Annotated in this window: 66 protein-coding genes and 1 riboswitch (1 of these 67 only partly in view); of the genes, 63 read left to right on the plus strand and 3 right to left on the minus strand. The window is 52.1% G+C overall.

The genetic code is table 11. The features are described from left to right. The first annotated feature begins 827 nt into the window (after positions 1-827). From A8990_RS00005 to A8990_RS00130, 26 genes are all read left to right on the plus strand, one after another. On the plus strand, positions 828-2,018 hold the full coding sequence (locus A8990_RS00005; RefSeq protein ID WP_116186965.1) for a D-alanyl-D-alanine carboxypeptidase family protein: 1,191 nt from the start codon (positions 828-830) through the stop codon (positions 2,016-2,018). A gap of 182 nt (positions 2,019-2,200) precedes the next feature. Then, on the plus strand, positions 2,201-2,554 hold the full coding sequence (gene spoIIAA, locus A8990_RS00010) for an anti-sigma F factor antagonist (protein ID WP_116186966.1): 354 nt from the start codon (positions 2,201-2,203) through the stop codon (positions 2,552-2,554). After that, complete coding sequence (gene spoIIAB / locus A8990_RS00015; protein WP_116186967.1) at positions 2,551-2,997, plus strand: anti-sigma F factor; 447 nt, start codon at positions 2,551-2,553, stop codon at positions 2,995-2,997. The genes spoIIAA and spoIIAB overlap by 4 nt, the downstream gene beginning before the upstream one ends. 20 nt (positions 2,998-3,017) lie before the next feature. After that, positions 3,018-3,773, plus strand: coding sequence for an RNA polymerase sporulation sigma factor SigF (sigF, locus tag A8990_RS00020; RefSeq protein ID WP_116186968.1), 756 nt, complete (start codon positions 3,018-3,020; stop codon positions 3,771-3,773). 133 nt (positions 3,774-3,906) lie between these two features. Then, entirely contained in the window at positions 3,907-4,590 is a 684-nt protein-coding gene (locus A8990_RS00025; protein ID WP_116186969.1) for a stage V sporulation protein AA, read from the plus strand. Beyond that, positions 4,583-5,029: a stage V sporulation protein AB gene (locus A8990_RS00030; protein WP_116186970.1), complete on the plus strand. Its 447-nt coding sequence runs from the start codon at positions 4,583-4,585 to the stop codon at positions 5,027-5,029. Before A8990_RS00025 ends, A8990_RS00030 begins: the two co-directional genes overlap by 8 nt. A 31-nt stretch (positions 5,030-5,060) precedes the next feature. Further along, the gene (locus tag A8990_RS00035) at positions 5,061-6,809 is read left to right on the plus strand and encodes a spore germination protein (RefSeq protein WP_116186971.1); all 1,749 of its coding nucleotides are present in this window, start codon (positions 5,061-5,063) and stop codon (positions 6,807-6,809) included. Positions 6,810-6,999: 190 nt separating this feature from the next. Next, positions 7,000-8,331: a diaminopimelate decarboxylase gene (gene lysA, locus A8990_RS00040; protein ID WP_116186972.1), complete on the plus strand. Its 1,332-nt coding sequence runs from the start codon at positions 7,000-7,002 to the stop codon at positions 8,329-8,331. Between the two features lie 20 nt (positions 8,332-8,351). After that, positions 8,352-8,783: a peptidylprolyl isomerase gene (locus A8990_RS00045; RefSeq protein ID WP_116186973.1), complete on the plus strand. Its 432-nt coding sequence runs from the start codon at positions 8,352-8,354 to the stop codon at positions 8,781-8,783. A gap of 149 nt (positions 8,784-8,932) precedes the next feature. Further along, positions 8,933-9,144, plus strand: a riboswitch (FMN riboswitch). A gap of 154 nt (positions 9,145-9,298) precedes the next feature. Further along, positions 9,299-10,414 carry a bifunctional diaminohydroxyphosphoribosylaminopyrimidine deaminase/5-amino-6-(5-phosphoribosylamino)uracil reductase RibD gene (gene ribD / locus A8990_RS00050; RefSeq protein ID WP_116186974.1) on the plus strand — a complete coding sequence of 372 codons (1,116 nt, stop codon included), beginning with the start codon at positions 9,299-9,301 and terminating at the stop codon, positions 10,412-10,414. A gap of 47 nt (positions 10,415-10,461) precedes the next feature. Next, entirely contained in the window at positions 10,462-11,142 is a 681-nt protein-coding gene (gene ribE / locus A8990_RS00055; RefSeq protein WP_116186975.1) for a riboflavin synthase, read from the plus strand. Between the two features lie 20 nt (positions 11,143-11,162). After that, a complete protein-coding gene (locus tag A8990_RS00060) occupies positions 11,163-12,383 on the plus strand; it encodes a bifunctional 3,4-dihydroxy-2-butanone-4-phosphate synthase/GTP cyclohydrolase II (RefSeq protein ID WP_116186976.1) in 1,221 nt (406 codons plus the stop codon). Positions 12,384-12,454: 71 nt separating this feature from the next. Continuing rightward, a complete protein-coding gene (ribH, locus tag A8990_RS00065; RefSeq protein WP_116186977.1) occupies positions 12,455-12,925 on the plus strand; it encodes a 6,7-dimethyl-8-ribityllumazine synthase in 471 nt (156 codons plus the stop codon). Between the two features lie 64 nt (positions 12,926-12,989). Further along, the gene (locus tag A8990_RS00070) at positions 12,990-13,772 is read left to right on the plus strand and encodes a segregation and condensation protein A (protein ID WP_116186978.1); all 783 of its coding nucleotides are present in this window, start codon (positions 12,990-12,992) and stop codon (positions 13,770-13,772) included. Beyond that, positions 13,741-14,373 carry an SMC-Scp complex subunit ScpB gene (scpB, locus tag A8990_RS00075; RefSeq protein WP_116186979.1) on the plus strand — a complete coding sequence of 211 codons (633 nt, stop codon included), beginning with the start codon at positions 13,741-13,743 and terminating at the stop codon, positions 14,371-14,373. The genes A8990_RS00070 and scpB overlap by 32 nt, the downstream gene beginning before the upstream one ends. Before the next feature lie 64 nt (positions 14,374-14,437). Next, entirely contained in the window at positions 14,438-15,136 is a 699-nt protein-coding gene (locus A8990_RS00080; protein ID WP_116186980.1) for a DUF2953 domain-containing protein, read from the plus strand. An 83-nt stretch (positions 15,137-15,219) separates the two neighbouring features. After that, positions 15,220-15,681: a GerW family sporulation protein gene (gene ytfJ, locus A8990_RS00085; protein WP_116186981.1), complete on the plus strand. Its 462-nt coding sequence runs from the start codon at positions 15,220-15,222 to the stop codon at positions 15,679-15,681. Positions 15,682-15,860: 179 nt separating this feature from the next. Continuing rightward, on the plus strand, positions 15,861-17,081 hold the full coding sequence (locus A8990_RS00090; RefSeq protein WP_116186982.1) for a D-alanyl-D-alanine carboxypeptidase family protein: 1,221 nt from the start codon (positions 15,861-15,863) through the stop codon (positions 17,079-17,081). Then, positions 17,075-17,767, plus strand: coding sequence for a nucleoside recognition domain-containing protein (locus A8990_RS00095; protein ID WP_116186983.1), 693 nt, complete (start codon positions 17,075-17,077; stop codon positions 17,765-17,767). The genes A8990_RS00090 and A8990_RS00095 overlap by 7 nt, the downstream gene beginning before the upstream one ends. Positions 17,768-17,804: 37 nt before the next feature. Continuing rightward, positions 17,805-18,293: a spore maturation protein gene (locus A8990_RS00100; protein WP_181909359.1), complete on the plus strand. Its 489-nt coding sequence runs from the start codon at positions 17,805-17,807 to the stop codon at positions 18,291-18,293. 111 nt (positions 18,294-18,404) lie between these two features. After that, positions 18,405-19,145, plus strand: a complete 741-nt coding sequence (locus tag A8990_RS00105; RefSeq protein ID WP_116186984.1) for a pseudouridine synthase — start codon at positions 18,405-18,407, stop codon at positions 19,143-19,145. 103 nt (positions 19,146-19,248) lie between these two features. Further along, positions 19,249-19,779 carry a redoxin domain-containing protein gene (locus A8990_RS00110; protein WP_116186985.1) on the plus strand — a complete coding sequence of 177 codons (531 nt, stop codon included), beginning with the start codon at positions 19,249-19,251 and terminating at the stop codon, positions 19,777-19,779. 22 nt (positions 19,780-19,801) lie between these two features. Then, positions 19,802-21,466: a cytochrome c biogenesis protein ResB gene (resB, locus tag A8990_RS00115; protein ID WP_116186986.1), complete on the plus strand. Its 1,665-nt coding sequence runs from the start codon at positions 19,802-19,804 to the stop codon at positions 21,464-21,466. Continuing rightward, entirely contained in the window at positions 21,463-22,722 is a 1,260-nt protein-coding gene (ccsA, locus tag A8990_RS00120; RefSeq protein WP_116186987.1) for a cytochrome c biogenesis protein CcsA, read from the plus strand. The genes resB and ccsA overlap by 4 nt, the downstream gene beginning before the upstream one ends. A 48-nt stretch (positions 22,723-22,770) precedes the next feature. Then, positions 22,771-23,487 (plus strand): response regulator transcription factor, encoded by a 717-nt coding sequence (locus A8990_RS00125; protein WP_116186988.1) that lies wholly within the window; start codon positions 22,771-22,773, stop codon positions 23,485-23,487. After that, the gene (locus A8990_RS00130) at positions 23,488-24,897 is read left to right on the plus strand and encodes a HAMP domain-containing sensor histidine kinase (protein ID WP_116186989.1); all 1,410 of its coding nucleotides are present in this window, start codon (positions 23,488-23,490) and stop codon (positions 24,895-24,897) included. 185 nt (positions 24,898-25,082) lie between these two features. On the opposite strand, the gene serA is transcribed toward A8990_RS00130, so the two are convergent. After that, a complete protein-coding gene (gene serA / locus A8990_RS00135) occupies positions 25,083-26,675 on the minus strand; it encodes a phosphoglycerate dehydrogenase (protein ID WP_116186990.1) in 1,593 nt (530 codons plus the stop codon). A 270-nt stretch (positions 26,676-26,945) separates the two neighbouring features. On the opposite strand from serA, the gene A8990_RS00140 reads away from it, so the two are divergent. Then, entirely contained in the window at positions 26,946-27,272 is a 327-nt protein-coding gene (locus A8990_RS00140; protein WP_245995783.1) for a rhodanese-like domain-containing protein, read from the plus strand. 4 nt (positions 27,273-27,276) lie between these two features. On the opposite strand, the gene A8990_RS00145 is transcribed toward A8990_RS00140, so the two are convergent. Continuing rightward, positions 27,277-28,197, minus strand: coding sequence for a hypothetical protein (locus A8990_RS00145; protein ID WP_116186991.1), 921 nt, complete (start codon positions 28,195-28,197; stop codon positions 27,277-27,279). 156 nt (positions 28,198-28,353) lie between these two features. Between A8990_RS00145 and A8990_RS00150 the strand changes: the two genes are divergently transcribed. Genes A8990_RS00150 through A8990_RS00160 form a run of 3 tightly spaced genes read left to right on the plus strand, consistent with a single transcriptional unit; the run spans position 28,354 to position 30,053 of the window. After that, positions 28,354-28,947 (plus strand): CPBP family intramembrane glutamic endopeptidase, encoded by a 594-nt coding sequence (locus A8990_RS00150; protein ID WP_116186992.1) that lies wholly within the window; start codon positions 28,354-28,356, stop codon positions 28,945-28,947. Next, positions 28,944-29,180 (plus strand): hypothetical protein, encoded by a 237-nt coding sequence (locus A8990_RS00155; protein ID WP_116186993.1) that lies wholly within the window; start codon positions 28,944-28,946, stop codon positions 29,178-29,180. The genes A8990_RS00150 and A8990_RS00155 overlap by 4 nt, the downstream gene beginning before the upstream one ends. A 24-nt stretch (positions 29,181-29,204) precedes the next feature. Beyond that, on the plus strand, positions 29,205-30,053 hold the full coding sequence (locus A8990_RS00160) for a metallophosphoesterase (protein ID WP_116186994.1): 849 nt from the start codon (positions 29,205-29,207) through the stop codon (positions 30,051-30,053). Here the strand turns inward: A8990_RS00160 and A8990_RS00165 are convergent. Continuing rightward, on the minus strand, positions 30,028-31,098 hold the full coding sequence (locus A8990_RS00165; RefSeq protein ID WP_116186995.1) for a polysaccharide deacetylase family protein: 1,071 nt from the start codon (positions 31,096-31,098) through the stop codon (positions 30,028-30,030). The two genes, A8990_RS00160 and A8990_RS00165, sit on opposite strands and share 26 nt — an antisense overlap. A 177-nt stretch (positions 31,099-31,275) precedes the next feature. Here A8990_RS00165 and A8990_RS00170 point away from each other — a divergent pair, with 177 nt between their 5' ends. From A8990_RS00170 to A8990_RS00320, 33 genes are all read left to right on the plus strand, one after another. Beyond that, a complete protein-coding gene (locus A8990_RS00170; RefSeq protein WP_147306746.1) occupies positions 31,276-31,626 on the plus strand; it encodes a hypothetical protein in 351 nt (116 codons plus the stop codon). Between the two features lie 272 nt (positions 31,627-31,898). Continuing rightward, a complete protein-coding gene (locus A8990_RS00175; RefSeq protein WP_116186997.1) occupies positions 31,899-32,504 on the plus strand; it encodes a genetic competence negative regulator in 606 nt (201 codons plus the stop codon). A gap of 175 nt (positions 32,505-32,679) precedes the next feature. Further along, positions 32,680-33,921 (plus strand): Glu/Leu/Phe/Val family dehydrogenase, encoded by a 1,242-nt coding sequence (locus A8990_RS00180; protein ID WP_147306754.1) that lies wholly within the window; start codon positions 32,680-32,682, stop codon positions 33,919-33,921. 87 nt (positions 33,922-34,008) lie between these two features. Then, positions 34,009-34,707 (plus strand): glutamic-type intramembrane protease PrsW, encoded by a 699-nt coding sequence (gene prsW, locus A8990_RS00185; RefSeq protein ID WP_116186999.1) that lies wholly within the window; start codon positions 34,009-34,011, stop codon positions 34,705-34,707. A 45-nt stretch (positions 34,708-34,752) separates the two neighbouring features. Then, positions 34,753-34,911 carry a hypothetical protein gene (locus A8990_RS31330; protein ID WP_181909333.1) on the plus strand — a complete coding sequence of 53 codons (159 nt, stop codon included), beginning with the start codon at positions 34,753-34,755 and terminating at the stop codon, positions 34,909-34,911. 105 nt (positions 34,912-35,016) lie between these two features. After that, positions 35,017-36,351: a germination protein YpeB gene (gene ypeB, locus A8990_RS00190; protein ID WP_116187000.1), complete on the plus strand. Its 1,335-nt coding sequence runs from the start codon at positions 35,017-35,019 to the stop codon at positions 36,349-36,351. 119 nt (positions 36,352-36,470) lie between these two features. Continuing rightward, positions 36,471-37,124 (plus strand): flagellar brake protein, encoded by a 654-nt coding sequence (locus A8990_RS00195; protein WP_116187001.1) that lies wholly within the window; start codon positions 36,471-36,473, stop codon positions 37,122-37,124. Positions 37,125-37,235: 111 nt separating this feature from the next. Next, on the plus strand, positions 37,236-37,412 hold the full coding sequence (locus A8990_RS31335) for a hypothetical protein (protein WP_181909334.1): 177 nt from the start codon (positions 37,236-37,238) through the stop codon (positions 37,410-37,412). A 125-nt stretch (positions 37,413-37,537) separates the two neighbouring features. Further along, positions 37,538-38,233 carry a (d)CMP kinase gene (gene cmk / locus A8990_RS00200; protein ID WP_116187358.1) on the plus strand — a complete coding sequence of 232 codons (696 nt, stop codon included), beginning with the start codon at positions 37,538-37,540 and terminating at the stop codon, positions 38,231-38,233. A 3-nt stretch (positions 38,234-38,236) separates the two neighbouring features. Next, positions 38,237-38,815, plus strand: coding sequence for a lysophospholipid acyltransferase family protein (locus A8990_RS00205; RefSeq protein WP_116187002.1), 579 nt, complete (start codon positions 38,237-38,239; stop codon positions 38,813-38,815). A 147-nt stretch (positions 38,816-38,962) separates the two neighbouring features. Next, entirely contained in the window at positions 38,963-40,207 is a 1,245-nt protein-coding gene (gene rpsA, locus A8990_RS00210) for a 30S ribosomal protein S1 (RefSeq protein ID WP_116187003.1), read from the plus strand. Positions 40,208-40,351: 144 nt separating this feature from the next. Then, complete coding sequence (locus tag A8990_RS00215) at positions 40,352-40,978, plus strand: YphA family membrane protein (protein ID WP_116187004.1); 627 nt, start codon at positions 40,352-40,354, stop codon at positions 40,976-40,978. A gap of 3 nt (positions 40,979-40,981) precedes the next feature. Beyond that, entirely contained in the window at positions 40,982-41,935 is a 954-nt protein-coding gene (locus A8990_RS00220) for a YIEGIA family protein (protein WP_116187005.1), read from the plus strand. After that, positions 41,928-42,110 carry a capping complex subunit for YIEGIA gene (locus tag A8990_RS00225; protein WP_116187006.1) on the plus strand — a complete coding sequence of 61 codons (183 nt, stop codon included), beginning with the start codon at positions 41,928-41,930 and terminating at the stop codon, positions 42,108-42,110. Before A8990_RS00220 ends, A8990_RS00225 begins: the two co-directional genes overlap by 8 nt. A gap of 147 nt (positions 42,111-42,257) precedes the next feature. Continuing rightward, positions 42,258-43,580 carry a ribosome biogenesis GTPase Der gene (der, locus tag A8990_RS00230; protein WP_116187007.1) on the plus strand — a complete coding sequence of 441 codons (1,323 nt, stop codon included), beginning with the start codon at positions 42,258-42,260 and terminating at the stop codon, positions 43,578-43,580. 75 nt (positions 43,581-43,655) lie between these two features. Beyond that, a complete protein-coding gene (gene plsY / locus A8990_RS00235; protein ID WP_116187008.1) occupies positions 43,656-44,252 on the plus strand; it encodes a glycerol-3-phosphate 1-O-acyltransferase PlsY in 597 nt (198 codons plus the stop codon). A 9-nt stretch (positions 44,253-44,261) separates the two neighbouring features. Beyond that, on the plus strand, positions 44,262-45,287 hold the full coding sequence (locus tag A8990_RS00240) for an NAD(P)H-dependent glycerol-3-phosphate dehydrogenase (RefSeq protein ID WP_116187009.1): 1,026 nt from the start codon (positions 44,262-44,264) through the stop codon (positions 45,285-45,287). Between the two features lie 112 nt (positions 45,288-45,399). After that, positions 45,400-45,684, plus strand: a complete 285-nt coding sequence (locus A8990_RS00245; protein WP_116187010.1) for a stage VI sporulation protein F — start codon at positions 45,400-45,402, stop codon at positions 45,682-45,684. Positions 45,685-45,884: 200 nt separating this feature from the next. Next, a complete protein-coding gene (locus tag A8990_RS00250) occupies positions 45,885-46,064 on the plus strand; it encodes a DUF2768 family protein (protein WP_116187011.1) in 180 nt (59 codons plus the stop codon). A 50-nt stretch (positions 46,065-46,114) separates the two neighbouring features. Continuing rightward, positions 46,115-46,411, plus strand: coding sequence for a 2Fe-2S iron-sulfur cluster-binding protein (locus A8990_RS00255; RefSeq protein WP_116187012.1), 297 nt, complete (start codon positions 46,115-46,117; stop codon positions 46,409-46,411). Between the two features lie 16 nt (positions 46,412-46,427). Next, complete coding sequence (locus A8990_RS00260; RefSeq protein ID WP_116187013.1) at positions 46,428-47,006, plus strand: hypothetical protein; 579 nt, start codon at positions 46,428-46,430, stop codon at positions 47,004-47,006. Between the two features lie 38 nt (positions 47,007-47,044). Further along, positions 47,045-47,392: a 2Fe-2S iron-sulfur cluster-binding protein gene (locus A8990_RS00265; protein ID WP_181909335.1), complete on the plus strand. Its 348-nt coding sequence runs from the start codon at positions 47,045-47,047 to the stop codon at positions 47,390-47,392. Between the two features lie 31 nt (positions 47,393-47,423). Continuing rightward, positions 47,424-48,149 carry a hypothetical protein gene (locus A8990_RS00270; RefSeq protein ID WP_116187015.1) on the plus strand — a complete coding sequence of 242 codons (726 nt, stop codon included), beginning with the start codon at positions 47,424-47,426 and terminating at the stop codon, positions 48,147-48,149. A 380-nt stretch (positions 48,150-48,529) separates the two neighbouring features. Continuing rightward, complete coding sequence (gene spoIVA, locus A8990_RS00275; protein WP_116187016.1) at positions 48,530-50,008, plus strand: stage IV sporulation protein A; 1,479 nt, start codon at positions 48,530-48,532, stop codon at positions 50,006-50,008. A 275-nt stretch (positions 50,009-50,283) separates the two neighbouring features. After that, positions 50,284-50,559 (plus strand): HU family DNA-binding protein, encoded by a 276-nt coding sequence (locus A8990_RS00280; RefSeq protein ID WP_116187017.1) that lies wholly within the window; start codon positions 50,284-50,286, stop codon positions 50,557-50,559. 170 nt (positions 50,560-50,729) lie between these two features. Continuing rightward, positions 50,730-50,957 (plus strand): trp RNA-binding attenuation protein MtrB, encoded by a 228-nt coding sequence (gene mtrB, locus A8990_RS00285; RefSeq protein ID WP_116187018.1) that lies wholly within the window; start codon positions 50,730-50,732, stop codon positions 50,955-50,957. 81 nt (positions 50,958-51,038) lie between these two features. Further along, positions 51,039-51,593, plus strand: coding sequence for a hypothetical protein (locus tag A8990_RS00290; RefSeq protein WP_147306747.1), 555 nt, complete (start codon positions 51,039-51,041; stop codon positions 51,591-51,593). Between the two features lie 81 nt (positions 51,594-51,674). Next, positions 51,675-52,538: a heptaprenyl diphosphate synthase component 1 gene (locus A8990_RS00295; protein ID WP_116187020.1), complete on the plus strand. Its 864-nt coding sequence runs from the start codon at positions 51,675-51,677 to the stop codon at positions 52,536-52,538. 19 nt (positions 52,539-52,557) lie between these two features. Then, positions 52,558-53,277: a demethylmenaquinone methyltransferase gene (locus tag A8990_RS00300; RefSeq protein WP_116187021.1), complete on the plus strand. Its 720-nt coding sequence runs from the start codon at positions 52,558-52,560 to the stop codon at positions 53,275-53,277. Beyond that, positions 53,274-54,149, plus strand: a complete 876-nt coding sequence (locus A8990_RS00305; RefSeq protein WP_116187022.1) for a UbiA-like polyprenyltransferase — start codon at positions 53,274-53,276, stop codon at positions 54,147-54,149. The genes A8990_RS00300 and A8990_RS00305 overlap by 4 nt, the downstream gene beginning before the upstream one ends. Next, positions 54,143-54,769 carry a UbiX family flavin prenyltransferase gene (locus A8990_RS00310; RefSeq protein ID WP_116187023.1) on the plus strand — a complete coding sequence of 209 codons (627 nt, stop codon included), beginning with the start codon at positions 54,143-54,145 and terminating at the stop codon, positions 54,767-54,769. The genes A8990_RS00305 and A8990_RS00310 overlap by 7 nt, the downstream gene beginning before the upstream one ends. Then, on the plus strand, positions 54,759-55,625 hold the full coding sequence (locus A8990_RS00315; protein WP_116187024.1) for a menaquinone biosynthetic enzyme MqnA/MqnD family protein: 867 nt from the start codon (positions 54,759-54,761) through the stop codon (positions 55,623-55,625). The genes A8990_RS00310 and A8990_RS00315 overlap by 11 nt, the downstream gene beginning before the upstream one ends. After that, positions 55,622-56,229, plus strand: the 5' portion of a protein-coding gene (locus A8990_RS00320; RefSeq protein WP_116187025.1) for a polyprenyl synthetase family protein. It continues 367 nt past the right edge of the window; 608 of the gene's 975 nt are visible here — the first part of the coding sequence; it begins with the start codon at positions 55,622-55,624; its stop codon lies beyond the right edge, outside the window. The genes A8990_RS00315 and A8990_RS00320 overlap by 4 nt, the downstream gene beginning before the upstream one ends.

A 56,229-nucleotide genomic window follows, 5' to 3' on the forward strand; every position in this document is an offset into this window, starting at 1 on the left:
AAACGATTCCGAGATCTCGATGGTTGGATAAGAAGAAGACTCCGGTCGGTACAGCTGCGAAGCTGGAGGAAGATAAGGAAACTTCATCGAGAGATGCGCAAACGAGGATGGGATAGAGAACTGCCGGGGTTACGAATGACCGCTTGGCGCAGCTCCTACTCGACGTATGCGCAGTATGCGATGCCAAACAAGTGGTTTGAAGAAATCGGTCTAAGTAGTTTGTCCTCGATCCAAAAAGACCTTCATCCCCAACGGGGATAATCATGGAGGAGCCGGATGCGATGACCCGCACGTCCGGATCTGTGAGAGGCCCATGCAATTGCGCATGGGCCTACTCGATTTTGTTGGGCTTGGCTTGGCTTGGCTTGGCGGGGCTATAGTGGATTTATCCACTAAGAACCACTGATATTTGGCAATTTGGGCTTCTATGTTGGATTTATCCCACGATATTTTAACGAATGCGCACAAATAGCGCATTCCGACGAAAAATGAGTGGAATAATCCAACATAGCCCGTAGAATCAGCGGTTTTGCGCGAAAATGAGTGGAAAAATCCATTATAGGGGCGTAGAGTCGGCTGGGGTTTATTCCAGCGAGGAACGAAGCAGGTCGAATGATTCTGGAGAAGCGTTAGCGTTCGCCTATGTATTCGAATATCAACCTTTGAAAATTGTTCATGATATTTTGAATACAACAGCGATCGAAAGAACATTCGCCTGTGAAGTGGTAATTCGCTGGAATAATTTCCCCCTTGTTCGTCCACACTAATGAATGGAGATTTTAGCCGAGCCCTCGGCTTTGACTTACCATTCAGGAGGAGAACAACCTATGAACAGCAAATGGAAGCAACTGCTCGTTACTAGCGTAACGGCGATGATGGTTTTGTCTGCACCCGCAGTAAGCTGGGCGAAAGAAGGGGCTGCACCGAATACGGCACCGACCGCAAGCGCGGATCTGGCTCCGTCTGCACGATCGGCAATTCTCATGGACGCTGACAGCGGCACGATTATTTACGAGAAAAACAGCCACGCGGCACTGCCGCCGGCGAGCATAACGAAGGTCATGACGATGCTGCTCATTATGGAAGCGCTCGACCAGGGCCGCATCAAGCTGACGGATAAAGTTCCGACCAGCGAATATGCCGCATCAATGGGCGGTTCGCAAATCTTCCTCGAGCCGGGCGAACAGATGAGTGTGGATGAGATGCTGAAGGGCATCGCGCTCGCATCCGGCAATGATGCCTCTGTTGCAATGGCAGAGAAGATTGCCGGCACGGAATCGGCATTCGTCGACATGATGAACAAGCGGGCACAGGAGCTGGGGCTGAAGAATACCCATTTTGCCAACTGTAATGGCCTGCCTGCTGCAGAGCACCACTCGTCTGCGCATGACATTGCTGTAATGTCGCGCGAGCTTCTCAAGCATAGCGAAATTACGAAGTATACAGGGTTGTACCAAGACTACCTCCGCAAATCGAGCGAGAAGCCGTTCTGGCTTGTAAACACGAATAAGCTCGTACGCTTCTACTCCGGAGCGGATGGTCTGAAAACAGGCTTCACGAACGAAGCGAGATTTTGCCTTACAGCGACAGCACGCCGCGATAATCTGCGCGTCATCGCCGTTGTTATGGGAGAGCCGAACACGAAGACACGGAATGCTGAAGTGTCCCAGATGTTCGATTACTCGTTCGCCCAATATATGAACCATACCATCTTCAAAAAAGGCGACATCATGGGCACGGTCCCAATTGTGAAAGGCGTGCAGCCGTCGCTCGAGCTGAAGGCGAAGCATTCCTACAGCGTGCTGCTGAAGAAAGGCAGCTCCGTGAAGGACATTCGTTACGAGCTGAAGCTGAACCCGCTCAAAGCACCGGTTACGATCAATGAACCGATCGGCAAGCTCATCGTCTTCCAAGGCGATCAAGTGTTGACGGAGTTTGCTGTGGATTCACCTGCAACCGTGAAAAAGGCGGGCTGGTGGACGCTGTTCAAGCGCTCCTGCAGCAGCTTGTTCTCCTAACCTGGACATCCTGTTCTCAACATACAAAATCTGCAAACTTTTCAGCGTATTTTGTCTGCTCATAGCGCTCTTCTTCTAGTTTTGTCGGGGGGCAGGAAAAGGCAGCCGATATGTAGAAAACCTTGTTCAACACTAACCTATCCCTCGCTATGAAGCGCAATCTAAGATTAGGAGTGAACAAGATGAGTTTGCAGGTTGAATTGGAGCATTACCGGAATGTGCTCATTGTCAGACTGCGCGGTGAACTCGATCATCACACGGCGGACGTCGTCCGTTTCAAGATGGAGGAAGCCATTCTGCGCGGCAATAGCGCCCATGTCATTCTAAGCTTGAAGGAACTTCTGTTTATGGACAGCTCCGGACTTGGCGTCATTCTTGGCCGTTACAAGCAGTTGAAGGCCAAAGGCGGCAAAATGGTCGTCTGTGACGTGAATCAGAGCGTCCACCGTCTGTTCGAGTTGTCAGGTTTGTTTAAAATATTGCCGATTCACGAGAACGAGCGGCTCGCGCTCACAAGTTTGGAGGTCGTTTCATGAACGGAAGAAATGAGATGACACTGACATTCTCCGCCCGTTCGGAGAATGAGGCGTTTGCGCGTGTTGCAGTAGCGGCTTTCGTCTCCCAGCTGGACCCGACGCTGGATGAGCTTAACGACCTGAAGACAGCAATTTCCGAAGCGGTAACCAATGCGATCATCCATGGCTACGACAGCGACCCTAGCGGCATGGTCACCATCGAAGGTCTGATTGAAGGCGACACCGTAACACTTGTCGTCAAAGATCAAGGCCGCGGTATAGAAGATTTGGAATTGGCGCGTCAGCCGCTCTACACGTCCAAACCTGAAATGGAGCGCTCCGGTATGGGCTTTACCATTATGGAGAACTTCATGGACGGCTTCGACGTACACAGCCAGCCGGGCAATGGGACGTCCATTGCGATGACAAAGCGCATCGAATCGAAAAAAGCGCTTTTTAATTAGGCGCATAGGGGTTGGACCGCATGGATGTCGATATGAAACAAACGGCGCAGCCGTATTTGGATGATTCCGAAGTCAAGCGGTTGATAGCGCTGAGTCAATCCGGAGATACGCTGGCGCGCGATACGCTCGTACAATGCAATATCCGGCTCGTTTGGTCCGTCGTTCAGCGTTTTATGGGGCGGGGCTATGAGCCGGAGGATTTGTTCCAGATCGGCTGTATCGGGCTATTGAAGTCGGTCGATAAGTTCGATCTGTCCTATGAGGTCAAATTTTCTACCTATGCGGTGCCGATGATCATCGGGGAGATCCAACGATTCCTGCGGGATGACGGTACCCTGAAGGTCAGCCGCTCCTTGAAGGAGACGGCCAACAAGGTGCGCAAGACGAAGGACGAGCTGTCCAAGGTGCTCGGCCGGCTGCCTACGATCAAGGAAGTGGCGGAACGGCTCGGCATTACGCCGGAGGATGTCGTATTCGCTCAGGAAGCGAACAAGCCGCCAACCTCGATTCACGAGACCGTGTTCGAGAACGATGGCGATCCGATAACGCTGATGGATCAAATCGCAGACGATTCACAGGAGCGCTGGTTCGATAAGCTGGCGCTGAATGAAGCGATCGGCGGGTTGTCGGAGCGGGAGCGGCTCATCGTCTTCCTGCGCTATTATCGCGATCAGACTCAGTCCGAGGTCGCTGCGAGGCTCGGGATATCGCAAGTGCAAGTCTCACGCTTGGAGAAGAAGATATTGCAGCTCATACGCAACCAAATTGCGCAATGACTGCAGCGGCACAGGTCAAAGCCAAATTGTCCATCTCGGACGATTTGGCTTTTTTTGCTGCGTTTGCTCTGATTATCCTGACCCTCCTTTAATCATACTAACGAGGAAATGAACAGAGTAAGGGGGAGAGTGGATGAGTGAGGGCCAGCCATCCTGTCTCTATTTGCGGCTGCGGAAGCGTGTGGGCATCAGACCCGGCGAGGATGTAACGCTTGGACGAGCCGCCCGCTTATTTTGCAGTGATTCCACCCTTGAGAAGCAATTGGAATCGCTTGTGCTTCATCGTCATCGGCAGCATGACGGCAACCGGGTCGTCATCGATTTGCTCCAGGTTGTGAAGCTGATCAGGGACGTAGCGCCGGGTATGGTCGTCGATTCCTATGGCGATCCGCAGGTGCTCGTTATCGTTGCCGATGAGCCGCGCAAGCCTCGCCTGTGGATTCTTATGCTGGCATGGCTGCTGCTGTTTTTTGGGTCAGGGCTTGCGATCATGAATTTTCATACAGATGTCAACATGAAGGATGTCCATACCCGGATCACGGAGCTCGTTACGGGCCGGAAGTCGGAGCATCCGCTCTGGTTTCAAGTGCCTTACTCCATCGGTATTGGCGTCGGGATGCTCGTATTCTTCAACCATCTGTTCCGCAAAAGGTTCAACGAGGAGCCGAATCCGCTCGAAGTCGAGCTGTACATGTACGAAGAGAACGTCAATGCCTATGTTATAGCAGATGAGATGCGCAAAAAGAGCGAGCCGGGGCAGCCAGCACCTCGGAGTAAGCAGGAGCGGGAGCAGGAAGCAGGCGCGGACGATGGTTAAGACGATTGCGGCCGATCTGTTCGTCGCGGTGCTCGGCTTCGCCGGAGGGTTAGGCGTCGGCAGCGCATTCGTAGCGCTCCTGATCGTGCTGGACATCATCCCTCGGCTTGCGCAAATTGCGTATGCATTCCGCAAGTCGATCTGGTTTGAGACAGCGGTCATGAGCGGAGCGGTCTTCTGGTCGCTGGCGGACTTCCTCGAATGGCGGCTGTGGCTCCCGAAGGCGGTCACGCTCGCGTTGATCGGCACGTTTGACGGCATATTCGTCGGCATGCTTGGCGCCGCGCTGACCGAGGTGATGAACGTGCTGCCCATTCTCGCGAAGCGAATGCGGCTGAGCCGTTATATGGTCGGTCTCGTTATGGCGATGGTGCTCGGCAAGGTGACCGGCTCGCTGTTTGATTGGCTCGTTTTTCAATGGTTGGATGATGAATCGTGAGTAAGAAGGTTTCAAGAAAGGATGGTACCGTATGACCGATCGCGAACAAAATGGGGAAGAACAATCCGGCTCTTCGTTCAAGAAGCCAGTTCATGTATTCTGGTACGACGAGCATGGCGGGAAGACAACGGAGGAAGCTTCGGCTGAGGCACAAGCTCAACCACAGGCTCAATCACAAGCTCAGTCCCAGGCTCAGGGCGGTAATCAGGCAGAAGCCGAAGGGAAGATCATATTCACCGAACCTCCATTCGAAGACGCTGAGCAGCCGATCGTTGGTCACTACAAGCAGCCGAAGCAGCAGCCTGAGAAAGAAGTCAAGCCGATTCCAAGGCAGCTCGACGATGTAATCACGAAGCTCGAGGACGATGTCGGTTACAAGACGAGCTTCGATATCGTCGTACGCGAAATGACATTCGGGAACAAGCGAACCGCCTTCTACTTTATGAACGGTTTCGCGAAGGATACGATCCTGACTGAGGTTCTGAAGCGGTTGACCTATCTGGAGTCGGACAGTTTGTCCACAGATGCGCTGCACTCTTTCTTCTCGATTTACTTGCCAGCCATTCAAGTTGTGGAGGAGCAGGACTGGGACAATGTGATGACCAATGTGCTCGCTGGCGGTACAGCGATGTTCATCGATGGCGAAGCTAAGGCGATCCTGATCGATGCCAAAGCGTTCCCGGCACGCAATCCGGAGGAGGCCTCTCTCGAACGTGTCGTGCGGGGTTCGCGCGACGGCTTCGTCGAGACGATGCTGACGAACGTGACGCTCGTTAGGCGTCGCTTGCGGGATAAGAAGCTGCGCTACGAAATTATGCGCGTCGGCGATCGGACGCAAACGGATATTTGTATCGCCTACATCGACGACATTGTTGACAAAGAAATGCTGAAATCGATCAAGGACAAAATCAACCTGATCAAGCTCGATGGCTTGCCGCTGGGCGATAAACAGCTGGAGGAAGCGACGGTTAAGCGTGGATGGAACCCCTATCCGCTGGTTCGCTACTCCGAAAGGCCCGATACCGTAGCCGTCAACCTGTTGGAGGGACACATCGCGCTCTTCGTCGATACGACGCCAAGCGTTATGATCCTGCCGACGACGTTCTTCGATCTGATACAGCACGCGGAGGAGAACAGGCAAACGCCGTTCATTGGAACGTACTTGCGCTGGGTTCGATTTATCGGCGTTCTGATGTCGCTGTTCCTGCTGCCGCTCTGGTTCCTGTTTACGCTGCGGCCGGAGCTTAAACCTGCAGGGCTGGACTTCATCGGCGCGCAACAAGCGGGCAGAATCCCGATGGTAGCCCAGTTTCTGCTAGCTGAATTCGGGGTCGATCTTCTGCGCATGGCTTCGATTCATACGCCGTCTCCGCTCGTTACCGCAATGTCCTTGATCTCTGCCATCTTGATCGGTGACATTGCGGTTAAGACGGGATTGTTCGTGAACGAGGTCGTGCTTTATATGGCCATCTCGGCCATCGGAATGTTCGCCACGCCGAGCTACGAGCTTGGACTTGCCAATCGGATCGTCAGGCTGATGCTCATTGTTACGGTAGCCATGTTCAAAGTGTCCGGATTTATGATCGCGACGACGGCTTTCATCGTCTATTTGACGCTGATGCGTTCGTTCAACCGTCCGTATATGTGGCCGCTAATTCCGTTTGATGCTAAAGGGCTCATGAGCATTTTCATCCGTGTGCCGGTATTATCGAACCGTACGCGTCCGAATTTGCTGAAGCCGCAGCAGCGTAATCGGATGCCGAATGATGAGCATCAATAAGAACTTGGCTAGCACTGATCGGCAGAAGTGAGCGGGGGCGAATGCCCCATGGGGAAGGCTGCGCTGCAAAAAATGCAAATGAAATGTGAATTTATCCATTTCGGCGATGGAGCGAATGCGTTATACTGATGCTAAATGGTGCAAATATATCATGAATGGGAATAGCCAGGAGAACTCGGAGGGGAATTACATGTACTTACATGGTACTAGCAAAATCAACGCACAAGGTCATTTAGTTATTGGCGGTTGTGATACAACCGAACTGGCTGCACAATTCGGAACGCCGCTTTACATCGTCGACGAAGCGCTCGTTCGTCAGCGCGCCCGCGAATACGTAGAATCGTTCCGCGCATCGGGCTTGAAATTCCAAGTCGCATATGCAAGCAAAGCATTCAGCGTAATGGCTATGTGTGCCATCGCCGAGCAAGAGGATCTGTCGCTTGACGTCGTTTCCGACGGCGAGCTCTATACAGCATTGAAAGCAGGCTTCCCTGCTCATCGCATTCACTTCCACGGCAACAACAAGACGCCGGAAGAGATCAACATGGCGCTTGACGCTAACATCGGCTGCTTCGTAGTCGACAACTTCAACGAGCTGTACTTGCTGAACGCGCTCGCGGGCGACAAAGGCAAGAAAGTGAACGTATTGCTCCGTATTACGCCAGGCGTAGAAGCACATACACATGACTACATCTCGACAGGTCAAACGGACTCCAAGTTCGGTTTCGACGTGGGCAACGGTACTGCGTACAAAGCGATTCAAGAAGCGGCTGCTCAGCCAAACCTTGAGCTGCTTGGCGTACACTCGCATATCGGCTCGCAAATTTTCGAAGTCGAAGGCTTCGTAATGGCGGTTGATAAAGTTGCAGGCTTCGCGGTAAAAGTACGCGATGAGCTGAACATCCTGTTCCGCGTCATCAACCTTGGCGGCGGCTTCGGCATCCGCTATGTGGAAGGCGACACTCCGCTTCCAATCTCGCAATACGTGAAAGCAATCACGGATTCGATCAAGACAAACTTCTCTGCAGCAGGCTATCCGCTTCCCGAGATCTGGGTTGAACCGGGCAGAAGCATGGTTGGCGATGCAGGTACGACACTGTACACGGTTGGGACAAGCAAAGATATCCCTGGCGTGCGCAAATATATCGCGGTTGACGGCGGTATGACGGACAACCCGCGCCCAGCGCTTTATGAGTCCAAATACGAGGCGATTCTTGCAAACCGTGCGAACGATGCGGTAGAAGAAACGGTTACTGTAGCGGGCAAATGCTGCGAGAGCGGCGACAAATTGATCATTGATATTGAGCTGCCGAAGGCGAACAATGGCGACTTACTTGCTGTATTCTGCACAGGCGCGTACAATTATGCTATGGCGAGCAACTATAACCGCATTCGCCGTCCTGCAGTTGTCTTCGTAAAAGACGGTGCAGCAGACCTGGCTGTTAAGCGCGAATCGCTGGATGATATTGTCGGCAATGACGTTATTCCGGCACGCATGCAGCAGGCTTCTGCAGCTAAATAATCAAGGAGGAAATTCCCCCAATGGCAAAGAAAGCAAAGATTACAATGGCGAACGGTAAGGAAGTCCACTTCGACTTGTTCGATCAGGACGCACCTAACACTGTAGCTAACTTCGAGAAGCTCGCGAACTCCGGCTTCTACAACGGATTGACGTTCCACCGCGTTATCCCTGGTTTCGTCGCGCAAGGCGGCTGCCCGAACGGCACAGGCACAGGCGGTCCTGGCTACCAAATTAACTGCGAGATCAACCCGAACAAGCATGAGCGCGGTGCGCTTGCAATGGCGCATGCCGGCCGTAACACAGGCGGCAGCCAGTTCTACATCACCTACCAGCCGCAGCCGCATCTCGATGGCGGTCACACGGTTTTCGGTAAAGTGACTGAAGGCATGGAGCATGTTGATGCATTCCAAGGCCGCGACAGAATGGAAAAAGTCGAAGTTTACGACGCGTAATTGCCATAGCCCGCAGCAGGTCTTTCGAGACCGGCTGCGGGTTTTGATTTATCGGTAACTAGGCTAGGGAGGAAGACGCTGTCTCTAATTGTTGAAAACAAGTTGCATTTTCAAAGCGTAAGTGGTAACATTTCTTCAAAGTATTTGCGTTTTTCCTTCGGGGTCGGGTGAAATTCCCAACCGGCGGTGATCAAAGGGCTGAACTTCTCGCTTCGAGCGAATGGCAGCCGTTAGCTTTGTCAGTCCGTGACCCGGATTGCTTTAGGAAGCGATGCCTTCGTGGTGAGCATCCAATAAGCGATACGGTGGACCTGGTGCAAATCCGGGACCGACAGTATAGTCTGGATGGGAGAAGGAGACGGTACGCGAATTCCATTTTTTCATTTCTCGCCAACTTTGTTCATTTTTTCACATAGTTGCCGAGTTTGTTTGAATGCGTCTTCGAATGCGACCTCTTTCATGTTTTTACAAACCCATCACCCCGTTGGCTAATCGCCATGGGGTGATTTTTGTTTATGTCCATCGAAGTGTTGAATGATGAGATGTATATGCGTCTTGCGCTAGACATGGCGCAGAAGGCGAAAGGCCAGACAGACATAAACCCGATCGTCGGCTGTGTTGTCGTTAAGGATGGCCGAATCGTAGGAATAGGCGCGCATCTTCGCCGCGGTGAAGGGCATGCAGAAGTGCATGCGCTGCGGATGGCAGGCGAGCAGGCGGAAGGCGCGACGGCGTATGTCACGCTGGAGCCGTGCAGCCATCACGGCCGCACGCCGCCATGCTGCGAGCGGCTGATCGAGGCGCAGGTGAAGCGTGTTGTCGTCGCCTGCACGGACCCGAATCCGCAGGTGGCCGGCAGAGGAATTGCAAGGCTGCGCGAAGCCGGCATCGAAGTTGAAGTCGGGCTGCTTGAGCAAGAGTCGCTGCGGATGAACGAGATGTTCAACAAGTACATCGTGACACGGATACCGTTCGTGACGATGAAGTCCGCGATGACGCTGGATGGCAAGCTGGCGGCAAAGACTGGCGACAGCCGGTACGTGAGCGGGCCGGAGGCGCGGGCAGTGACGCACACGCTGCGGCATCAGCACATGGGCATCATGGTCGGCGCGGAAACGGCGCTGGCGGATGATCCGGAGCTGACGACCCGGCTGAGCGTACCAGCGGTGCACCCGGCGCGCATCGTCGTTGATTCGAAGCTGCGGATGCCGCTCACTTCAAGGCTGCTGAAGGACCGTTCAGCACGGGTCATCGTGCTGACGGTGGAAGGCGCTGACCCCGCTCGCCGGGCGGCGCTTGAAGCGGCAGGCGCTGAAGTGATCGCTTGCGGCAGCGGCGAACGCGTTGATCTGGCGGTTGCCATGCGAAAGCTCGGCGAGCGCGAGATCGGCTCGATCTTGCTGGAAGGCGGCGGCAAGCTGAACGGCGCGATGCTCGAGCAAGGCTTGATCGACAAGCTGCTGCTGTTCATCGCTCCGAAGGTAATCGGCGGGGCTGAGGCAACAGGCGTATTTGATTTTCATGGCTTCGAGCTCATGGCGGACGCGATAACGTTCAAGGAAATGCAAGTGGAGCGGGTCGGTCAAGACTTCCTGCTTAGCGGCTATCCGAGCTATGAAGCTCGCAGCTAAAGACAAGCAAACCCCAAACTACAGCGAAGGGAGAGGGGAAACGCGACATGTTTACAGGACTTATTGAAGAAATCGGCACGCTGAAACGAACTTATAAGCAAGGCGAGGCCATGGTGCTCGCAATCGAGGCTTCCCGCATTCTCGAAGATGCAGCGATTGGCGATAGCATATCGGTGAATGGCGTCTGCTTGACGGTTACGGAGATGAGCTCTAATTCTTTCACGGTCGATGTGATGCCGCAGACGTTCCGGCATACGAACCTCAAGGATATGCGTCCTGGAGAGCGAGTAAACCTCGAGCGGGCGATGCAAGCAGGCGGCCGTTTCGGCGGTCATATTGTGCAGGGCCATGCAGACGGCACAGGAGCTGTCGTGTCCCGCGAGAACGATGTGAATGCGGTCGTGTTCACGATCAGGCCGCATGATCCGGCGCTCATGCGCTATGTCATTCCGCAAGGCTCGGTTACGCTTGATGGCATCAGCCTGACGGTCGTGCGAGCGGATCATAACAGCTTCTCAGTGTCCATCATTCCGCATACGCTGCGCGAAACCGCGCTTCAAGGGAAGCAGGCAGGCAGCGTCATTAATATCGAATGCGATGTGCTTGGGAAGTACGTCGATCATCTGCTCCATTTCAAGGGAGCTGGCGATACGCAGGACGCGGGCAGCAAGCCGGCCGCGAAGAACGGCATTACGGCGGCGTTTCTGGCTGATAACGGATTTTTCTAACGATAAGGGGTGTGAGGGAAATGAGCGAGCAAGCATTTAACACGATTGAAGAAGCGCTTCAAGATTTGATGCTCGGCAAGTCGGTCATCGTCGTTGATGATGAAGACCGTGAGAATGAAGGCGATTTGATCGCGCTGGCAAGCAAGGCAACGCCGGAAGTCATCAACTTCATGATCTCCGAAGCACGCGGTCTGGTGTGCGTGCCGATTACGCAAGAACGGGCGGAAGAGCTGGACCTGCCTCCGATGGTACAGCGCAACACAGACTACCACGGTACGGCATTCACCGTATCCGTCGACCATATCTCAACTTCAACCGGCATCTCGGCGTATGAGCGCTCACAAACCGTTCAAGCGTTGATCGATCCGAGTACCAAAGCAGATGATTTCCGCAGACCTGGCCATATTTTCCCGCTAATTGCGAAGAAGGGCGGCGTACTGCGCCGTGCAGGACATACGGAAGCAGCGATTGATCTAGCGCGCATGTGCGGTCAGGCGCCAGCAGCCGTTATCTGCGAGATCATTAAGGAAGACGGTTCGATGGCTCGTCTGCCGGACCTGATCGAATTTAAAGAGAAGCACGGGCTGAAACTAATCTCGATTCGGGAGATGATTCATTACCGCAACGAGAAAGAGAAGCTTGTTGAGCGCGTCGTCGATGTGCAAATGCCAACAGACTTCGGCGTGTTCCGGGCGGTTGCTTACACGAACGAAGTGGATAATAAGGAGCATGTCGCGCTTGTCAAAGGCGAGATCGATCCGGAACAGCCGACGCTCGTACGTGTTCACTCGGAATGCTTGACCGGCGATGTATTCCACTCGCACCGCTGCGATTGCGGTCCGCAGCTTGAAGCAGCTCTTCGTCAGATCGACGAAGCTGGCAAAGGCGTGCTGCTCTATATGCGTCAAGAAGGGCGCGGAATCGGCCTTATTAACAAATTGAAAGCCTATCAGCTGCAGGAGCAGGGATTAGACACTGTCGATGCGAATATTAAACTTGGCTTTGCTCCCGATTTGCGCGATTATGGTATAGGTGCACAAATTTTGAAAGATCTCGGCGTTCGCCAAATGAAACTGCTGACGAATAACCCACGTAAGATTCGCGGGCTGGAAGGCTACGGTATCGAAGTAGTCGAGCGTGTTCCGATCCAGATGGATGCGAACGAGAGCAACAATAATTATTTGCACACGAAGAAAGCGAAGCTCGGCCATCTGCTCAAATTTGACGATGTTCAGAGCTAACCCATAGCTAAACAATCAAGAACAAAAGCACAAAACACAAAAGCACACACATACGAGAGGATGAATCATCAATGCCACATGTATTTGAAGGTAACTTAATTTCCGAAGGTTTGCGTTACGGCGTCGTAGTCGGCCGTTTCAACGAGTTTATTAGCAGCAAGCTGCTTGGCGGCGCGCTGGATGCATTCAAACGCCACGGCGCAGCAGATAGCGAAGTCGATGTTGCGTGGGTACCAGGCGCATTCGAAATTCCGCTGATCGCACAGAAGATGGCGGAGAGCGGCAAATATGATGCAGTCATTACCCTTGGCGCTGTTATCCGGGGATCAACGCCTCATTTTGACTACGTATGTAATGAAGCGGCGAAAGGCGTAGCAGCAATCGGCCTCAAGACAGGCGTACCTACAATCTTCGGCGTGCTCACTGTGGATTCGATCGAGCAAGCAATTGAGCGTGCGGGCACGAAAGCTGGCAACAAAGGCTGGGAAGCAGCTGTTACAGCGATCGAAATGGCGAATTTGACTAAAGTACTTCAAGGCTAAGGTTAAGCTTAAAGTCAAGGCTAAGGCTAAGAAAATCACCTATGTTTAGGAGTTGGCTCTCACCATGGCGGTGACGTATAAGCTGGAATCGTTCGAAGGCCCGCTCGATCTGCTGCTTCATCTTATCGATAAAGCGGAAATCGACATTCACGAGGTGTCCATCAGCGAGATTACGGATCAATATATGGACTATTTGAATGCGATGCAGGAGCTAGAGCTCGAGGTTACGAGCGAATTCCTCGTCATGGCGGCCACGCTGCTCTCGATCAAGAGCAAGCAGCTGCTGCCGAAGCCGCCGATTATCGATGATGATCAGTACGAGGAATGGCCGGATGATGGTCTGGACCCTCGTGATGAGCTCATCGCGAAGCTGGTGGAGTACCGGAAATATAAACAGATCGCCGAGCAGCTCAGAGAGCAGGAATTTGAGCGCAGCCTTGTGTACACGAAGGAGCCGGAGGATCTCACGCCTTTCATGAAGGTCGTGCCTGAAAATCCGGTCAAAGGCTTAAGCGTCGGCGATCTCATCGCTGCATTCCAGAAGGCGCTTCGCAAGGCGTCCAGGCGCAACATGATTGCGACGATTCAGCGCGATGAGATTTCGGTGAAAGACCGGATTCGCGATATCGTCGACGTGCTGCGCGAGTTCGAGACGGTTCGCTTCTCGAAGTTAATTCGCGAAGATATGAGCCGGCACGAGATCGTTGTGACATTCCTGGCTATTCTGGAGCTGATGAAGATGAAGCATATCCGCTGTTTTCAGAACAGCCTGTTTGAGGATATTGTTGTGCATTGGAGAGGGGATGCGGCCCTAGATGGACTTCTCGAAGCTGAGGTCGATTATTGAGGGACTGCTGTTTATGGCTGGAGATGAGGGGCTGACGACGAAGCAGCTTGCCGAGATTCTGCAGCTGGATGCAGTAATAACGGGAGATCTGGTCAATGATCTCACGAAGGAATTGAAAGCGAAGAAACGCGGTGTCCAGGTCTCCTTCGTCGCTGGTGCATACCGGCTGACGACGAACCCGGCACATGCGGCTTATTTTGAACGGATGGCTTACTCGCCTACGCGTTCAAGCTTGTCACAAGCTGCGCTCGAGACGTTATCGATCGTTGCGTATCGCCAGCCGATTACGCGGGTCGATATCGAAGAGATTCGCGGCGTGAAGAGCGACAGAGCGCTGCAATCGCTCGTCAATAAGGACTTGATTGAAGAGGTGGGCCGTGCCGAGCAGATTGGCCGTCCAATTCTATATGGAACGACAAAGTCCTTCCTCGACTACTTCGGTCTCGCCGGTCTCGATTCACTTCCTGAGCCGTCGTCGATTCCGGATGCATCGCTCGACGAACAGACGCAAATGCTGTTCGAGCGTATGGAAGGCCGTCAGATGACGATCGAGGAAATGCCGCCGATGCCAGACTCGGACTTGGAAGATCACCAAGATTAAAGAATGAGATTTGTCCGCAAGGTCATACTATATCCGACCAATTAAGGGAAATGGGGGAAGCGCCATGCTTGGCTACCCGTTCGGATGGATGATCGGGGCAGGTCTCTTTTTTTTGCTGCTGCTTATTGTTGCGCTTTCGCCAGTTGTAATTCAGGGGCATGTTCGGAGGATCGGTACCGATGATGATGCGGAGCTGCGTATTCGTGCATTGTTTGGGCTCATTCATTATCACTGGCAGCTGCCCATCGTCAAATTCAAATTAACGAGTGTGGAAGTGAAGGAAGAGAAAACGGCGGAGAATGCCGGCGGAGAGAGCAGCGACTCGATGATGCAGCATATTAACTCGCACACGATTATGCAATCGATCGACCAATGGAAGCTGCTGCTGAAGCAGACACACGATATGATGGGCTGGATGCGCAAAACATTGTCTCACGTGAAGCTGACGGAATGGAAGTGGAAGACGCAGGTGGGCGTGGAAGATGCGATGTGGACGGCGATGCTGACAGGACTGATCTGGTCGGTGAAGACGACCACGATCGGTGTGCTGTCTCAGTTCATCCGGCTGATTGCTGATCCGAAGGTGACGGTCGATCCGGTGTATCAGCGTTCTTACTTCGCAACAGAAGGCCAGTTTACAGCGAGTGTGTCTTTCGGCTATGCGATCTTTGCTGCCATCCGGCTCATCTTCAAAATGCGCAAAGCCGCGAAAGGTGTACCAGACGGCTTCGTAGGTCTACAACGAATCCTGCTTCGCGGATAAGTACATAATGAGCAGGGTGCGAGGGAACGCTATATTCGGCAAGGTGCAGATTAACGCTTCGATCAAGGAGGACGAAAACTACGATGACTGACCATCCGATTCAAGGCTTAATGCAAACCGCAATGGAAAATATTAAAGAAATGGTCGATGTCAATACGATTGTCGGCGATCCTGTCCAAACCCCTGACGGCAGCGTCATAATGCCGATAAGCAAGGTGGGCTTCGGCTTTGTTGCAGGCGGCAGCGATATTCGATTTGATGAGCAAAGCGGCAAGAACGACGTTCATAACGCACAGGTGCAGCTCCCATTTGGCGGCGGCAGCGGCGGCGGCGTCTCCATTACGCCAATTGCTTTTCTTGTTGTAGGCGCACAGGGCGTGCGGATTGTTCCGCTCGATAACCAAACACATCTGATGGAACGAGTGATCGATTCCGCGCCGCAGGTGTTCGAGAAGATTCAGAGCATGTTCAAGAAAAACGCATCGTCGTCGAACGCCGACAGTGGATTGGAATCCGTTCTCATCGAAAGTATGGATGGCCATTAATGAGGAAGGAACCGCCCCGTGTGGGCGGTTTCTTTTTTTTTACCAGTTCATGGGTTCAGCTTTGGACAGGTTGGGATAATTTCAAGTCCCCCTCATATACTGTACAAGGATGTATATTTTTTTTTCACCCGAACTAATGACGCAAGGCTACACGGCTTTTGCAAACTAGGAGGAACTGTATGAGGCTTACCCGCATCACTAATGGTCTGCTGCGCGTGTTTGCTGCCGGCTGTATCTTCCTCTCGAGCGTACCTTTGGCGGCTGATTCCACATCGGCAGCTGAAAGATCGGTCAGGACGGTGACGACTCAAGCGAAAGGGGCGGCGCTGATCGACGTGGAATCCGGGCGGATTCTGTACAGCCATAATGGGGACAAGCCCATGCTCATTGCCAGCTTGACCAAAATCATGACGGCGATTGTCGCGATCGAACATGGCAATTTGAACGACATGGTGCAGACAAGCATTCGGGCCGCGGGCAAGGAAGGCTCATCGATCTATTTGCAGCGAGGAGAGAAAATGAGCCTGCTCAATATGCTGTATGGGCTTATGCTGCGGTCTGGCAATGATGCTGCGACGGCAATTGCCGAGCATGTCGGCGGCTCAGAGGAAGGCTTCGTCTTGATGATGAATGATAAGGCGCAGATGCTGGGCCTCGAGAATTCACAATTCATGAACCCGAGCGGTCTGGATGCTCCGGGGCATTATTCATCCGCCAACGACTTGGCCAAGCTGACAGCATATGCGCTGAAGAATCCAATCTTCAAAGAGATTGTGAAGACGAAGAGCAAGACCGCACCGAACCCGAATGATCAATGGGACTATCTCTGGAAAAATAAAAATAAGATGCTCACGATGTACGAAGGGGCAGATGGCGTGAAAACCGGCTATACGAAAAAGTCGCTTCGCTGCCTTGTCAGCTCCGCGACTCGAGATGGCCAGCAGCTCGTAGCCGTCACCTTGAATGACAGCGATGATTGGCAAGACCATCAGAAGCTGCTCGATTTCGGCTTCGCGAACTATCACTTAAGTGAGGTCGCCCATAAAGGGCAGCCGATCAATGGGTACCCGCTGGCGGTCGGGCGGACGCTCGTTTATCCGTTTGCGGAGGGCGAGAAAGAGCAGCTTCGCTCGAAGCTGAACCTGATCGATGCGAAGGCAACGGCGTATCTGCTTGGCGAGCGGGGAACGATCGATTGGTTCGTCGGCGAGACGAAGATCGGATCTACTCCGGTGTACGATCCGCAGAGCCAGCGTATTAAGCAGCCAGATAAACCATCATGGGTCATCGGCGGTGATTCGTCTAGATCCGTGTTCGGATCGTTCTCATCGGACACGTTCTGGCACGCATTCAGAGCGACCTTCAAAGCGCTATTCGGAGGGGAGGCGGCGGGATGGTAAACTATATATGGCTGTTCTTTATAGCCGTCAGTTTTATTGCTGCCATTGCGAACGGCCGAATGGAAGCTTTGACGGAAGCCGCATTCGAAGGCGCGAAGAGCGGTGTCACGGTCAGCTTCGGGCTTATCAGCGTCATGGTGTTCTGGCTGGGCCTGATGCGTATCGGTGAGGACGCCGGACTGCTTCGCAAGATTGCGGTGCTGCTCCAGCCGGCTATTCGTTTCCTCTTCCCGGAGGTACCGAAGGGACATCCAGCGCTCGGGTACATTATGAGCAACATGAGTGCGAATATACTGGGGCTTGGCAATGCAGCGACGCCGATGGGCATCAAAGCGATGCAGGAGCTTCAGAAGCTTAATCCGGATAAAGAAACGGCGTCAGCGGCGATGTGTACGCTGCTGGCGCTCAATACATCAAGTATAACCCTCGTACCTACTACACTCATCGCCATTCGAATGACCTACAGCTCTGCACACCCCGCCGAAATCGTCGGCACCACACTTGCAGCAACCTTAATCGCAACCGCAGCAGCGATCCTCGCAGATCGTTGGTACCGTACACGAGACAAGCATAAACCGCCGAAGTGGACCGACACTCATCCTAGCAAGCATTGGGCGGATGCTAAACCGCAAGCTCCGCCTGGTTCTGCCGCTGGAGGACAAGGAAAGGGTGAGGCCGTTGTATGAGTGGATTACGACGATATCAGCTTGGCTAATCCCGTTCATGATCGTATTTATCCCGCTGTATGCTGCTTTTAAGAAGGTTCCCGTATACGAGACATTCATCGAAGGGGCAAAAGATGGCTTCGGCACGGCCATCAACATCATTCCGCATCTGGTCGGCATGATGGTCGCTATCAGCATGTTCCGCGCTTCAGGCGCAATGGACATGATGGCATCGCTCATTCGCCCGCTGTTTGACGGGCTAGGCATCCCAAGCGAGGTGCTGCCGCTCGGACTATTGCGGCCGCTCACGGGAGCGGGCTCGCTCGCGTTCACGACCGAGCTTATCAAGACCTATGGACCGGATTCGATGATCGGCCGAATCGCATCCACCATTCAAGGCAGCACGGATACGACGCTATATGTGCTTACCGTATATTTCGGAGCTGTTGGCATCCGCAGAAGCAAGTATGCGCTCAAAGTAGGCCTTTTCTCCGATCTTGTCGGCTTCTTTGCAGCAATCGTCATCTGTTTACTTGTATTCGAATAAGATGCAATCATGGATATCTTACATAGTCCGAACGAGCTGAATGCCGCTGCTGCAGCGGTATTCGCTTGATCGGGCTTTTTGGTGTATGATGGTGGGTGAGGTGAAAATCATTTGGAACGTTTACAGAAGATTTTAGCGCAGGCTGGCGTCGCATCGCGCCGCAAATGTGAGGAATTGATTTTGTCCGGTGTTGTCGAGGTTAATGGCGAACCGGTCACAACGCTCGGCGTGAAGGCTGATCCGGCCGTGGATGTCATTACGGTCAAAGGCCGCCAGATCAAGGGCGAGAGCAAGCTTTACTTGATGCTTCATAAGCCGAAAGGCGTTATTACGAGCGCTAGCGACCCGCAAGGCCGTAAGGTTGTGAAGGACTACTTGCCGGGCATTAAAGAGCGTGTTTATCCGGTCGGCCGGCTGGATTACGATACGGAAGGGCTGCTGCTGCTGACGAATGACGGCGAATTCGCCAATTTGCTGACGCACCCAAGCCATCACGTGCCAAAGACGTATTGGGCGACAGTGAAAGGTATCCCGCACGGGTCCGCGCTGGAGCGGCTGCAGCAAGGCATTCTGCTTGAGGACGGAATGACTGCGCCTGCGGAGGTTGAATACCACGACGTCAATACGGAGAAGAATCAGGCGACGATTACGATTACGATCTATGAAGGCCGGAACCGCCAAGTTCGGCGGATGTTCGATGCCATCAATCATCCTGTCATCCTGCTCAGAAGGGTTCGTTTCGGCGAGCTCGGCTTGCACGGACTGGCCCGCGGCAAGTTCCGTCATCTGACGCCGAAGGAAGTACAGGAGCTGCGCGGAGCAGCGACTAGGACACATAAAATTCAAAAATAACGAGCGGCGGCAACCTCAATTGCCGTCCCATTTTCGTTATAATGAATATAGTCCAAATGAAGTATTTTGCAGCACAAGAACAGGCGGTGAATGACGAAATCTTATGAAGAAAAACCGCAGAATGATTCAGTTGGTCATTTTCCTCGGCGTCCTGCTGCTCGGCGGTTATGCGATCGGCCATTCGATCTTTGCCGCGAAGGATGGACAGCTCCCTCGCAAGGGCTCGAAGCCACCGGAGTTCGCGCTCCTCGGAACAGACGGGAAGACACACCGGCTGTCCGATTATAAGGGGAAGGCGCTTGTCATCAATTTCTGGGGTACATATTGTCCAGGCTGTGTAACGGAAACGCCGGACTTGGTCGCTCAGTACAAGAAGCATAACGGAGAACCGCTCGAGATCGTCGGCATTAATTTAGGTGAAGACAGCATGGCTGTGAACAATTTCGTGAAGCAATACGACATCAATTACACCATTCTGCGCAACGAAGCAAATGATGTACAGCGTAAATACGGTTTAAGGTCGTATCCCACAACCTTCTTTGTGAAGCCGGACGGAACGATAATGGATGTTTTCGTCGGTGCAATGGCAGAAAAGGACATGGACGAGCGTATCACGAAGCTGCTGAAGTCCTAGCCATGAAGGAGGTAGCTTGAACTTGTTAGCGTTTGAAAATACGAAATGCGAGTGCGGCCATCAGAATCCAGTTGGCACCGTCCTGTGCGAAAGCTGCGGCTATCCGCTCGAGATCGGTGAACAGGAGAACGATGCGCCGCTTGAAATGCGTTATGACGGCATTGCCCGCCGCTCGCAGAAGAGCAATCCGAATGTGATTGACCGCGTGTGGAACTTCTTCTCGTCGGTAAAGGTCGCGATCCGGCTCATCATAATTACATTGCTGGCTGCGATGATCGGTACGATTTTCACGCAGGAAAATGCCTTTATTTCATTCGATCCTTCCACCTACTATGAGGAAAGATACGGCTGGATCGGCAAGTGGTATTACAAGCTGGGCTTCTCGAATACATACGAGTCGTGGTGGTTTATCCTTCTGCTTGTCATGATCGGCACCTCGCTTGTTATCTGCAGTCTTGACCGGGTGCTTCCGCTATACCGAGCGCTGAACAAGCAGCAGATCCGTAAACACAGCCAGTTCCTGACCCGTCAGAAGACGGTATACACGGGACCGATTGAAGGTGCGGAAGAAGCGTGGACAAGCAGCATTGGCGCGCAGCTGAAGCGCAAGCATTACCGGGTTCACCAAGACGGCAGCGCGCTGCTTGCGGAGAAATACCGATTCAGCCGCTGGGGGCCGTATATTAACCATATTGGCCTCATCGTGTTCCTGCTCGCTGTACTGCTTCGGTCGCTGCCAGGCTGGGCGATGGATAACTACGTGACGGTTGCGGAAGGCTCCACGGTCCAAATTCCCGACACGAAGTACTATATTAAGAACGAGAAGTTTACGATCGACTATTATACCGATGCAGAGCTGCCCAAGGAGCTCAAAGGTACGTCTCGTGCGAAGCTTTATGAGACGAGAGCGGTGCTCTACACATGTTCGGCCGACTGCGACGATCCGTCGAAGCAGCCTCAGCTGACCGAAGTGAACCGGCATAATATCGTCGTGAATGACCCTCTGTCTTACAAAGGTTTGAAAGCTTATCAGTTCGGATTCGATGACACGCCGAAGCTTAAAGCAGTGAATCCGGTGCTGATCGATCATAAAACAGGAAAAACTTATGGTCCGTTCAATCTGGTCATGAAGGACCCGCAGCTGACTTACAACCTCGGGCCTTACACGCTTGAATTGAAGCAAACGTATATGGACTTTGCGCTTGATGCAGAAGGCAAGCCGACGACGAAGTCTCGCGAGCCGAATGCGCCAGCGTTCGTATTCGTCATCAAAGGGCCGGATCTGGCTGCAGATGGCGAGCCTTATATGTACTTTCCGAAGCAGAACGATAAAGTCCGCTTCAGCCAAGATATGATTAACGGCGAGCTTGCCAAGCGCTTTGAGATCAAAGTGCCGTCGATGACGGGCGTAGAGTTTGCTCCAGTCGAGACATCGCTGAATATCCGAACAGACCGCGCAATGCCATACATCTGGTTCGGCGCAGCAATCTCAATGATTGGTCTGATCATGGGCTCTTACTGGCAGCATCGCAGAATTTGGCTTCGTATCGATGATGGAGAAGTGACGCTGGGCGCACATACGAACAAGAATAATTACGGCATGCGTGCCGAGGTCGCTTCCGCGCTGCGCGGTATAGGCGTCGTCGTAGAGCCGAAGTTGCTCGATAACGGGAGGAACAAATCGTGAGTTTGCTTGATTTCAGCAGCGACGCGTTTATCGTCGCATTCTTTCTATACTGCTTTGGCTTTATGTTTTACGGCATTACAGCACTCGGGCGCAAATGGAGTGACCGCAGCCCGGAGGAGCATGTGCGCCGCTGGGGACGCATCGCTTACTTCGTCTCGCTGCTCGGCTTCGCTGCGCATTTGACGTTCTTCTTCACGCGTTGGGCGGGCGGCGGCCATATCCCGACAAGTAATATGTACGAATTTATGACCTTCCTGGCGATGGCGATCATGTTCGCCTTCATCATCGTCAATGCGATTTACCGCAAGCCGCTGCTCGGCTTGTTCACCTTGCCGCTCGTCGTCATCATCGTGGCGTTCGCCGCGGTGTTCCCGCAGGAAGTGCAGCCGCTTATTCCGGCGCTGCAGTCGATCTGGCTGAAAGTGCACGTAACGACAGCCGCTACGGGCGAAGCATTCTTCGCAGTCGGTTTCGCAGCGGGTCTGATGTACTTGCTGCGCACGGTTGACTTCAAACAAACGAGCGAGAAAGCGAAACGCGAGCAGCGCTGGGTTGAATTTACGCTGTACGTCATCATTATTATCATCGCGTTCATCAGCTCCGTGTTTGCTTTCCGCGGTGCGGGTTACGAAGCATCGTTCACGCAAGAGAACGTAACGATTGATGAGAAGGGGATCGAGAATTCCACGACGGAGACTGTGGAATATTCGCTTCCGCCGATCTTCAAGCCTTACAACAGCCAAGTGGTTGCGATGGACACATTCCTTGGCATGAAAGAGCCGCTGTTCGAAACGCCGCACTGGATGAAGGGCGTCAACGCAGCTCGTAAGCTGAACACCATCACGTGGTCGATCATTAACGGTTCGATTCTTTATGCTTTGATCCGTCTCGCACTTCGTAAACGGGTTGGCGCAGCGATTCACCCATTGCTTGGCGATATCGATGCAGACGATATCGACGAAATTAGCTACCGTGCAATTGCAATCGGTTATCCGGTCTTTATGCTGGGCGCCCTTATTTTTGCGATGATCTGGGCTTACATTGCCTGGTCGCGCTTCTGGGGCTGGGACCCGAAAGAAGTATGGGCGCTCATTACCTGGCTCTATTACACAGCATATTTGCACTTCCGTCTGTCCCGCGGCTGGCACGGCGCCAAGTCGGCTTGGCTTGCGGTTATCGGCTTCGTGGTCGTGATGTTCACGCTGATCGGGGTTAACCTTGTCCTTGTCGGCTTGCACTCCTACGCAGGTGTATAAAGGTACTGCACGCTAAGAAGTTAAGACTTGAGAGGAGACTAGAGGGACATGTCAGAAGAACTTCACCGTATTCTCGTTGTTGATGATGAAGAGCGTATCCGCAGATTGCTCAAGATGTATCTGGAGAAGGAAGGGTATATCATTGAAGAAGCGGAAGACGGCGAGTCTGCGCTGCGCCTTGCGACTGCGAATGACTTTGACCTGATTCTGCTCGATGTGATGCTGCCAGGCATGGACGGCATTGAAGTGTGCTCCAGACTCCGCCAGATCAAAGCTACGCCGGTCATTATGCTGACGGCGAAGGGCGAGGAGATGAACCGTGTTCAAGGCTTTGAGGTCGGCGCCGACGATTATGTCGTGAAGCCGTTCAGCCCGCGCGAAGTGATCTATCGGGTAAAAGCAATCCTGCGCCGCTCCTCGGCAACGGCGTTCCTGACGAAGGAAGCGATCACGAGCAACAACATCGTATTCCCGCATCTCATTATTGAGCATGATGCACATCGGGTAATGGCAGGCGGCCAGGAAGTAAGCCTGACGCCGAAAGAATATGAATTGCTTCATTATCTTGCGATTTCGCCGGACAAGGTGTTCTCGCGTGAAGAACTGTTGAAAGACGTCTGGAACTATGAATTCTTCGGTGATCTTCGTACTGTCGATACGCATGTGAAGCGTCTGCGTGAGAAGCTGAACAAGGTTTCTCCGGAAGCGGCGATGATGATTACGACGGTTTGGGGCGTAGGCTATAAGCTTGAGGTGCCGAAGTAAGTGAAGATTTGGCGTAGTGTTGTCGGCAAGCTATGGATTACGATTATTGCGCTTGTCGCAGTCGTGCTGCTCATTCTGGGGATGTTCCTGCTGCAATATATCGATCTGGCGTTCAAGAAGAACTCGCATGATGTGAAGATGCTGTTCGTGTATACGTCGATTATCGGATTTCTGTTATCTACGTTCTTCGCGTTCTTCCTATCGACGAAGATTACGCAGCCGCTCTTGCAAATGAAGAAAGCGGCAGACTTGATCGCTCAGGGCGAATACCGGACAAGAGTTCCGATTCGTTCGACCGATGAGATCGGTGAACTCGCGAACACGTTCAACCACATGGCTTCGGAGCTTGATACGCTCATCCGTGATTTGAATCACGAGAAGGAGCATCTGGCGAGCGTACACCGCAGCATGGCGGACGCCGTCGTCACGTTCGACGCGGAAGGCCAGATCATTCTGGCGAACCCGCACGGACAAGAGCTCATCGAGACGTGGAGCGAGCTGGAGTGGACGGAAGACTACCGTCCGCAGACACAGGTGCCTGGGCCGCTCTTCGAGCTATTCCGCAAAGTGCTGCGGGAAGGCCGGGACTTAACGGACAAGGTCCATGTGCAGAGCGGCGTGTGGTCGGTTGTAATGGCGCCGCTCAAGTCGAATGATACCGTCCGCGGGGCTGTTGCTGTTATGCGGAACGTAACAGAAGAATCGAAACTGGAGAAGCTGCGCCGCGACTTCGTGGCGAACGTCTCGCACGAGATTCGGACGCCGCTCTCGATGCTGCAAGGCTACAGCGAGGCGCTCATTGATGATATCGCAGCTTCGCCGGAAGAGCGCAAGGAGCTCGCGCAGGTCATCTACGAAGAGTCGCTTCGTATGGGACGGCTCGTGAAGGACTTGCTCGATCTTGCCAGGATGGAAGCCGGCCATATCGAGATGAAGCTGGTATCGACCGACCTGTCGGTGCTTCTGCGGCGTGTCCACCGTAAGTTCCAGGTGCTTGCCAAAGAGCAGGAGATTCAGCTGAAGCTTGAGCTGCCGGACGCCCCTCTCGTCATCGCTCAGGCGGATGAAGACCGGCTGGAACAAGTGCTTACGAATTTGCTCGACAATGCGATCCGGCATACGCCGAAGAACGCTGAAATCGAGATGAGTACCAAGCAGGTCACGGTGGACAGTAAGCCGTTTGTCGAGCTGAAGGTGAAGGACCAAGGGGAAGGCATTCCGAATGAGGACTTGCCGTTTATCTTCGAAAGGTTCTACAAAGCAGACAAAGCGCGTACGCGCGGCGCAGGCGGTACAGGACTTGGGCTCGCGATCGTGAGGAACATCATCGAGTCGCACAGAGGTACGATCAAGGCGGAGAGTGTGCTCGGATCCGGCACGACGTTTACGATTCGACTGCCAGTTCAGTAGATTAGCAGTATAGTGAGCGAGTAAGCCGCCCCATTGTGGGCGGCTTTTTAATTTGTTCAAAAAGTCGGTTCTTGTTGAAGGAAGTAGTTAAATCTTGTTGGTCGTGAAACATTTTCATGGGTAGTCGCCCGTTCACGCCAATTAAAAAGCGCCGCCCATCCGAAGAAGGGCGGCGCTGCTTATTTTTACAAAAGGTTAATTTCTTTCGCTTTGTTCAGATCTGGCAGCTTAACCAGTTCGGCAATAACTTCCTTCGAAGCGCCTTTGTCGACTGTCAGCACCATGATTGCGGCGCCGCCGACAAGCTCACGTCCTACTTGCATCGTTGCAATGTTGACGTTGTTGTTGCCAAGCAGTGTACCAACGTTACCGATGATACCCGGCTTATCGTTATGCGAGATCAGAATCAGGTTGCCTTCTGGCGCAACATCGACTGGGAAGCGGTCGATTTGAACGATACGCGGGCCATAGCCTGTCAGCATCGTGCCCGTTACTTGGCGAGTTGCAGTCTTGGATTTCAGCACAACCGTCAGGGAGTTCGTGAAGTCACGCGCTACATGCGACTTTTGAACAACGACATTGACGTGGCGCTCTTTCGCAAGATGCATCGAGTTCACGACATTGACCTGGTCTTTGCCAAGGTGGTGGGAAAGCACGCCGCGCACAACATAACGAGTCAGCGGCTGTGTGTCAACTTCAGCAAGATCGCCTGCATAGCTGACCGTAATTTCTTCGACTGCGCCTTCAATCAATTGGGAGACGAAGCTTCCGAGCTTCTCGCCAAGACCGAAGTAAGGCTGCAGCTTGTTCAGAACGTCCGCCGGGATAGGCGGCATGTTCACGGCATTCATGAACGGCTGCTCGCGCAGAATGTTAAGTACTTGCTCGGATACGTCAATCGCAACGTTCTCTTGCGCTTCAACAGTGGATGCGCCAAGATGCGGAGTGACGATGATCTTCGGATGTTTCAGGAACGGGTGATCTGCTGCCGGCGGTTCAATTTCAAATACGTCGAACGCTGCGCCTGCAACGATGCCTTGATCCACGGCTTCAACGAGTGCATGCTCATCAATGATGCCGCCGCGTGCGCAGTTCACGATGCGCATGCCTTTCTTCATCACTTCGAATTGAGGGCGGGAGATCATGTGACGAGTTTCCGGTGTGAGCGGCGTATGAACCGTCATAAAGTCTGCATTACGAACGATATCATCTACGCTGGAGAGGCGAATGCCCATCTTCTCAGCACGCTCTTCGGTCAAGAATGGGTCATAGCCCATAATTTCCATCCCGAACGCTTTCGCACGTTTAGCTACCTCGCTGCCGATCCGGCCCATACCGAGAACGCCGAGCGTTTTGCCGCGAAGCTCTACGCCTACGAACGATTTGCGGTCCCACTCGCCGCCTACTGTTTTGTGATAAGCTTGCGGGATGTGGCGGGCTACCGACATCATCATTGCGAATGTGTGCTCACAAGTGGTGATCGTGTTGCCGTCAGGAGCGTTGATAACGATAATTCCGCGTTGTGTTGCTGCTTCCAAATCGATGTTGTCAACGCCTACGCCTGCACGACCGATGACTTTGAGCGCTTTGCCGGCTTCCATAATACGAGCAGTTACTCGTGTCTGGCTGCGTACGAGCAATGCATCGTATTGACCGATAATTGCTACGAGCTCATCTTCATTTAATCCAGGTTTCTTGTCAACAATGACATCATCTGCATCCATAAGCTTCTGAATGCCTAAATCGCTGATTGGATCTGATACCAATACTTTAAACATGTTGGATTTGCCTCCTAAAGCGTTTGTATGATGGATGTATAGTGGAAGTGAAAGACCCTCTTCCTAAAAGCCATTGCACAGCGCAGCAGCTTAGGTGAGGGTCAATTCACACGATCACACGTCAAGCTTTTGTTGTACCGGATTAATGGTGAAGCCCCTGTTGCATAATTGTTACTATTTTATAGCAAGAGGAACTATAAAAGCAATGACTAAAACTTGCTCAATTGTGAAAATTTCGTTATGATCTTGCCATGCAAAGGAGGGGTTACCGTGGAGCAATGGAACAATATGAGACCAGAAACATTCCTGCAGCTGGTGAAAACTGGAGAGCTGTCGGTTGATCAGATTATTGATGTGCGGGAGCAGGAAGAGTGGAATTATTATCATTTGGATCGTAGTACGCTGATGCCGTTGTCATCGTTCGAAGAGAGCTTCGAGAGCATTACTAAGGAGAAGCCTGTCTATATTGTATGTGCACATGGCGTACGAAGCGCTGCGGTTTGCCGATACTTAAGCGAAAGAGGATACGGCAACCTCACCAATGTAGTTGGCGGTATGGCTGCAGTATCCTCTCTGGAAGGCTTTCAATACGACTAGGTTATTATTTCTCTGGGAAGAAGAACGGCAGCTGTGGAAGCAACTGCTTGGTGTACAGCTCAGCTTTGCTATCGGCAAAGTCGCCCTGACGAACTGCATCTGTACGGATCAGCAGGTCAACGACCGACGTGACCGTTCCCTTATTCATATTAGCAGCTTGGCCCGAGCCGATGAATTGATCGACGCGTGCAGTGAGATCTTGCGGATAGAACGGCGCAAGCAGCTTACGCGTGGTCAGTTCGTCGGCCATTAATTTGTTCTTAATCGTCAATGGCAGAGCGTTCCACGACTTGATGCTGAGTGAAGCGTTGGAGCTGTAAGTGCTTGGGATGTTCGGGTTTACCGAGGCGCCCCACTTCTGCATCGAGGTGTAGTACGCTTGTTGGCCGCTTAGTGCAAATTTGACGCCATCTACATAATACGCATCTTTCTGCAATGATTTAATAAGTGCTCCTGCTTCCATATCTTTGGAGGAGCCGGCCGCACGTTTGGCGTTCTCGCTGAACAGCTTGAGGCTCTTCAAGAAATCAAGCTGCGCGGATTGAAGTAGCGGTGAGCTGTTCGGAACGGCTGCTTGCTCAGCCTCCGCGTATTTCTGGCTGGCAATGCTTGCGAGCTCCTTTAGAGCAGAGCTGACATCGCTGATCTGCGATGTAGACAGCTTATGAATCGTGTCGAACCATTCGGTTTGAAATTCACGATATGGTAAAAATACAGTATGATAGAAGGATACGAGGTCTTGCTGCTGATAGCTGCCGATTTTGGTGGTTTTGCCGGACAAGCTCTTCGTGTTCTCAACGAATTTCGCTTCAGTCTTGTCTGATCCAACCTGTACGCCGTAGAAGAAGGCGCCGACCGCGACAATGAGCATGAATAGGAACCCGAGGCTAAAGAGCATTTCAGTACGTGTAAGTCGTTTCTCCATTATGAATCCCCTTTGTCCTAGTATTAGATATGTATGTATAATGAGGTTGATAGACTTCTTGAATTATCATTTTTTCGGCATGTGCCGATATCCTAAACTAGTATAGGATAAAAGATTTGAAAATGAAATATCAACCTATTCTGCCAGGAGCTGAACATGAAAAAATTCGACATTCGAAATATAAAGCTGAAAACAATAAGCGTCGACCAACTGGATGATCGAATGCTGCTTATCAATTTATACGCCACACAGGCAATTACTTTAGTTATCGGTTTTGTATGGTTATTATTTCAGCACCGCAACCCATTCTTTTTATTCTCGGCGGCGAATAGTCTGGACTACCTGTACTGGGGCGTTGGTTTAGCTGCTGCGGCCATCGCGGCCGACTTGCTTGCGGCGAGGTTCATACCTGATGAAGCGAACGATGATGGCGGCGTGAACGAGCGCATATTTGGCAATCGTCCGATATGGCACATCGTGCTGTTGTCGCTGATTGTAGCCATATGCGAGGAGACGCTGTTTCGGGGGGCGGTGCAGTATCATATCGGCCCTTATTGGACGAGTATTATTTTCGCGACGATTCATGTCCGTTATCTTCGACACTGGATTCCAACAGGACTCGTATTCGGAATCAGCTATGCGCTCGGTTGGATCTATATCAAGACCGGTACCTTATGGGCACCTATAACAGCACATTTCTTGATTGATTTGATAATGGGTCTAGTTATACGTTTTCGGAGGGAAGAATGAGCAGAGTAGAGAAATTTGGCAGAAGAAATGCTGTTCCGGAAACAGCAAGAACCAAGGAAAAGAAAGGAAGGAAGTCTTTCCAAGCGGATTCAGAGAATGAGAAGCTTCCTTCGCGCAGAGATATTCATCCGTCGAATAAGCAGCAGATGACGAAGTGGTTCTTCCGTATATTGATATTCTTGTTTCTATTGTTAATGGTCGGACTGCTCATGTGGGGCAGGCAATACTCCTAATTATTCTCTATTTAAAAGGAAGGTGTGCTGACGATTGTGTTGATCATGCTCGCAGCTGCAGCTGTAATCGTACTCCTGCTAATAGTCGTCTTATTCGTCTTCCTGTCCTATCAATATCGATTGGACGAGCAGACCGCTCAGCTAGAGCGGCTGCCTGCTTCGTTCGATGGAACGAATTTCGTATTTATATCGGATATTCATCGCCGTGTAATCCCTGAGCACCTGATAGAGAAATGTATCGCTGCCGGCGGAGCAGATTTGGTGCTTATTGGCGGCGATCTCAGAGAGCGGAATGTGCCGATGGCGCGCATTCGCAGCAATATTCAAAAGTTGACGCGCATTGCACCGGTTTATCTCGTGTATGGTAATCATGACTACGATGATGATATGAGAGAGTTGGAAGTGATGCTAGCTGAGGAGCGCGTCAGGCTGCTCGTGAACGAATCGGTCGTGCTTGAGCAGCGAGATGGCAGCCGAATTCGGCTCACAGGCGTTGATGATCCGCGTACGAAGCGAGATCGGCTGTCGCTTGCGTTAAGCGAGCCGGAGGATGGCAACGAGCTGTGCACGATTGTGCTGGCGCATGCACCGATCTTGGCAACGAGGCTGCCGGACGATGCGGCGATCGATTTGATCTTGGCGGGGCATACGCATGGCGGGCAAATCGCGCTGCCGTTCATGGGCCCTGTCCTGCGGAGGGAAACAGACTCGCCGTGGTTGCGAGGCTGGTTTCAATTCGCAAGAAAACAAACAACCGGGCCAAGGTTGACCCGGTTGTTCGTAAGCTGCGGATTCGGCACGTCTGGATTGCCGATCCGGTTTATGACACCGCCTGAGCTGCACCGCATTACTTTGCGGCGGTCTGGTCAGTAGAAGTCTGGTCGGTAGCGGTCGCGGCAGCTGTAGTAGGCGCATCAAGTCCGAGGTCGATCGTATCCGGATCGATGAAGCCATAGCCCTTCTCTTCCAGCTTCGTAAGCAGCTTATCGAGTGCTTCCGTAGTCCAAGGCAGCTCATGCATGAGAATGTTAACGCCTGGATGAAGCTGGTCGAGTACGTTCGCAATCACTTTGTCCGGCTTATCCTTCGTGCTGGCATCCCAGTCAAGCGAGCCATCTGACCAAGTCATATATAACATGCCATGACCACGGACGACGCTCTTGACGAAGTCATTGCCGTTTCCGAACGGCGGGCGGAAGAAGACAGGCTCCTTACCGGTGACGTTCTTCACAATTTGCTGCACATCGCCGACTTGCTTCTTCACAGAAGCTTCGGATTCTTTCTTCAAGTCAATATGATCCCAGGAATGGTTGCCGATCGTCTGCCCGCGATCGGCTATTTTTTTGAGCAATTCCGGATGTGCTTTCACCCGGTAGCCGTTTACGAAGAAGATCGCCTTCGCTTTATGCTTATCTAAAGTGTCAAGCAACGCAGTGACCGTCTTATCCGCCTTGGGACCATCATCGAAAGTGAGCAGCACGACTTTGTTGCTTGTTGTTGCATTATCGATCGGGACGAAGCTGTATACCTTATTCATCTTGTACAGCTTCTTCGGTGCCTCTGTTGCTGGCGGAGTATCGGCTTGGTTCGAATTCGCCGGAGTTGTTGCCTCACCATTATTCGAAGTCCCTGAGTTGCTTCCTTCATTTGTCGAAGTGCCTTGATTCGTACTAGTATTTCCTGTGCCTGTGTTCGTTTCTGTATTTGTTCCTGTGCTCGTCCCTGTGTCCGCTTCTGAATTCGTCCCAGTGCCTGCATTTGTACTCGCGTCTGCAGTCGTATTCGCGTTCGTTGTAGTCGTCTGATCATTAACGGCTGTCTTCGTGTCGTTGTTATTGCCCGTGGAACCGCAGCCAGTCAAGGCGAGCAGCACGGTCAGCGTAATCAAGCTAATCTGGTATGCACGTCGTTTCGGCATGTATGTAACCCCCTGTTGCCATGTCTGCATTCGCTTTCAAACAATGCCCTCATTGTATCATATTTCGATTTTGCGGCGAACTTTACTACTTCCTTTATTTGTGATGGCATGAACCCTTTCGGCAGGGGCAAGATATACGCGAGCCTTAAAGCAGCACAGCATAAGGAGGTTAGACGAGTGAGATTAACCGGTTTTCTTATTGGAGGTCTTGCTGGTATGGTCGCAGCGGCTTATGTGGCGAGGAAGCGTCCAGGGATGTTTGCATGGGCGAGCAGCGCTGCAGGTTCAGCGATTAGCGGCATGTCGCGTGGAATGACGCGCAAGGCGATGGGAGCAATGATGAGCCGCAAGCTCGCGCACGCGAGCGAGAGCATGCATGAAGTGTCACATGCTGCCCCAAAGTCTACAGGCGCCTCCGCAGGCGGCGGTTCTGGTAATGCATGGGGCCAGATTGAAATGCTGCTGAACGCTGATCCGAGCGTCAAAGCTCAGGTCGATGAAATTAAAGCGGATGCGAAGCCTCATTAAAAAATAATTGCATTTTTTGCTGATGAAAGAGAATCGTTTTGCCCCTCAATTGCGTATAAACAATTGACGAGGCAGCGATTCTTTTTTTGTGTCCTCAAGTAGCATTCCACCCACAGACATGCTAACATAGTTACATAGCACAATTTTATCACCAAACAGCTGCTGCTTCATACGCTGTGTATAACAGATACGCGTTCGCGTTCAATGTGCTTTCGAAGACAGTTTTTGCTCCGAGAACGAAGCAGATGCTTTTCGAAAAGGAGGATCCTATCATGAAAATCGAACGGCTCAATCAAGACAAAATACGAATATTCCTGACGTTCGACGACTTGCTGGAGCGGGGGATCCAGAAGGAAGACATGTGGCGCGAAATTCCGAAGGTACACGAGCTATTCAGTGAAATGATGGATCAAGCCTATAGTGAGCTCGGTTTCGATGCCAGCGGCCCACTCGCTGTTGAAGTGTTCGCACTGCCTGCTCAAGGAATGGTCGTCATCGTGACACGTGGCAAAGTGAACGGTAAGAACGAGGATCACATCCAGGAAGATGAGAACGATGAAGACGTATACGAGATGGAAGTGACGCTTGAGCAAAGCGACATCGTTCTTTACGCGTTTCGAGACATCGAGGATGTCATCTCCGTCTGCAAGCAGCTGAAGGCTGCAGAGCTGATCGAAGATGGACGTCTATACGCCTACAACGGTAAATATATGCTTGCCTTTGAGCCGGTTGGAATTGAGCTGCCGCGCTATCATGCCATTATCGCTCTGCTAGCCGAGTACGGGGAGGCAACGTCGATCACGACCGCGGTTCTTGACGAATACGGTAAAGTGATCGTGCCTGCCAAAGCCGTTCTCGAAATTTGCACTCATTTCTAACAAATAAGGCCATGCTTATGAAAGCATCAGAAATGCGGTTTCTCCGTAGGTCTGATGCTTTTGTTTGTTATGCCTTCTTTTATCGTCCCTAGAAGTCCGCCTGAATCACCGCATAGCCTGACCTTTTACCGCTCATATTACAAAGGAAAAGGTGGTGAACATTCCTGTGAATGGAATGGAGAACAGTAATGTATTAACCTCGACGCAAACGGTCATCGAAGAGGCGCTTCGCAAGCTTGGATATGGCGATGATATGATTGCATTGTTGAAAGAGCCGATGCGCATGATGACAGTCCGGATTCCTGTGCGGATGGACGATGGCAAGACGCGCGTATTCGTTGGCTACCGGGCGCAGCATAATGATTCAGTGGGACCGACTAAAGGCGGTGTCCGGTTTCACCCGGATGTCGATGAGATAGAAGTAAAAGCGCTGTCGATCTGGATGAGCATCAAGTGCGGCATTGCCGATCTGCCATACGGCGGCGGCAAAGGCGGCATTATCTGTGATCCGCGCAAAATGTCATTCCGGGAGCTTGAGCGGCTCAGCCGCGGCTATGTTCGGGCGATCAGCCAAATCGTAGGGCCGACGAAGGACATTCCAGCGCCGGACGTCATGACGAACTCGCAAATTATGGCGTGGATGATGGATGAGTACAGCCGGATCCGCGAGTTTGATTCGCCTGGGTTCATTACCGGCAAGCCGCTCGTGCTTGGCGGTTCTTTGGGGCGCGAGAGCGCAACAGCAAGAGGCGTCGCGATCATGATCGACGAAGCGATGGCGAAGAAGAGCATTCCGCTCCCTGGCTCGCGGATAGTCATTCAAGGCTTCGGCAACGCCGGCAGTTACCTGGCGAAATTCATGCATGATGCCGGTGCCAAGGTTATAGGTATTTCCGATGTGAACGGCGCGTTGTATAATGAGCAAGGACTCGATATCGAAGACTTGATGGACCGCCGAGATTCATTCGGGACCGTCACGAACCTGTTCAAGAATACGATCTCCAATGATGAGCTGCTGACGCTGGATTGCGACGTGCTCGTGCCGGCTGCGATCGAGAACCAAATAACGGCAGACAACGCAGACCGAATTCGTGCTAAAATCATAGTCGAGGCTGCGAATGGCCCAACGACGCTGGAAGCGACACGTACGGTGACGGAACGGGGCATTCTGCTCGTGCCGGATGTGCTTGCAAGTGCTGGCGGTGTTATAGTATCGTACTTTGAATGGGTACAAAACAATCAAGGCTACTATTGGTCTGAGGCTGAAGTGGATGCCAAGCTGCGCGACATGATGATCCGGGGCTTTAATAGTGTATATGAGCTGCATAAGCTCAAGAAAGTGGATATGCGGCTTGCCGCCTACATGGTAGGCGTGCGCAAAATGGCGGAGGCCGTCCGGCTGCGCGGCTGGGTATAAGTCTTACCGACGCCGCGCTGCTTTGCTCTTCATGGGCAGGATGCAAATCGCGCAGGAAAGTTTTAACGTCGGAAGGTGACTCTATCTATGCTGCTTTTTTCAATCTTAACAGCCGCGGTTGCTCCGGGCATCTCGCTGCTTACGTATTTTTACTTGAAGGACCGGTATGATGCCGAGCCGATTCATATGGTGGTGCGGGTGTTTCTGCTCGGCGTGCTCATCGTTCTGCCGATTATGGTGTTGCAGCGAGGACTCGTGCTGTGGCTGGGCGATAGTCCGATTCTGTTCTCGTTCGGGATTTCGGCAGGTGTCGAAGAAGTGATCAAGTGGTTCGTGCTGTACCATATCATCTTTAATCATACCGAATTCGATGAGCCTTACGACGGTATCGTCTATGCCGTAGCGATCTCGCTTGGCTTCGCGACTGTAGAGAATGTGCTCTACGCGGTGTTCCAGCCAGCTACGGTTGGCTCGCTGACCATACGTGCGCTGCTTCCGGTATCGGGGCATGCTCTATTCGGCGTAACGATGGGCTTCTATCTGGGCAAAGCGAGGTTTGCGACCGATAAGCTGAAGGTCATGCAATTTCTAGCGCTTGCGGCCGTTGTTCCGCTCTTGGAGCACGGCATCTATGACTGGATTATGGGTTCCGGCACGACTTATTGGGTATGGTTCATCGTTCCGCTCATGGTTTATCTATGGATCAAAGGCGTACGCAAGATGAAATTAGCTAATGCTGGCTCGCCGTTTCGGGTGCTTGGGCACGAGGAAGAGATTAAGCTTTAGGATTTCCGTCCATAATAAGGAAAAAAAGTGCCTTAGGAGGAATCCATGATTTCGGCTCGTGTAAAAGTGGCGATTCGGTGCAATATGTGCGGGGAGAAGTTTGTACTTCGCGGCCGCAGAGAGAAAGACAAGATCGACACCGGCTTCAAGCAGTGCTTGTGCAACAATATCCATGATTTTGACGTGGAAGAGATTGCGCTGTAGCAGGCTGGAATCGGCAAACAGGATATGTTATACAAAAATGCATAAAGCTCCTTTCGGCGAACCAAACTAACACCAGGTTTTGCATACGAAAGGAGCTTTTGCCATATGTATCGTCGATTGAGCGCTATACTTTTTCCGGTGATGACGCTGTTCTTCATCGGCTCGATCTATTGGGGCTATCAAGAGCACCAGGAGAAAAACTCCATTCTTATTAAGGCTGAGAATCAGTACCAGCGGGCCTTTCATGATCTGTCGTATCATATGGATCAGCTGCATCGGGAGCTCGGCAATACGCTGGCGGTTAACAGCACCTCGCAAGCTTTCCATCGGAAAGGGCTTGTGAATGTGTGGCGGCTGACGAGCGAGGCGCAGAATGAGATCAACCAGCTGCCGCTGACGCTGCTGCCATTCAGCCAGACAGAGGAGTTCTTGTCCAAGATCGCCAACTTCTCGTATAAAACGTCGGTTCGGGATTTGAGCAAGAAGCCACTTAGTCCGGCGGAGTTTAAGACATTGAAGTCGTTATACCAAGATTCGGATGACATTTCCAAATCGCTTTACGGCGTACAGGATAAAGTTATCGCGAACAATTTACGCTGGATGGACGTTGAAGCAGCGCTCGCTACGGAGAAATCGACACTTGATAATACGATCATCGACGGCTTCAAAACCGTGGATAAGAAAGTGAGCGAATATCCGGAAATCAACTGGGGTCCTTCGGTTGCCAGCATGTACGAGAAACGTACAGTTAAAATGCTTGCCGGCAAGAAAAGCACACCGGACGATATTAAGCGGCTTGCCGCCAAGTTTCTGAAGCTTAACGATACGAAGGGCATTCGCGTTGTTGAGAACGGGAAAGGGACGGAATACGAGTCTTATTCCGCTACATACCAAGAGAACGGTGCTGACAATCCGATTGAGCTGGATTACACCAAGCGCGGCGCGCAGCTGATCTGGTACCAAAATCCGCGCACCGTTGGAAAAGCGATCCTTTCCGTGGATACTGCGAAGCAGAAGGCTGCGGATTTCCTGGCGCGACACGGCTATCCGGGTATGAAAGCCATCACGTATAACAAAGACGATTCCACAGCTGTGTTCACCTATATCACGAACCAGAACGGTGTGCTCATCTATCCAGAGAAACTGACGGTCAAAATTGCGCTCGACAACGGCGAACCTGTCAGCCTGCAGGCTGCGGACTACGTCTATGAGCATCATAAACGCAATTTGCCGAAGCCGAAGCTGATGAGCGCAGATGCTCGTGCTGCGCTCAATCCGGACTTCAAAGTGAAGAAGGAGCAAATGTCCCTGATTAAGAACGACATGGGCGAAGAAGTGCTTTGTTATGAGTTTATAGGCAGCATTAACGGCGGATTGTACAAAATCTACGTCAATGCAGAGTCCGGCGTCGAGGAATCGATCGAGCAAATGCCAGCGTAATGAACAATGAACTAGGACGCTCGTCCCATGCGGATGCGCGTCCTTTGTTTATTTTCGGGCCCCTCCCCAAATATTCGACAGCCTATGCTATAATCGAACCAGGAGGGGGGGAAGCCTGGATGCTGCCGAAAATAAACCAATTTCTATTTTTGCATGTCGCTTCTTCCGATGAAGAGGAAGCAGCCGTTGAATATAAGTCCAGAATTGCCGATATTGACGGTGAAGAGCTGCATATAGAAGTTCCTATCTTAGAGAAAACAGGACGTTTAAAACGATTATTCCTTGGGGATGAAATCTCCGCCTACTTCGTTACGGAGGAAGGCGTAAAGAACTATTTTAATAGCCACGTATTAGGCTTTAAGGAAGATGGCGTCAGGCTTGTTCGCATTCGGAAGCCGGAGCCGGATTCTATAACGAAGGTACAGCGCCGCAATTTCTTGCGCGTAGCAGCTGATCTGGAAATCGCCATCAAGATGGCGAACCAAATCCGCATTCTCGGCATGACTGACGATGTTGGCGGCGGCGGAATATCGTTCTTGATCGATGGCAAATGGCCAATCAAGCAAGGGACCGAGCTTGATTGCTGGCTGCTTGTTCCTTACCGGAACGGTTCGATTGACCATTCGCAATTCAAAGCGGAGGTTGTTCGCGTAAAGCCGCTTGAGAGCGGCAGGAATCAGGTGATGGCGAAGTTCTCGCAGATCAATGACAGTGAGAGACAGCGTATCATTCGTTATTGCTTTGAGCGCCAGCTTGACTTCCGCAAACGATAAGACCGAATACATATAATGTGCACCACCAGAGTGCATAAGGATTGCCACCTGTGGAAAAGCTAGCCTTAATCTCGAGAAGATGTGCTGCAGAAGCAGGGGGCTTGTCCATCCATGTTCGACCGTTCACAGAAGCATTACGAAACCGTCACGGATCAAGTGACGAGAATACTTAAAATGATTATTATTGTGCTGCTTGCCGCAATCCTTCTAAGCCAGCTCGCACTGCAAATTCCAGCGGTCCGATTATGGGTAACGGGCGTCGATAAGCTGGAAGGAACTCCCTTCTAGCAAGCGCTCTCGTTCTTTGCACTTGGGTTTGCGCTGTGGTATAATTTTCACTATCGCAGGCAGAGCCTGCTTTTTTAATGGCGATTAGCGCAAGGTAGCAGTCAAGGAGGCAACAAAAGTTGGGCATGGATGGGGGAAACATGAGCAGCCGCATTAATGTGGCGATCGACGGGCCTGCAGGCGCAGGGAAGAGCACCGTCGCCCGCAAAGTCGCGCAGCAATTAGGATACGTCTACATAGATACAGGCGCGATGTACCGGGCAGTCGCTTTTGCAGCGAACCGGGCAGGCATTCCGGCTAGCGGCGCAGCAAGGTTGGCCGAGCTCATGAAGACAATTGAGATTGCACTCGAACCAGGTCCAGACGGACAGCTTGTCCGCTTGAATGGCGAGGATATTACGACGGGAATCAGATCTCGCGAAGTGACCTTACAGGTATCCGAGATTGCTTCGCACGAAGCGGTTCGCGTCAAACTCGTCGAGATGCAGCGGCAGCTTGCTGCGATGAAAGGCATCGTCATGGACGGCCGAGATATCGGAACGACTGTATTGCCGAACGCCGAAGTAAAAGTGTTTCTGATCGCCAGCGTTCAAGTTAGAGCGCTTCGCCGTTTCCAAGAGTTAAGCGGCATCGAAGCAGTACCGATCGAGCAGCTGGAGAAGGAGATTGCCGAGCGTGACCGGAGCGATGAGAGCAGAGAGATTTCTCCGCTTACGCGAGCGCAGGATGCTGTAGTTGTGGATAGTACAGAGCTGTCGATCGACCAAGTCGTCGCAGTTATTCTGGACTTATGCCGAACCAAAACGGTGGAGGCGAAGTAAACTATGATATACAACATCTGCCGAGGCTTGCTGCGAATCATTTACGCCGTCTGTTTCAGATTTGAAGCGACGGGATTGGAGAACATACCGGCCGATGGGCCAGTCGTTCTTTGTTCCAATCATATCAGTCTGCTTGATCCGCCGACAGTCGGCACGAAGGTGAACCGCAAAGTCCATTACATGGCCAAAGCGGAGCTCTTCGATGTTCCGTTATTCGGCAAGTTCATTCGAACACTTGGCGCATTTCCGGTAAAACGGGGCGGGGTCAGCAAGGATGCCATCCGAACAGCAATTAACTTGCTGAAGGAAGGCAACGTGATGGGGATTTTCCCCGAAGGAACGAGAAGCTCAGGTGACAACAGCGCAGGCAAGAAGGGTGCAGCGATGATCGCGCTGCGCAGCGGTGCAGTCGTTATCCCTGTAGCGATACTCGGCCGCTATCGTTTGTTCCGCAAGATGCGCATCAAGTATGGCAAGCCTATTGATATGACGGCCTTTATACAAGATTCTTCATCTGATGTACTTGAGAAAGTAACCGACACCATTATGGCGCGAATCCGCGCGATGGTGAAAGAAGGGTAATTGGCATAAAACGATTCGTCCGTGATTGAAGTTGAACGGCGAACCTGTTTTTGCTGGCGTTTTAGACGGTGTGCCTGCGAGAGGTGTTTCAATCTGCGGCTGCACGTTTAAATAAAGTTGGGGTATGAATTGAGGAGGTAATTTCAAATGTCAGAAGAAACAAAAGTTCAAGAGTCCGCAGCAGCGGAAAGCCAAGAAGCGATGGACAATTTCGTGTCCTTGAAAAAAGGGGACACAGTGAATGGTACGATCGTCAAAATCGAAGATAACCAAGTGTTCGTTAGCCTTGGATATAAATATGACGGCGTTATTCCCCTCCGTGAGCTTTCCTCCGTACAGCTTGACAACGCAGCAGATGCTGTTCAAGTTGGTCAAGAGGTACAACTGAAAGTCGTCAGCATCGACGACGGTAAAGAAAAGCTCGTTCTTTCCAAGAAAGCAATCGATAGCGAGAGCGCTTGGGATACGCTGCAAGCACGCTTCGATTCCGGCGAAGTTTTCGAAATTTCTGTCGCTGACGTAGTTAAAGGCGGCCTTGTTGCCGACGTTGGCGTACGCGGATTCATTCCAGCTTCCATGGTGGAGCGTCATTTCGTAGAAGATTTCAGCGATTACAAAGGTCGTACGCTTCGCGTGAAAGTGAAAGAGATCGACAGAGAAAACAACAAAGTAATCCTTTCTGCTAAAGAAGTGCTTGATGCAGAATTCGAACAAAATAAACAAAACATCATCGGCGGCCTGCAAGTTGGCCAAGAGCTTGATGGTACAGTACAACGTTTGACTCCGTTCGGCGCATTCGTTGATATCGGCGGCATTGACGGCCTTGTACACGTATCCGAGCTGTCCTGGCAGCACGTTGCACATCCGAAGGATGTTGTAACAGAAGGCCAATCCGTTCGCGTTAAAGTACTTAAGGTTGATCCGGCTAACGGCAAAATCAGCCTGAGCATCAAAGCGGCTCAACCAGGTCCTTGGGAGCAATCCAGCGGTCAATTCAATATTGGCGATATCGTAACAGGTACGGTTCGCCGTATCGTGAGTTTCGGCGTATTCGTTGAGATCGCGCCAGGCGTTGAAGGCTTGGTTCACATTTCGCAGCTTGCGCACCGTCACGTAGCAACTCCGAACGAAGTTGTTAAAGAAGGTCAAGAAGTGAAAGCGAAAATCCTTGATTTCAACCCTGCTGAGAAGCGTGTATCCCTCAGCATCAAAGAAACTGAGGAAGCGCCTGAGCAAGCTCCACGTCCGGAGAGAGAGCGCAGTGAACGCGGTGAGCGCGCACCTCGCGGGCCGAAAGTCGAGCTGAACAACCCGAACGTTTCCTTGAGCAACGAGAGCATGAGCTTCACGCTTGCTGAGCGTTTCGGCGACAAGCTGAGCAAATTGAAATAATTAGTATGAGTTTCTTGAAAGAGCTGTCCTCAGGGCGGCTCTTTTTTATTTTGCTCTCATGGTCTTGGTCATGGTCGATTTCCCCTGCTCTGGATTAGCTTCACCATTTGCGGCGCATAATAGGGCAATGAGGTGAAACCAATCGTGAATGATGGATTTATAGCGTTCTGGCTTCTGTCGATGGCGGCTATCCTGTATATGACCGGCTGGAAGGAGCATGTAGCGGATGGGGTTCCGCACAGGGTTATTGTGTACTTTGTTCTATTCGCGCTATTGCTGCACTATGTTCAGCTGCCGATTGGCGACTCTGCTCTGATAACAGGCAGTGCGACGATTGCTGTCACTCTCGCAGTTGCACTCTTAATTGCGATGCGGAACATCGGTGCGATGCTCTTCGTGCTGTTCTCTGCATTGCTCACGGGCTTCATGTGGATGTGGATGCGGTACATCTACAGCATTGATCCTGTGTTTATCGTCGTGTCTCCGAACTGGGACGGACCGCTGCTTGCGGGCTTGTTCGCCGGACTGCTCGCGGATCGGTTTAAGACGCAGTTCATTCTGGCTGTAATGGCTGCTGTCTTCTCGGTTGGCGATCAGCTGCTGAGTCCGCTTGCGGTATCGAAGCCGATTCTTATCGGTACAGCAACTTGGTGGGACGGTCTTGTCATTGCGCTGTGCGCGGCTAGATTGACCGGTAATGTGAAGCACTGGCTTAAGGAGAAGACGCTCCGCATGATGGAGAGCCGCGGTGAACGGGGAGGGAGTGCGTAGCTAATGTTTGATCTCAATCTCAATCATATTTGGTCCGATCTGAAAGCCGGGCATCCGCACAACGTGCTGTTTGGTATCTTGCTCGGGGTTGCTTTTGGCGTAATTGCGCGGCTTCTTATGCTGCGTACAGACTATCGGCAATACCCCACATACCCGCATGGCCGTATCATTCATATTGCTCTCGGTGTAATCGCAGCGGCGCTAGGAGCAGTTGCGGTTCCGGCTATGTACAAGAAGGACTTTACGGCGATTACGTTCCTGACGCTTGCAGCGCAGCAGTTCCGAGATGTCCGTAATATGGAGCGGGAGACTTTAACGAAGATCGACAGCATGGAGCTGGTGTCGCGGGGGTCTACGTATATTGAAGGAATCGCGATGGTATTCGAAGGACGGAACTATCTCGTCATCTTGTCGGCGCTGCTGACGAGCCTAGCTTCATTGGCGCTCGGGCTGCCTTTTGGCATTGTGATGGGACTGCTCTCGCTGCTGCTTGTTAACCGTTTGAAGTCGGGGAAATCCATCTCGCACATCGCGAAAGCGGAGATTGCACCGGTCGTGATCAATGGGCCGGATCTGCTCGTTGGCGATATCTATATCATGAACGTGGGGCTCAAAGAGAATCAGCAAATTATTGCCGAACGCGGACTCGGCATTATTTTGAAGCCGTACAATCCCAATGGCAAGGCGACGCTCAGCAATCTCGGCCAACGACAGGCGATTCTGTTCGATCTTTGTACGATTCTTGGCGTTTATCGGGATGATGGAGAGCCAGCGCTAATTCCGATGGCGAAGCTCGATATAAAGGACGGACGTTTGGCGATCTTCCTGCTGCCGCATGAGAAGGATCCTGGGAAAGCGATAGCCGTCGTCGAGAGAGCGCCTATTCTGGAATCTGCGGTACGAATGCCGACAGAGGCAAGCGTAAATAAGCGGGAAGGGGAGCGGCAGCATGGCTAAAATTGTGGCGATCATTACGACAGAGCACGAGAAGGTGGCGGGCGGCGCACCAATCATTATCGAGCCTGACAATGAGAAGCGGGAACAGACGGCATTCCTTCTGGAAAAAATTTTAGACGCGACCGTGCATGATCTGAAGAACGGCTGCCTGATCCTGGTTAGTCATCAGCATTAATGAAATGTTAGCCATTCCCGTTGTTTTTTGCTATGATGGTAGGCGTGAGTATGAGAGGTACCCAATCTTTACTAATCCAAATTGGTTGCTGCGCACACACAAGGTTCTATCATCATAGTCGGCAAGAGAATTTGAGGAGTGAAACGAATGTCTAAACCCATTATTGCCATTGTAGGGCGGCCAAACGTGGGGAAGTCTACGATATTTAATCGTGTAATCGGCGATCGGCTAGCGATCGTTGAAGATAAGCCTGGCGTTACCCGCGACCGGCTGTACGGCTCGGGCGAGTGGAACGGCCGCGCGTTCAGCATTGTCGATACCGGCGGTATCGAAATCGACGGCGAAGATGAAATTATGAAATCCGTTCGGATGCAAGCGGAGCTTGCCGTCGAGGAAGCGGACGTCATTATTTTCATGGTCGATGCCAAGGCTGGACTGACGCACGCTGACGATGAAGTGGCACAGATGCTGCTTCGTTCGCGCAAGCCGATCGTTGTTGCGGTCAACAAAGTGGACAACCTGAACCGCCGCGACGATATTTATGAATTCTATAACCTCGGCTTCGGTGATCCGATCGGGATCTCGGGCTCTCACGGCACAGGCATCGGCGATCTGCTCGATGCAGCCGTTGAGAAGCTGCCGGAAGAAGTGGAAGACGATTACGATGATGATGTCATCCGCGTTGCTCTGATCGGGCGCCCGAATGTCGGCAAATCGTCGCTCGTCAACGCGCTGCTCGGCGAAGAGCGGGTTATCGTCAGCAACGTGGCTGGCACAACGCGCGATGCGATTGATACACCGTTCGAACGCGATGGCCAGAAGTACGTGCTCATCGATACTGCTGGTATGCGTAAGCGCGGCAAAGTGTACGAGACGACGGAGAAGTACAGCGTTATGCGTGCTTTGAAGGCGATCGAACGCGCGGATGTCGTGCTCGTGCTGATTAACGGCGAGGAAGGCATCATCGACCAGGACAAGCATATTGCCGGCTACGCGCATGAAGCAGGCAAAGCAGCGATCTTCGTCGTGAACAAGTGGGACGTCGTCGAGAAGGATGATAAGACGATGCAAAACTTCGAGAAGACGATCCGCGATCACTTCTTGTTCATGACGTATGCGCCTGTCGTGTTCCTGTCGGCGAAGACGAAGCAGCGCTTGCATAAGCTGCTGCCAGTCGTTCAGCACGTATCGGAGCAGCACGCATTGCGTATTCCGACGCATGTTTTGAACGATGTCGTATCGGATGCGATTGCAATCAATCCGCCTCCATCGGACAAAGGCAGACGTCTGCGTATCAATTACGCGACGCAGGTGGCGGTGAAGCCGCCTACGTTCGTGCTGTTCGCGAATGATCCGGATATGATGCATTTCTCGTACGAGCGTTACCTCGAGAACAAGATTCGCGCAGCCTTCCAGTTCGAAGGCACGCCTGTCCGCATCTTTACGAGAAAGAAATCAGACGAAGATTAATTTGCAGCGGCCAGTCTGGTGTCCCGTCCCGGGGCACCAGATTGCTGCATTTATAAAGAGAGAGGCGATTATTCGGTGTATACAGTGCTTGCGATTCTTATTAGCTATTTAGTTGGTTCGCTATCTTTCAGTATTTTAATTGCAAAATGGGTGAAGGGGATCGACATCCGCCAGCATGGCAGCGGTAACGCTGGTGCGACGAACACGCTTCGCGTGCTTGGCAAAGGCCCAGGCATCGCCGTATTCCTGCTTGATATCGCTAAAGGCGTTGTTGCCGTACTGCTCGGCATATACATGGCCGGCGGCGATTGGGGTCCGGTACTTTGCGCACTCGCGGCGATTTTCGGACATAACTGGCCGGTATGGTTCGGCTTCAAAGGCGGCAAAGGCATTGCGACGACTGTCGGCGCAATGGCGACGCTTGCTTTTATTCCAACGCTGATTGCCGGAATCGTTGCGATTGTCATTATTGCGATTACACGGTTCGTATCGCTTGGCTCGCTTATTTTTGCGCTGCTTGTGCCCATCTTTATCTGGAACATCGGCAACAATCCGCTCTCCTATGTATGGGCGGGGCTTATCGTTTGTATTCTCGCTTTCGTTCGTCACCGAACGAATATCGTAAAGCTGCTGCAAGGGAAAGAAAACAAGCTTGGTGCTAGAAAAGGGTAGGAGGCCTCTATGTCAACGAAACGTAAAGTAGCTGTACTCGTTGCGGGCAGCTGGGGAACGGCTCTTGCCACCGTTTTGGCAGACAATCAATTTGATGTTGCGCTGTGGACCCGCAATGAGGCGCAAGCCGATGAAATCAACACTCACCGTAAGAACAGCCGATACTTGAACGATGCTGTGCTGCCGGAAGGCATTACCGCTACAACTGAAATGAAGGTCGCGATTACAGGTGCGGAGCTTGTACTCTTCGCGGCTCCATCTGCAGCGATGCGTGATGTAGCAAAGCTGGCGCAGCCGTTCTTGGAGCCAGATGCAATCTGCGTTCATGCGACAAAAGGGTTCGAGTCCGTTACTTACAAGCGGATGACGACTGTCCTATCGGAAGAGCTGCAAATTCCGCTCGAGCGGCTTGTTGTGCTGTCTGGCCCAAGCCATGCGGAGGAAGTGGTCAGACGTCTGCCGACAACGGTCGTTGTGGCGTCTGCCAGCATCGAAACCGCGGAGAAGGCGCAGGACGCGTTCATCACGCGCCACTTTCGCGTATATACGAACAAAGATGTTATCGGCGTCGAAGTTGCCGGTGCCATTAAGAATATTATCGCGCTCGGCGCTGGCCTTACCGACGGGCTCGGCTTCGGCGACAATGCGAAGGCTGCGCTCTTGACGCGCGGCTTGGCGGAGATTAGCCGCCTCGGCACTGCGATGGGCGCAAGCCCGCTCACGTTCGCCGGTCTCGCCGGCGTCGGCGATTTGGTCGTGACCTGTACGAGCAAGCACAGCCGTAACTGGCGTGCAGGCTCGATGCTTGCGGAAGGCCTCACGCTGGACGAGGTGCTGAGGAAGATGGGCATGGTCGTCGAGGGCGTGCGCACGACGAGCATCGCGCGTGAGCTCGCGCAGCATTACGGCGTTGAGATGCCGATCACCGAGCAGCTCTTCGCGGTGCTGTTCCAGAAAAAGACGCCGCGCAGCGCCGTCGAGTCCTTGATGGGGCGCGGACGTACACACGAGACAGAAGACGTGGCAGGAGCATAGCCTACACCATTCCCGGTCGTCCCTCATATGATGCTAGGAGCACCTCACGGCAGGTGGCTAGCAGATCCAAGTTTTTACCTACCACTGTAAAAGCTTGAAGGAGGGACTAAGGTTGAGCGGTAAGAAGGATCTTTCCAAGGATGTTCTGAACGCTGTCAACAAGAAGACAGGCAAACCGGTAACAGAGGGTGCGGTTAAGAAGCTTGCCAGCGGCGTGACTGAAGATACGATGCAAAGCGAAGAAGAGCTTCGCAAGCTGATTATGAACGTCTCTGCGATGGCGAAAGTGCCTGTTTCAGAAAAAACGATTAATGACATCATCGGAGCCGTTAAGAAAAGCGGCATGAATATGGGTAACCTTGAAACGCTGATGAAGTTCATGCTACTCAAGAAGTAACGTTTGTGACTTTCGCGTGAAGCGCTTAGCCTTAGGCAGATGCCAGGCTCGCTTGCTGCGGAAGTCCTTTTTTCTATCATGGCTGCCTGTGCCTTCGCCCGCGCCTCGTCCTCCCGTAATTTTCAGCAAAAGTAGCTGACCAATCCGTACAAGTGGTATAATAATATGAATAATTGGCGCACAAGGTGGTAGTAAGCATTATGGATCCAATGATGAAGATGTGGGTGTCTTTCGTAGGCATCGGATTAATGGCTTTGGCCGCAGTTATGATTTCGCTGGCCAGGCTGAAGACGAAAGGCATTTTGCGGGTTATACTTTCGATGACTGCCTTTCTGCTTCTCGTGATCGGCGGGTTTCTCGGCCTGTTCTCCATCACATAATACGCAGCTGACTTTCGAAATAGTTATGGAGTGGAAAGGACGAGTTATTCATGCTGGAGCTGAAAGGCCGGACAAAGTTTGCAACCGTAGAAGTGGAGTCTGGAATGTCACTGCTTGATCTGGCGATCAAGCATAACGTGGATTTTGCATTTTCATGCACAAGAGGCACTTGTGCCAGATGCCGCTGCCAGATCGAAGCTGGCGCAGAGTTTCTAGAAGAAGTGACGGATGAAGAGTGGGATCGTCTTGAGCCGGAAGAGCTGGAGGAAGGCTACCGTCTAGGCTGTCAGGCGATCATTAAGCCAGGCGCAGGTACGATCGTAGCTGTAAACCGGCCTTATTTCTGAGGAGGGCGAGAGCGCTATGAACGACGCTGCACCATTCATCCGTGCGCTTGAGAAGATTGCTGAGGCGGCCGCGGGAACAGAGGCCACATGGCTGATCGGCGGCAGTACAGGGCTGCTGCTGCGGGGAATAGATCTTGAGACTATTCCCAGAGACCTGGATCTTTATGCAGATGACGCGGACGCGGTAGTGCTCCATCAAGCGCTGCTGCCTTACGCCATCGATGAACAGCATCATTCTGTGAGCCCGATCTATCGTTCGGTGCTCAGCCATTACCTGATCGAAGGTATTCAGGTCGAGCTTGTCGGCGGATTCGTCGTGACGGCAGGCGAAGACTGTTATAAGGTTGAAGTTCGAGATATGTTAGCGGCACGCGGAGCCTTCATTGAAGCAGGTGCTTACAGGCTCGGCATCGTTCCTCTGGCGCATGAGCTTTGGTTCAATGTGCTGAGAGACCGCGAAGATCGCGTAGCGCTTATTGCTTCTCAGATTCGGCAGGAGCCGGATCAGCACGCGGAGGCGGTGCATAGGATTGCCTCCAGAAATCAGCTATCGGCAAGAACGGTAGCGAATGTACAGCGTCTTATCGAGCAATGATTCGTTTCAACATTGAATAAGGAAGCGAGGAGATTACGTTGAACGTAACGATTACGTTTCTCCCTTCCGGACGCAGTGCAACTGTACGTGCAGGGACGACAGTACTGGAAGCTGCAAGACGGGCAGGTGTGCCGATTCGCACGCGTTGCGATGGCAAGGCCGCATGCCTCATGTGCAAAGTGACAGCTCCGAACAGCTCTTCGGGACTGTCTCCGCTAAATGACAATGAGCGCAATAAGCTCGCAGGACTTGACCGTTCGGGGACAAGGCTCGCTTGTCAGGCCAGAGTGTTCGGCCGTACCGTTGTAGAAGTGCCGGAGGACCCGCTGCGTGCAGCAGTCCGGAAACAGATGATGCGGCAAGCGGAAGAAGATGAACTTTGGTAATTTAAGGTTAGGCTAGGGGGATAAACGCACCATGAGAAGGATTAGAAGCGCGGCTGCAGCTATCATTATGCTCGTTATGGCTGTTACGCTGTCCGGCTGTTTGTATCCGAAGGATAAGCTGGGCCAGTTTCAGAAGCCGCCGAAGGACGCAATCATGAATGTACAAGCAGTTATAGACCAATTTCAGAAAGATACGGGTTTGCTCCCTATGCAGAATAGTGAAGCCGACACGCCGATATATGAGAAATTTAAAGTTGATTTCGATAAGCTGCAGCGGATGGGATACATCTCGAGCGTGCCGGAAACCGCCTATGAGAAAGGCGGCAGCTACTATTATTTAATCATTAACGAGGAAACCGACCCTACCGTTAAGCTTATGAATCTCGTGATCTATCAACAAATGAATGACCTGCAAGCGTCTATAAAAGCGTACTCGGACGCTCATAGCGGCAAGGTGCCGGCTGGTGCCGAACTCTACCCAGGCTTCTCCACGATTGACTTCAAGACGTTGGGCGGGAAGGAGCCGGATATGCACAGCATGTTCTCCGGCAGCACGTTAACGCCGATGGTGGATGCCAATGGGATGGTCTACCTCGACTACGGTCCGGACATTATGCAGCTGTTAGCCAAAGAGACCAAAAAGCCTGCAGATAATGAAGATTTGCGTGTTGTCTTGGTGAACAACTCCGACTTCGTGCCAGTTAAATCGCCGGTTTACCAACTCGTTAACGGTGATCCGCAAGCTGTTTCGAAATAAGTGTGCAAAACACCATTGAATACTCCTGCCGAATAGGGCAGGAGTATTTTTTTATTATCGCAATTATGTTCTTGCCGATCAGCAGCGAAACTTATTTTGATTATGACGCAAAAAAGCGCATAGCTTTGGTCTTTCTCTCATATATCTCAATCTTGGAAGGCCGGAAGTGTTATGGCTAATGGAAATCTATAAGATTTCATCTCTGCAGTCGTCATAATTAGGAAGAGAACGCAATAAGCTATTACTAGTCCAAAATCATGTACGAGTTGCGTCGCTAGCATGATAGCGAAGCGGCGAAACCTGACGACGAACAGCAGGAGGCAAAGCAGCAGTACGGTACGTCCATGTACAGGCGAATTACGATTGGGAGGGGATATTCAGTGGAGAAAGTGGACATTTTCAAGGACATTGCCGAACGAACCGGCGGGGATATTTACCTCGGCGTCGTCGGTGCGGTCCGCACAGGCAAATCAACCTTCATCAAGCGGTTCATGGAGACGGTTGTGCTGCCAAACATCACGAACGATGCCGATCGGGTTAGAGCGATTGATGAATTGCCGCAAAGCGCGGCAGGCAAAACAATCATGACAACTGAGCCAAAATTCGTACCGAACCAAGCGGTGCAGCTTCGGGTAGCGGAAGGGCTTGATGTGAATATCAGGCTCGTCGATTGTGTCGGCTATGCCGTTGTCGGCGCGAAAGGCTACGAGGATGAGAACGGTCCGCGGATGATTACGACTCCGTGGTTCGAAGAGCCGATTCCTTTCCAAGAAGCGGCGGAGATCGGCACACGCAAAGTAATCCAGGAGCATTCGACGCTTGGCGTCGTCGTTACGACTGACGGAACGATTGCTGAAATTCCGCGCAGCTCGTACGTCGAAGCCGAGGAGCGGGTTGTAGGCGAGCTGAAGGAAGTCGGCAAGCCGTTCGTCCTCATCGTCAACTCCACGCGTCCGAAGAGCGAAGAGGCGCTGCAGCTGCGCAGCGAGCTCCAAGCGAAATACGATATTCCAGTCATTACGCTGAGTGTCGCAACGATGGGCGAAGAAGAAGTTATGTCCGTTCTGCGCGAGGTGCTCTACGAGTTCCCTGTGCATGAAGTGAACGTGAACCTTCCAAGCTGGGTTATGGTGCTCAACGACAATCACTGGCTGCGCAACAACTACGAGAACTCCGTACGCGACACTGTCAAAGACATTCGCCGTCTGCGCGATGTCGACCGCGTCGTTACGCAGTTTATGGAATACGAGTTCATCGCCCGTGCCGGCCTAAGCGGCATGAACATGGGGCAAGGAGTCGCTGAGATCGATCTCTACGCGCCGGATGAATTGTATGACCAAATCTTGATGGAAGTCGTCGGCGTCGAGATTCGCGGCAAAGACCATCTGCTCCAGCTGATGCAGGACTTCGCGCATGCGAAGCGGGAGTACGATCGGTTCGCAGAAGCGCTCGAAATGGTCAAGACGACAGGCTACGGCATTGCGGCACCTACGCTTGCTGAGATGGCGCTTGATGAGCCGGAGCTGATCCGCCAAGGCTCGCGCTTCGGTGTCCGCCTGAAAGCGACTGCCCCGTCTATCCATATGATTCGCGTCGATGTCGAGTCCGAGTTTGCGCCGATTATCGGAACCGAGAAGCAAAGCGAGGAGCTCGTCCGGTACTTAATGCAGGACTTCGAGAACGATCCGATCAAGATTTGGGAATCCGACATCTTCGGCAGGTCGCTTCATTCGATCGTAAGGGAAGGCATCCAGGGCAAAATCGCGATGATGCCGGACAATGCACGGTACAAACTGCAGGAAACATTGGGCCGGATTATCAACGAAGGCTCTGGCGGACTCATTGCCATTATCTTGTAAAACAAGGAAGACACGCCCGCAGGCGTGTCTTTTTTTCGTGCTCATAAGTGAAAAAAACGATAAAAAACCTAGGATTGGCCTAGGAAATCGCCTAGAGCCTCTTGAAATATACGTACTAACTGTATTACTATAAATCTGTTCATTGGTTCAATATGCAGGATTTGCACATAACGGAATTTCTTTGCACCTAAGCCTGCATGTATAATTTTACGGGTTTCGGTAAAACAAGATGATAATGGTGTGCATACGAACTGCCGTCAGGGGAGGTGAAAGAAATGAACAAAACGGAACTGATTGCGAAAGTAGCCGAATTGACTGACCTTTCCAAGAAAGATGCTTCCAAAGCGGTTGATGCCGTTTTTGATGCCATCTCCGAATCGCTGCAAAGCGGGGATAAAGTACAATTGGTGGGCTTCGGTAACTTCGAAGTGAAGAGCCGCGAAGCGCGCAAAGGTCGTAACCCGCAAACGGGTGAAGAGATCGACATCCCAGCAAGCAAAATTCCATCTTTCAAAGCTGGTAAATCTCTGAAGGATCAAGTTTCCCAATAAGAAGCGGTTAAGCCGTTTGATGACGTCCGAGTGCATCCTGCATTCGGACGTTTTTCGTGAGAGAGATGTGTCTTTCGTCTCTATTGACAAGGATATGCAATTCCAGTAGACTGTTGCTTGCTCGTATACATAAGGAAATCAAGAAGCTTGATGAAGCGGAGGCTGTGCACATGGAGGACATGAACGGCGAGTATATCGTCATCAAAGCGAAGGCTCAGGGCGTACAGGTGATTGGCTTGACGCGCGGGCAAGATACGAAGTTTCACCACACGGAGAAGCTCGATAAAGGCGAAGTGCTTATTTGTCAGTTCACGAATCATACGTCTGCGATCAAGATTCGCGGCAAAGCAACCGTGCTAACCAAATATGGCACCGTCGATACGGAAGATGAACGTTAAAAGCAGGCATAGCCTGCTTTTTTAGTTTGTAGACTAAGAGAAGAAGGACATTCTATGCTATAAAAAGGCGGAGGATGCGTCATGGCTCAATGGTCACGAAGCTCGTCACACTGGCGAAGGCTTCTCTTAGCTTGTTCGATCACACTTTCACTCACGCTGCTCTTATCGGTGTTCCCTATGCTCATACAACGGAGTGCGGAGAGTAAAGGCGATGTATCGGTGTTTCACCCTGTTCCGGTCAAAAGGCTGAACTCCGATGTGATTGTAGACACGATGCTGAGCCTCGGACTCTCGCTGCAGGTGAAGAGCGTTGGTTGGAAGGGCTCGGTGCTGTCGGTCGATTTATCAACGGATGGATATGGGCAAGCTGAGGATGTATGGATTGCTGATTTGCAGCGGCTACTCGAGTTTTCTTTTGTCCAGGCCGATAATGTGAGCAGGCTGCTTGTCCGGTTCGTAACGCCAGTTCGCCAGGCGGGCGAAAGCGATGAAACGAAGCTGCAGCTCATCGCTGCATCCGATGTAAGAAAGACCGATTCGTGGCTGTCCACAGATCTGTCAAAATTGAAAGGGGAAGAGTCGTTTTTTGACGAAAATTGGCGGAAGCGGCTGCGGTTGTCCGTCTCCCGGTTGTAGCATAACGGTTGACATAGTGCTATAATAATTAGATTAAAAAGCAGCAACACTCTCGCTGTACTGTTCGGAGGCTAGGCCACAATGAAATCGTATAGAATACCCGAAATGGCTAAAAAGTACGTTGAGTACGATATGATTCAAGCACACACGGAGCTGCCGGAATTTCCTGAATCGCGGATCCGGCTGCTCTTTACATTTCTGGCCAATCAGCGTACCCCGCTGATTCACAGCGAGCTGTATTCGCTCGTCGTATTGCTCGTGCAATTCGGCATGGATACGCATGATATGATTGATTCCGAGTCTGGACGCCTCGGCGAGAAGGATATGCGGTCGCGGCAGTTGAAGGTGCTTGCTGGCGATTACTACTCCAGCCGCTTTTATCAGCTGCTGGCTCAAGCGGGTCAAGTAGAGATGATCCGCCGCATTAGCAATGGTGTTACAGAGGTCAACAAGCTGAAGGTGAGCCTCTACATGAGGATGAAGCAGCTGAAGCTGACAGCAGAAGAGTATGTGTCGCAGTACGTCCGGATTAAGACGGAGCTGTTCCAAGCCTTCACTTCTGTACTCGATGACAAAATGGCGCTAATATGGACCGAGCTGCTCCACGGCGTAGGCCGATGCGAAGTAGTGATGGACGAACTGATCCGCAGCGAGAAGCCGGAAAGCTTTGACGGCAGCTGGGGTTATTGGCATGTCATGGACAGCGGAAGCGATGAAGAGAAGCGCAGGCTCACCTCGGATTTGGCGAACGAACCGGCATTCACCTCGTCCCTGTTGGCGAAGTATGATGTTCGCGGCCAATTGACCGAGAAGCTGAAGCAGTCTGTTCAGCAGGTACAGTCGCTTGCTTCGAAGCTTGAATCCGATAAGCTTGTCCGTGAGCTGCAGCAGCTTGGCGATTCGTTTCTACGTCCGGTAATGCCCGCAGCTTCGGCTTTCGAATAGAGAAAGTAAGGTGAAATGAGTGCAATCCAAGTCAAAAGAAGAACATGTACACGCCGTATTTGAGAGCATCGCGCCGAAGTATGACCTCATGAACGATCTGATCAGCTTCGGACGGCACAAAGCATGGCGTAAATTTACGATGCGCAAAATGGACATGAATCCAGGGGCGACAGCGATTGATCTGTGCTGCGGCACTTGCGATTGGACGATTGCGCTGGCGAAGGAAAGCGTGAGCGGAGGCATCGTCGGCCTCGACTTCAGCCAGAACATGCTTGAGGTCGGCAAGCAGAAGGTGAAGCACGAGGGACTTGATCACCAGATCTCGCTCGTGCAGGGCAATGCGATGGCCCTCCCGTTTGAAGATAACCGGTTCGACTATGCGACGATCGGCTTCGGTCTTCGCAACGTGCCTGACCTGGAGCAGGTGCTTCGCGAAATGATGCGTGTGGTGAAGCCTGGCGGACAAGTTGTCTGCCTCGAGATGTCGAAGCCAACATTGCAGCCGTTCAAAGCGATCTATTACTTCTATTTCGAGAAGGTCATGCCTGCGATCGGGAAGCTTGTTGCGAAGAAGTACGAGCAGTACAAATGGCTGCCGGAATCGCTCAAGACATTCCCGGACTCCAAGCAGCTCGCGGCGAAATACCGTGAGATCGGTCTGACCAATGTGCGCGTCTTCCCGTTCGTTTTCGGTGTCGCGGCATTGCACATCGGGACGAAGGGAACGGACAACGCATGATTCGCAAAACCAAAATAATTCTCGAAATGATTAAAGTAGAGCATACGATCTTCGCGCTCCCGTTTGCGTTCATGGGCGCGATGCTTGGCGCAGTAATGCTCGAGAACCGGATGCCGCATTGGGCGGAGATCGGATGGATCCTGCTCGCGATGATCGGCGCTAGAAGCGCGGCGATGGCGCTGAACCGCGTAATCGATCGTGTCATTGATGCGAAGAATCCTCGCACAGAGAAACGTGCCATCCCAGCAGGCTTGCTGAAGGTTGGCGAAGTTATTTTATTTATTGTCGTCTCGTTCGCGGTGCTGTTTATCGCGGCCTCACAGCTCGATCCGATATGCATGAAGCTGATGCCAATTGCGGTCTTCTTCCTTGTCTTATATTCGTATACAAAACGTTTTACATGGCTGTGCCACGTTGTACTTGGCCTTACAATCGGACTTGCTCCGCTCGGCGGGTGGGTTGCGATTACAGGTGAGTTCGAGCTGTCGGCATGGGTGCTTTACGGGGCGGTTGTATGCTGGCTTGCCGGGTTTGACATTATCTATGCGTGTCAGGATTTCGACTTTGACCGCAAAGAGGGCGTTCATTCCATTCCTGCACGCTTCGGCATAGCAGGAGCGCTTCGCCTCGCACGCGGATTTCATTTGCTCACGGCCATCGGATTCATTTCTTTATTCTGGCTAACTCCGCTCAGCTGGCTGTACTTGATTGGCGCAGTCGTCTCGGTTGGCATGCTCTGCTACGAGCACATGATTGTGCGTGAGGATGATATGAGCCGTGTTCAAACTGCATTCTTCACCATGAACAGTACCCTTAGCGTTATCCTGTTTATTTCGACGCTGCTTGACTTGGTGGTGCTTCACAAGTGGTAGAACTGGCATCACGTAAGCGGTGGGTTGTCGGCATAACGGGAGCGAGCGGCGCTCTCTACGGTCTTCAGCTGATCCGCAGCCTCATTGAAGCGGACCAGGATGTGCATCTGGTTGTTACGGAAGCAGGCTGGCGCGTGCTGAAGGAAGAGCAGGGCTGGGAAACATCGAAGCGTCAGCAAGCCATCGATGCTGCATTCCCGGGTCTCGTAGAGAGCGGGCGGCTGAAGCTTCACCCGAACGCCGACATTGGCGCAAGTATCGCAAGCGGCTCCTTCCGTGTGGAAGGCATGATTATTATGCCTTGCTCCATGGGCACCCTTGCTTCGATCGCACATGGGATTTCGGACGATTTGATGACGCGCGCTGCGGATGTTATGCTGAAGGAAGGCCGCAAGCTGCTAATCGTGCCTCGCGAAACACCGCTGCATGCGATACATCTGGAGAACATGCTTACGCTGGCGAAGCTTGGGGTTAAGATCATCCCAGCTATGCCGGCGTTCTATTATGGACCGCAAACGATTCACGATATGGTTAATTTTCTAGTCGGGAAAGTGCTCGATCAACTTCCGCTGGATCATGATTTGTACAGAAGATGGGGAGATGAACAGCATGGCGTTTAATCGCCCGATCACAGTCGGCCGCATTGACTATGCGAACGTTTGGCCTATTTTTCATTATGCAGAGGAACAGCTTCCATCTGATCAATTCAAGATTGAGAAGCGCGTGCCGTCTGCACTAAACCGTGCACTGCGCCAAGGTGAAATCGACATCACCTCGATGTCATCATTCGCTTATGCAGAGAACGCGGAGAATTACTTGCTGCTGCCGGACTTGTCGGTAAGCGCCAAGGGACGAGTCAATTCCATATTGCTATTTCTGAAGAAGCCGCTTGAAGAAGTGCTCAAAGGGCGAATCGCGCTTACAACAACTTCAGCGACAAGCGTTAATTTACTCAAAATACTCATGAAGCTCTATTACAATGCAGAGCCTTCTTATATTACAATGGAACCGAAGCTGGACGAGATGCTGGAGGAAGCAGACGCTGCCCTTCTCATCGGAGATACGGCGATTACGGCTTCGTGGGAAAATGCAGAGCGTGGTTTGCAAGTTATCGACCTCGGCGAGCTGTGGCGCAATTGGACAGGCTATGGCATGACCTTCGCACTCGTAGCGGTACGCCGCGAAATTGCGGAAACGTATCCCGAGATGGTCGCTGAAGTGCATCGCGCCTTGACAGCCAGCAAAGAGAAGAGCTTGCGAGAGCTGACGCCGCTCGTAGAGAAGGCATGTATGCTCCTTGGCGGGGGACCTGCCTACTGGAGTCGTTATTTCAAGGAGCTGCACTATGATTTCGGCGCGAATGAACAGGCAGGGCTGACGCTTTACTTTGATTACGCGCATCAGCTGGGCTTATTGCCGAATGAAGTGCAGATGAAATTTTTTGAAGACCAAAACGTCCTTAAGGTGAACAAATGAACCTACTTCAAATTTACGCCAAACTGAAAAGCGATCTTGATGCCATAGAGGCAAAGCTAGCGAGCAGCGTGACGAGTGATCATGCGCTTCTTAGCGACGCCTCGACGCATCTGCTCAAAGCGGGCGGTAAGCGTATTCGTCCGGTCGTTGTACTGCTTGCAGGCAAGTTCGGCGATTATCGGCTCGATGTGCTCGAGAAAGTGGCCGTGCCGCTAGAACTTATACATATGGCTTCTCTTGTCCATGATGATGTTATAGACAACGCGGAGACGCGCCGCGGTCAGCTGACCGTGAAGTCCAAATGGGACAACCGGATTGCGATGTACACGGGCGACTATATCTACGGTAAAGCGCTTGCCCTCGCAACCGAACTGCCAAACCCGCAAATCCATCAAATTTTATCGCATGCGATGGTTCAGATGTGTATTGGCGAGATGGAGCAAATCCGAGATTTCTTCAATACCGATCAGTCCGTTCGCAATTATTTGCTTCGTATCCGCCGTAAAACGGCACTGCTTATCGCAATTAGCTGCCAACTGGGCGCAATCGCTGCAGGTGCGGACCGCAAAACAGCGAACTGCTTGTACCGTTACGGGTACAATAT

Source organism: Paenibacillus taihuensis (assembly GCF_003386535.1).
Classification (GTDB): domain Bacteria; phylum Bacillota; class Bacilli; order Paenibacillales; family Paenibacillaceae; genus Paenibacillus_Z; species Paenibacillus_Z taihuensis.

Excerpts from the sequence above, each read along its gene's own strand:
- A8990_RS00005 (WP_116186965.1), top strand. The coding sequence starts at position 828 with ATGAACAGCAAATGGAAGCAACTGCTCGTTACTAGCGTAACGGCGATG.
- spoIIAA (WP_116186966.1), top strand. The coding sequence starts at position 2,201 with ATGAGTTTGCAGGTTGAATTGGAGCATTACCGGAATGTGCTCATTGTC.
- spoIIAB (WP_116186967.1), top strand. The coding sequence starts at position 2,551 with ATGAACGGAAGAAATGAGATGACACTGACATTCTCCGCCCGTTCGGAG.
- sigF (WP_116186968.1), top strand. The coding sequence starts at position 3,018 with ATGGATGTCGATATGAAACAAACGGCGCAGCCGTATTTGGATGATTCC.
- A8990_RS00025 (WP_116186969.1), top strand. The coding sequence starts at position 3,907 with ATGAGTGAGGGCCAGCCATCCTGTCTCTATTTGCGGCTGCGGAAGCGT.
- A8990_RS00030 (WP_116186970.1), top strand. The coding sequence starts at position 4,583 with ATGGTTAAGACGATTGCGGCCGATCTGTTCGTCGCGGTGCTCGGCTTC.
- A8990_RS00035 (WP_116186971.1), top strand. The coding sequence starts at position 5,061 with ATGACCGATCGCGAACAAAATGGGGAAGAACAATCCGGCTCTTCGTTC.
- lysA (WP_116186972.1), top strand. The coding sequence starts at position 7,000 with ATGTACTTACATGGTACTAGCAAAATCAACGCACAAGGTCATTTAGTT.
- A8990_RS00045 (WP_116186973.1), top strand. The coding sequence starts at position 8,352 with ATGGCAAAGAAAGCAAAGATTACAATGGCGAACGGTAAGGAAGTCCAC.
- ribD (WP_116186974.1), top strand. The coding sequence starts at position 9,299 with ATGTCCATCGAAGTGTTGAATGATGAGATGTATATGCGTCTTGCGCTA.
- ribE (WP_116186975.1), top strand. The coding sequence starts at position 10,462 with ATGTTTACAGGACTTATTGAAGAAATCGGCACGCTGAAACGAACTTAT.
- A8990_RS00060 (WP_116186976.1), top strand. The coding sequence starts at position 11,163 with ATGAGCGAGCAAGCATTTAACACGATTGAAGAAGCGCTTCAAGATTTG.
- ribH (WP_116186977.1), top strand. The coding sequence starts at position 12,455 with ATGCCACATGTATTTGAAGGTAACTTAATTTCCGAAGGTTTGCGTTAC.
- A8990_RS00070 (WP_116186978.1), top strand. The coding sequence starts at position 12,990 with ATGGCGGTGACGTATAAGCTGGAATCGTTCGAAGGCCCGCTCGATCTG.
- scpB (WP_116186979.1), top strand. The coding sequence starts at position 13,741 with ATGGACTTCTCGAAGCTGAGGTCGATTATTGAGGGACTGCTGTTTATG.
- A8990_RS00080 (WP_116186980.1), top strand. The coding sequence starts at position 14,438 with ATGCTTGGCTACCCGTTCGGATGGATGATCGGGGCAGGTCTCTTTTTT.
- ytfJ (WP_116186981.1), top strand. The coding sequence starts at position 15,220 with ATGACTGACCATCCGATTCAAGGCTTAATGCAAACCGCAATGGAAAAT.
- A8990_RS00090 (WP_116186982.1), top strand. The coding sequence starts at position 15,861 with ATGAGGCTTACCCGCATCACTAATGGTCTGCTGCGCGTGTTTGCTGCC.
- A8990_RS00095 (WP_116186983.1), top strand. The coding sequence starts at position 17,075 with ATGGTAAACTATATATGGCTGTTCTTTATAGCCGTCAGTTTTATTGCT.
- A8990_RS00100 (WP_181909359.1), top strand. The coding sequence starts at position 17,805 with ATGATCGTATTTATCCCGCTGTATGCTGCTTTTAAGAAGGTTCCCGTA.
- A8990_RS00110 (WP_116186985.1), top strand. The coding sequence starts at position 19,249 with ATGAAGAAAAACCGCAGAATGATTCAGTTGGTCATTTTCCTCGGCGTC.
- A8990_RS00125 (WP_116186988.1), top strand. The coding sequence starts at position 22,771 with ATGTCAGAAGAACTTCACCGTATTCTCGTTGTTGATGATGAAGAGCGT.
- serA (WP_116186990.1), bottom strand. The coding sequence starts at position 26,675 with ATGTTTAAAGTATTGGTATCAGATCCAATCAGCGATTTAGGCATTCAG.
- A8990_RS00145 (WP_116186991.1), bottom strand. The coding sequence starts at position 28,197 with ATGGAGAAACGACTTACACGTACTGAAATGCTCTTTAGCCTCGGGTTC.
- A8990_RS00150 (WP_116186992.1), top strand. The coding sequence starts at position 28,354 with ATGAAAAAATTCGACATTCGAAATATAAAGCTGAAAACAATAAGCGTC.
- A8990_RS00155 (WP_116186993.1), top strand. The coding sequence starts at position 28,944 with ATGAGCAGAGTAGAGAAATTTGGCAGAAGAAATGCTGTTCCGGAAACA.
- A8990_RS00165 (WP_116186995.1), bottom strand. The coding sequence starts at position 31,098 with ATGCCGAAACGACGTGCATACCAGATTAGCTTGATTACGCTGACCGTG.
- A8990_RS00175 (WP_116186997.1), top strand. The coding sequence starts at position 31,899 with ATGAAAATCGAACGGCTCAATCAAGACAAAATACGAATATTCCTGACG.
- A8990_RS00180 (WP_147306754.1), top strand. The coding sequence starts at position 32,680 with ATGGAGAACAGTAATGTATTAACCTCGACGCAAACGGTCATCGAAGAG.
- prsW (WP_116186999.1), top strand. The coding sequence starts at position 34,009 with ATGCTGCTTTTTTCAATCTTAACAGCCGCGGTTGCTCCGGGCATCTCG.
- A8990_RS31330 (WP_181909333.1), top strand. The coding sequence starts at position 34,753 with ATGATTTCGGCTCGTGTAAAAGTGGCGATTCGGTGCAATATGTGCGGG.
- ypeB (WP_116187000.1), top strand. The coding sequence starts at position 35,017 with ATGTATCGTCGATTGAGCGCTATACTTTTTCCGGTGATGACGCTGTTC.
- A8990_RS00195 (WP_116187001.1), top strand. The coding sequence starts at position 36,471 with ATGCTGCCGAAAATAAACCAATTTCTATTTTTGCATGTCGCTTCTTCC.
- A8990_RS31335 (WP_181909334.1), top strand. The coding sequence starts at position 37,236 with ATGTTCGACCGTTCACAGAAGCATTACGAAACCGTCACGGATCAAGTG.
- cmk (WP_116187358.1), top strand. The coding sequence starts at position 37,538 with ATGGATGGGGGAAACATGAGCAGCCGCATTAATGTGGCGATCGACGGG.
- A8990_RS00205 (WP_116187002.1), top strand. The coding sequence starts at position 38,237 with ATGATATACAACATCTGCCGAGGCTTGCTGCGAATCATTTACGCCGTC.
- rpsA (WP_116187003.1), top strand. The coding sequence starts at position 38,963 with ATGTCAGAAGAAACAAAAGTTCAAGAGTCCGCAGCAGCGGAAAGCCAA.
- A8990_RS00220 (WP_116187005.1), top strand. The coding sequence starts at position 40,982 with ATGTTTGATCTCAATCTCAATCATATTTGGTCCGATCTGAAAGCCGGG.
- A8990_RS00225 (WP_116187006.1), top strand. The coding sequence starts at position 41,928 with ATGGCTAAAATTGTGGCGATCATTACGACAGAGCACGAGAAGGTGGCG.
- der (WP_116187007.1), top strand. The coding sequence starts at position 42,258 with ATGTCTAAACCCATTATTGCCATTGTAGGGCGGCCAAACGTGGGGAAG.
- A8990_RS00240 (WP_116187009.1), top strand. The coding sequence starts at position 44,262 with ATGTCAACGAAACGTAAAGTAGCTGTACTCGTTGCGGGCAGCTGGGGA.
- A8990_RS00250 (WP_116187011.1), top strand. The coding sequence starts at position 45,885 with ATGGATCCAATGATGAAGATGTGGGTGTCTTTCGTAGGCATCGGATTA.
- A8990_RS00255 (WP_116187012.1), top strand. The coding sequence starts at position 46,115 with ATGCTGGAGCTGAAAGGCCGGACAAAGTTTGCAACCGTAGAAGTGGAG.
- A8990_RS00260 (WP_116187013.1), top strand. The coding sequence starts at position 46,428 with ATGAACGACGCTGCACCATTCATCCGTGCGCTTGAGAAGATTGCTGAG.
- A8990_RS00270 (WP_116187015.1), top strand. The coding sequence starts at position 47,424 with ATGAGAAGGATTAGAAGCGCGGCTGCAGCTATCATTATGCTCGTTATG.
- A8990_RS00280 (WP_116187017.1), top strand. The coding sequence starts at position 50,284 with ATGAACAAAACGGAACTGATTGCGAAAGTAGCCGAATTGACTGACCTT.
- mtrB (WP_116187018.1), top strand. The coding sequence starts at position 50,730 with ATGGAGGACATGAACGGCGAGTATATCGTCATCAAAGCGAAGGCTCAG.
- A8990_RS00290 (WP_147306747.1), top strand. The coding sequence starts at position 51,039 with ATGGCTCAATGGTCACGAAGCTCGTCACACTGGCGAAGGCTTCTCTTA.
- A8990_RS00295 (WP_116187020.1), top strand. The coding sequence starts at position 51,675 with ATGAAATCGTATAGAATACCCGAAATGGCTAAAAAGTACGTTGAGTAC.
- A8990_RS00305 (WP_116187022.1), top strand. The coding sequence starts at position 53,274 with ATGATTCGCAAAACCAAAATAATTCTCGAAATGATTAAAGTAGAGCAT.
- A8990_RS00315 (WP_116187024.1), top strand. The coding sequence starts at position 54,759 with ATGGCGTTTAATCGCCCGATCACAGTCGGCCGCATTGACTATGCGAAC.